At 38.8% G+C, this 52,594-nt stretch carries 47 protein-coding genes, 1 tRNA gene and 2 pseudogenes; 20 read left to right on the forward strand and 30 right to left on the reverse strand.

The features are described 5' to 3' along the window. Both B9T23_RS16685 and B9T23_RS17270 read left to right on the forward strand, forming a co-directional pair. Nucleotides 1–247: transposase family protein (locus tag B9T23_RS16685; protein WP_143222537.1), on the forward strand; the 247-nt coding region annotated here is incomplete at its 5' end. A gap of 151 nt (nt 248–398) precedes the next feature. Further along, nucleotides 399–826, forward strand: a pseudogene (locus B9T23_RS17270) (lipocalin family protein). A gap of 531 nt (nt 827–1,357) precedes the next feature. On the opposite strand, the gene B9T23_RS15295 reads toward B9T23_RS17270, so the two are convergent. From B9T23_RS15295 to B9T23_RS15310, 4 genes are all read right to left on the reverse strand, one after another. Further along, nucleotides 1,358–1,588 (reverse strand): hypothetical protein, encoded by a 231-nt coding sequence (locus tag B9T23_RS15295; protein WP_067726267.1) that lies wholly within the window; start codon nt 1,586–1,588, stop codon nt 1,358–1,360. Nucleotides 1,589–1,844: 256 nt separating this feature from the next. After that, the gene (locus tag B9T23_RS15300; protein WP_086194681.1) at nt 1,845–2,936 is read right to left on the reverse strand and encodes a YheT family hydrolase; all 1,092 of its coding nucleotides are present in this window, start codon (nt 2,934–2,936) and stop codon (nt 1,845–1,847) included. Nucleotides 2,937–3,018: 82 nt separating this feature from the next. Further along, the gene (locus tag B9T23_RS15305; RefSeq protein WP_086194682.1) at nt 3,019–3,429 is read right to left on the reverse strand and encodes a nuclear transport factor 2 family protein; all 411 of its coding nucleotides are present in this window, start codon (nt 3,427–3,429) and stop codon (nt 3,019–3,021) included. A 114-nt stretch (nt 3,430–3,543) separates the two neighbouring features. Further along, on the reverse strand, nt 3,544–5,568 hold the full coding sequence (locus tag B9T23_RS15310; protein WP_086194683.1) for an NADPH-dependent 2,4-dienoyl-CoA reductase: 2,025 nt from the start codon (nt 5,566–5,568) through the stop codon (nt 3,544–3,546). A gap of 137 nt (nt 5,569–5,705) precedes the next feature. Between B9T23_RS15310 and B9T23_RS15315 the strand changes: the two genes are divergently transcribed. Next, on the forward strand, nt 5,706–6,248 hold the full coding sequence (locus B9T23_RS15315; protein WP_086194684.1) for a PadR family transcriptional regulator: 543 nt from the start codon (nt 5,706–5,708) through the stop codon (nt 6,246–6,248). A gap of 18 nt (nt 6,249–6,266) precedes the next feature. Beyond that, nucleotides 6,267–7,175, forward strand: coding sequence for an alpha/beta fold hydrolase (locus B9T23_RS15320; RefSeq protein ID WP_086194685.1), 909 nt, complete (start codon nt 6,267–6,269; stop codon nt 7,173–7,175). Nucleotides 7,176–7,208: 33 nt separating this feature from the next. On the opposite strand, the gene B9T23_RS15325 is transcribed toward B9T23_RS15320, so the two are convergent. Then, nucleotides 7,209–8,123: a LysR family transcriptional regulator gene (locus B9T23_RS15325; protein ID WP_086194686.1), complete on the reverse strand. Its 915-nt coding sequence runs from the start codon at nt 8,121–8,123 to the stop codon at nt 7,209–7,211. A gap of 252 nt (nt 8,124–8,375) precedes the next feature. Between B9T23_RS15325 and B9T23_RS15330 the strand changes: the two genes are divergently transcribed. After that, nucleotides 8,376–9,275 (forward strand): LysR family transcriptional regulator, encoded by a 900-nt coding sequence (locus B9T23_RS15330; RefSeq protein ID WP_067726256.1) that lies wholly within the window; start codon nt 8,376–8,378, stop codon nt 9,273–9,275. 409 nt (nt 9,276–9,684) lie between these two features. On the opposite strand, the gene map is transcribed toward B9T23_RS15330, so the two are convergent. Beyond that, nucleotides 9,685–10,479, reverse strand: a complete 795-nt coding sequence (gene map / locus B9T23_RS15335) for a type I methionyl aminopeptidase (RefSeq protein WP_086194687.1) — start codon at nt 10,477–10,479, stop codon at nt 9,685–9,687. Nucleotides 10,480–10,839: 360 nt separating this feature from the next. On the opposite strand from map, the gene brnQ reads away from it, so the two are divergent. Both brnQ and B9T23_RS15345 read left to right on the forward strand, forming a co-directional pair. Beyond that, entirely contained in the window at nt 10,840–12,126 is a 1,287-nt protein-coding gene (gene brnQ / locus B9T23_RS15340) for a branched-chain amino acid transport system II carrier protein (protein WP_086194688.1), read from the forward strand. A 488-nt stretch (nt 12,127–12,614) separates the two neighbouring features. After that, nucleotides 12,615–12,857: a hypothetical protein gene (locus B9T23_RS15345; RefSeq protein ID WP_086194689.1), complete on the forward strand. Its 243-nt coding sequence runs from the start codon at nt 12,615–12,617 to the stop codon at nt 12,855–12,857. Between the two features lie 78 nt (nt 12,858–12,935). Here B9T23_RS15345 and B9T23_RS15350 read toward each other — a convergent pair whose 3' ends face one another. Next, nucleotides 12,936–13,400: a hypothetical protein gene (locus B9T23_RS15350; protein ID WP_086194690.1), complete on the reverse strand. Its 465-nt coding sequence runs from the start codon at nt 13,398–13,400 to the stop codon at nt 12,936–12,938. A gap of 117 nt (nt 13,401–13,517) precedes the next feature. On the opposite strand from B9T23_RS15350, the gene B9T23_RS15355 reads away from it, so the two are divergent. After that, entirely contained in the window at nt 13,518–14,378 is an 861-nt protein-coding gene (locus tag B9T23_RS15355; RefSeq protein ID WP_086194691.1) for an alpha/beta hydrolase family protein, read from the forward strand. A gap of 285 nt (nt 14,379–14,663) precedes the next feature. On the opposite strand, the gene B9T23_RS15360 is transcribed toward B9T23_RS15355, so the two are convergent. The 6 genes from B9T23_RS15360 to B9T23_RS15385 all read right to left on the reverse strand — a co-directional run bounded on the left by B9T23_RS15360 (nt 14,664) and on the right by B9T23_RS15385 (nt 20,112). Next, nucleotides 14,664–14,885, reverse strand: coding sequence for a hypothetical protein (locus tag B9T23_RS15360; RefSeq protein ID WP_086194692.1), 222 nt, complete (start codon nt 14,883–14,885; stop codon nt 14,664–14,666). 116 nt (nt 14,886–15,001) lie between these two features. Further along, a complete protein-coding gene (locus tag B9T23_RS15365) occupies nt 15,002–16,060 on the reverse strand; it encodes a putative phage abortive infection protein (RefSeq protein ID WP_171263122.1) in 1,059 nt (352 codons plus the stop codon). A gap of 96 nt (nt 16,061–16,156) precedes the next feature. Next, entirely contained in the window at nt 16,157–18,796 is a 2,640-nt protein-coding gene (locus B9T23_RS15370) for a bifunctional aconitate hydratase 2/2-methylisocitrate dehydratase (RefSeq protein ID WP_086194694.1), read from the reverse strand. Between the two features lie 296 nt (nt 18,797–19,092). Further along, nucleotides 19,093–19,362 carry a hypothetical protein gene (locus tag B9T23_RS15375; RefSeq protein WP_067726239.1) on the reverse strand — a complete coding sequence of 90 codons (270 nt, stop codon included), beginning with the start codon at nt 19,360–19,362 and terminating at the stop codon, nt 19,093–19,095. Nucleotides 19,363–19,518: 156 nt separating this feature from the next. Continuing rightward, nucleotides 19,519–19,878, reverse strand: a complete 360-nt coding sequence (locus tag B9T23_RS15380; RefSeq protein WP_086194695.1) for a hypothetical protein — start codon at nt 19,876–19,878, stop codon at nt 19,519–19,521. A 157-nt stretch (nt 19,879–20,035) separates the two neighbouring features. Then, nucleotides 20,036–20,112 (reverse strand) — tRNA-Met (locus B9T23_RS15385). A 577-nt stretch (nt 20,113–20,689) separates the two neighbouring features. Here B9T23_RS15385 and B9T23_RS15390 point away from each other — a divergent pair. Next, nucleotides 20,690–20,899, forward strand: coding sequence for a cold-shock protein (locus B9T23_RS15390; protein WP_053577989.1), 210 nt, complete (start codon nt 20,690–20,692; stop codon nt 20,897–20,899). Nucleotides 20,900–21,535: 636 nt separating this feature from the next. On the opposite strand, the gene B9T23_RS15395 is transcribed toward B9T23_RS15390, so the two are convergent. Together B9T23_RS15395 and B9T23_RS15400 are read right to left on the reverse strand one after the other, a co-directional pair. Next, complete coding sequence (locus B9T23_RS15395; RefSeq protein WP_086194696.1) at nt 21,536–26,050, reverse strand: translocation/assembly module TamB domain-containing protein; 4,515 nt, start codon at nt 26,048–26,050, stop codon at nt 21,536–21,538. 22 nt (nt 26,051–26,072) lie between these two features. Beyond that, a complete protein-coding gene (locus B9T23_RS15400) occupies nt 26,073–28,799 on the reverse strand; it encodes an autotransporter assembly complex protein TamA (protein WP_086194697.1) in 2,727 nt (908 codons plus the stop codon). A 178-nt stretch (nt 28,800–28,977) separates the two neighbouring features. On the opposite strand from B9T23_RS15400, the gene B9T23_RS15405 reads away from it, so the two are divergent. Together B9T23_RS15405 and coq7 are read left to right on the forward strand one after the other, a co-directional pair. Then, complete coding sequence (locus B9T23_RS15405; protein ID WP_086194698.1) at nt 28,978–30,297, forward strand: MFS transporter; 1,320 nt, start codon at nt 28,978–28,980, stop codon at nt 30,295–30,297. Between the two features lie 4 nt (nt 30,298–30,301). Next, a complete protein-coding gene (gene coq7 / locus B9T23_RS15410; protein ID WP_086194699.1) occupies nt 30,302–30,937 on the forward strand; it encodes a 2-polyprenyl-3-methyl-6-methoxy-1,4-benzoquinone monooxygenase in 636 nt (211 codons plus the stop codon). An 80-nt stretch (nt 30,938–31,017) separates the two neighbouring features. Here the strand turns inward: coq7 and B9T23_RS15415 are convergent, their stop codons facing one another. The 11 genes from B9T23_RS15415 to B9T23_RS15460 form a co-directional block, all read right to left on the reverse strand. Beyond that, the gene (locus tag B9T23_RS15415) at nt 31,018–31,596 is read right to left on the reverse strand and encodes a DedA family protein (protein WP_228145944.1); all 579 of its coding nucleotides are present in this window, start codon (nt 31,594–31,596) and stop codon (nt 31,018–31,020) included. Between the two features lie 621 nt (nt 31,597–32,217). Beyond that, a complete protein-coding gene (locus B9T23_RS15420; protein ID WP_086194701.1) occupies nt 32,218–32,526 on the reverse strand; it encodes a hypothetical protein in 309 nt (102 codons plus the stop codon). A 537-nt stretch (nt 32,527–33,063) separates the two neighbouring features. Further along, nucleotides 33,064–33,501, reverse strand: a complete 438-nt coding sequence (locus tag B9T23_RS15425) for a 2-amino-4-hydroxy-6-hydroxymethyldihydropteridine diphosphokinase (RefSeq protein ID WP_086194702.1) — start codon at nt 33,499–33,501, stop codon at nt 33,064–33,066. Further along, nucleotides 33,458–33,838: a dihydroneopterin aldolase gene (gene folB, locus B9T23_RS15430; RefSeq protein ID WP_067726224.1), complete on the reverse strand. Its 381-nt coding sequence runs from the start codon at nt 33,836–33,838 to the stop codon at nt 33,458–33,460. Before folB ends, B9T23_RS15425 begins: the two co-directional genes overlap by 44 nt. Before the next feature lie 111 nt (nt 33,839–33,949). Next, nucleotides 33,950–35,248, reverse strand: coding sequence for an ABC1 kinase family protein (locus B9T23_RS15435; protein ID WP_086194703.1), 1,299 nt, complete (start codon nt 35,246–35,248; stop codon nt 33,950–33,952). A 58-nt stretch (nt 35,249–35,306) separates the two neighbouring features. Further along, a complete protein-coding gene (locus B9T23_RS15440) occupies nt 35,307–36,062 on the reverse strand; it encodes a HesA/MoeB/ThiF family protein (protein ID WP_086194717.1) in 756 nt (251 codons plus the stop codon). Nucleotides 36,063–36,142: 80 nt separating this feature from the next. Beyond that, nucleotides 36,143–36,568 (reverse strand): DUF4236 domain-containing protein, encoded by a 426-nt coding sequence (locus B9T23_RS15445; RefSeq protein ID WP_086194704.1) that lies wholly within the window; start codon nt 36,566–36,568, stop codon nt 36,143–36,145. Nucleotides 36,569–36,577: 9 nt separating this feature from the next. Next, a complete protein-coding gene (locus tag B9T23_RS16845) occupies nt 36,578–36,751 on the reverse strand; it encodes a YdcA family protein (protein ID WP_171263124.1) in 174 nt (57 codons plus the stop codon). Nucleotides 36,752–36,923: 172 nt separating this feature from the next. Next, nucleotides 36,924–38,570 (reverse strand): AMP-binding protein, encoded by a 1,647-nt coding sequence (locus B9T23_RS15450; RefSeq protein WP_086194705.1) that lies wholly within the window; start codon nt 38,568–38,570, stop codon nt 36,924–36,926. 251 nt (nt 38,571–38,821) lie between these two features. Further along, nucleotides 38,822–39,958 (reverse strand): acyl-CoA dehydrogenase family protein, encoded by a 1,137-nt coding sequence (locus tag B9T23_RS15455; RefSeq protein ID WP_086194706.1) that lies wholly within the window; start codon nt 39,956–39,958, stop codon nt 38,822–38,824. A 247-nt stretch (nt 39,959–40,205) separates the two neighbouring features. Then, on the reverse strand, nt 40,206–40,976 hold the full coding sequence (locus tag B9T23_RS15460) for a 3-hydroxyacyl-CoA dehydrogenase (RefSeq protein WP_086194707.1): 771 nt from the start codon (nt 40,974–40,976) through the stop codon (nt 40,206–40,208). Nucleotides 40,977–41,131: 155 nt separating this feature from the next. On the opposite strand from B9T23_RS15460, the gene B9T23_RS15465 reads away from it, so the two are divergent. Together B9T23_RS15465 and B9T23_RS15470 are read left to right on the forward strand one after the other, a co-directional pair. Beyond that, nucleotides 41,132–42,154, forward strand: a complete 1,023-nt coding sequence (locus tag B9T23_RS15465) for an AraC family transcriptional regulator (protein WP_086194708.1) — start codon at nt 41,132–41,134, stop codon at nt 42,152–42,154. Nucleotides 42,155–42,359: 205 nt separating this feature from the next. Continuing rightward, the gene (locus B9T23_RS15470) at nt 42,360–42,713 is read left to right on the forward strand and encodes a hypothetical protein (RefSeq protein ID WP_086194709.1); all 354 of its coding nucleotides are present in this window, start codon (nt 42,360–42,362) and stop codon (nt 42,711–42,713) included. Between the two features lie 94 nt (nt 42,714–42,807). Here the strand turns inward: B9T23_RS15470 and B9T23_RS15475 are convergent, their stop codons facing one another. After that, on the reverse strand, nt 42,808–43,425 hold the full coding sequence (locus B9T23_RS15475) for a TetR/AcrR family transcriptional regulator (protein WP_086194710.1): 618 nt from the start codon (nt 43,423–43,425) through the stop codon (nt 42,808–42,810). Between the two features lie 88 nt (nt 43,426–43,513). On the opposite strand from B9T23_RS15475, the gene B9T23_RS15480 reads away from it, so the two are divergent. The 3 genes and pseudogenes from B9T23_RS15480 to B9T23_RS15490 all read left to right on the forward strand — a co-directional run. Next, entirely contained in the window at nt 43,514–44,725 is a 1,212-nt protein-coding gene (locus tag B9T23_RS15480; protein ID WP_086194711.1) for a multidrug effflux MFS transporter, read from the forward strand. A 377-nt stretch (nt 44,726–45,102) separates the two neighbouring features. Then, on the forward strand, nt 45,103–46,068 hold the full coding sequence (locus tag B9T23_RS15485) for an aliphatic sulfonate ABC transporter substrate-binding protein (protein ID WP_086194712.1): 966 nt from the start codon (nt 45,103–45,105) through the stop codon (nt 46,066–46,068). A 98-nt stretch (nt 46,069–46,166) separates the two neighbouring features. Continuing rightward, a pseudogene (locus tag B9T23_RS15490) lies at nt 46,167–46,904 on the forward strand (ABC transporter permease); the annotation flags it as partial. A gap of 44 nt (nt 46,905–46,948) precedes the next feature. Here the strand turns inward: B9T23_RS15490 and prmC are convergent. Together prmC and prfA are read right to left on the reverse strand one after the other, a co-directional pair. Further along, a complete protein-coding gene (gene prmC, locus B9T23_RS15495; protein WP_086194714.1) occupies nt 46,949–47,767 on the reverse strand; it encodes a peptide chain release factor N(5)-glutamine methyltransferase in 819 nt (272 codons plus the stop codon). Beyond that, the gene (gene prfA / locus B9T23_RS15500) at nt 47,767–48,855 is read right to left on the reverse strand and encodes a peptide chain release factor 1 (RefSeq protein ID WP_067726199.1); all 1,089 of its coding nucleotides are present in this window, start codon (nt 48,853–48,855) and stop codon (nt 47,767–47,769) included. Before prfA ends, prmC begins: the two co-directional genes overlap by 1 nt. Before the next feature lie 367 nt (nt 48,856–49,222). Here prfA and B9T23_RS15505 point away from each other — a divergent pair, with 367 nt between their 5' ends. The 4 genes from B9T23_RS15505 (at nt 49,223) to B9T23_RS15520 (ending at nt 52,165) form a co-directional block, all read left to right on the forward strand. Next, the gene (locus tag B9T23_RS15505) at nt 49,223–49,654 is read left to right on the forward strand and encodes a hypothetical protein (RefSeq protein ID WP_067726197.1); all 432 of its coding nucleotides are present in this window, start codon (nt 49,223–49,225) and stop codon (nt 49,652–49,654) included. 192 nt (nt 49,655–49,846) lie between these two features. Beyond that, nucleotides 49,847–50,284 carry a hypothetical protein gene (locus B9T23_RS15510; RefSeq protein WP_086194715.1) on the forward strand — a complete coding sequence of 146 codons (438 nt, stop codon included), beginning with the start codon at nt 49,847–49,849 and terminating at the stop codon, nt 50,282–50,284. 187 nt (nt 50,285–50,471) lie between these two features. Then, nucleotides 50,472–51,005, forward strand: a complete 534-nt coding sequence (locus B9T23_RS15515) for a hypothetical protein (RefSeq protein WP_067726193.1) — start codon at nt 50,472–50,474, stop codon at nt 51,003–51,005. A gap of 158 nt (nt 51,006–51,163) precedes the next feature. Beyond that, nucleotides 51,164–52,165, forward strand: coding sequence for an LLM class flavin-dependent oxidoreductase (locus B9T23_RS15520; protein ID WP_086194716.1), 1,002 nt, complete (start codon nt 51,164–51,166; stop codon nt 52,163–52,165). Nucleotides 52,166–52,357: 192 nt separating this feature from the next. On the opposite strand, the gene B9T23_RS15525 is transcribed toward B9T23_RS15520, so the two are convergent. Beyond that, nucleotides 52,358–52,594, reverse strand: a 237-nt coding sequence (locus B9T23_RS15525; RefSeq protein ID WP_228145945.1) for a transposase family protein, incomplete at its 5' end; no start/stop codon positions are given.

Raw genomic sequence — 52,594 nt, forward strand, 5'->3', positions numbered from 1 at the left:
AGGGATTTATACTTTGTATCCCAATAGCCTGTTGCCTTTAAAAGCCAAAAGATGCTGTAAATTGGATCCTGAACTAAAGATCTATAATCAGGAAATCAATAAAAGAAGAATAGGGATTGAGCATGTATTTGGTAGCCTGAAAACCTTCAAAATCCTTGCGGAGCGTTATCGAAATAGAGGCAAAAGACTCGGTTTGAGATTCAATTTAATCGCTGGAATCTATAACTTGGAGCTGAGTAAAAAATGATTTATGAAAGAGGTCTATTAAAAAAGAAATTATTTTAAAAAATAAAAAACTACACAATCAAACAAATTCTATATATTCAATATGTTATTTATAAATTAAAATTGTTCATTAACTTTAAAAAACATGAATAAGGAAAAGAAATGTCTCCAAAATTCCAACAGTTTCAAATTTTGAATTAAATTGTTATCTCGGCACTTGGTATGAAATAGCTTGCTTGCCCATGAAGCATCAGCCAGAAGATAGCATTGATATCTCTGCTGTTGATAGCTTACATGAAAATGGCACAATTCGAGCTGCTTAAATGAAAACCAAGCAAATGGTAAATTTGAAATGAGTTTCCTACCTGAAACTTTACGCTGAATTCCTTTTACCAAAAGTGATTATTGGGTTTAAAAAATTGACATGCATTACAACACTGTATTCATCAGTAAACCTGACTTAAAGTACTTGTGGCTACTCAATCGTGAGGTGAACTTAGATAAAGCGACCAAACAACAATATTTAAATTATGCAGAAATCTTAAGCTATGATTTATCTGCATTAATTCACACTGTTCATACGAGGCATAAAACTGCTTAAAGTGGTTTTATTAAACTAAGTTGATAAAATTCAGATCAAAATAAAAAAAGCACCCGAAGGTGCTTTTTTATACAAAATATTTCTGACTAATTAAACATTTGCCCAAAAGCATAAATCACCAGCATCAGCATCAGAGCAGATGAGGAAGTTAATAATAATTCTAGTGTGCTCATCATATACCACTCCCCTATATAAAGTGGATTACTTTTTATACCCCTATAATACTCACCAATAAATGACAAAAAGTGACAAAAAATACTCACAACCATACAAAATTGTAAAAATTGATTTCTTTAAATTTTCTAAGAAAATATTTTTTCTCGAATAAAAAAGATATGAATAGAATCCTAAATCCTTGAATCTGTAAGGCACGTCACATATTGCGTATACAAAAAAATATTTATAATCGTTTAATAGTCAGTTGAAAGAGAATTTTTATTGATACAAAACAGCAACTGTATATGGATAATCAGATAGCAAAAAACCGCCATCAAGGCGGTTTTTAATTTAGATCAGTGATTATTTATATGTTTAATTCACACGTGAGGTGAATCGGAACATCTCATTAACACCTGTATAGAAGCTACGACCATCTAGATTCAAATCGATTTCAACACCAGACTGAAGTAAAACTCTCTTTCCAACTTCAACCCATTTAAACCCATCGCGAGTACTTTGCATTTTTTTTGAAGGAACCAGCGATACAACAATTTCACTACCGTTTACAGATTTTGCTACTAAATTTTCAATTATATTCAACATTTACACCAATTTTTTCAACACATACAGAAACACCACCATTGGCATTTCAAAATAACAACCTTAACTTTGATAACGCAGATTAAATAATACTTATATCAATTTTAAAAAAAGAACACTTTCATGTCATTTTTATTGTTAAATCGATTATAACAGAAATACTGATTCAAAGACTAATTATTTATCAGTCAGACCAATGGCAATTGCATCAAAATATTTCAAAGAGCCTATTGATAAATCAATTGATACATTCTTAAATTTACTGATGTTGCGCAATTAAATAGTCTGCAATCAACCGCGCTGACCATGATTGCGTGTGATTTACACCCTCATAAAAACCACAATGGCTCCCCTTTTTCGTGGTCACTACCATAATATTTGACATCTGTTGAATGGCCTCTTTATAAGGGTCAAAATTCCGGATATGGCAAACCGGATCATCCTCTGCATTTAAAATCATCAATGGAATAGTGACATTTTCAAATACCAAGATCGGGTTAGTTGCCTGATTATAGTCTTCAAAACTGCTATAGCCTGCCAGTTCAAAACAGCAATATTGAAATTCGAGAAGACTTTTGGTGGCCAGCACTTCTGACAAAGATGTAGTTTTTTCCCACGTTGTCGTATAAGGATAAATAAAAGACTTAAATAGCTTTTTGGTCATGACCTTGCTGTAAAAAGGATGAACATTTTTAAAGCCATGTTCAGTGTCATAGCCTGGACAAAGTGCAAAGGCAGCTTTAAATGGGGTTTGTTCGCCCTCTTCTCCCAAATAGCGTACAAGCAACCCTGTACCTGCAGATGAACCTACGGCATATAAAGGAGAATCCGGAAATTTTGTCTGGATATGCTGAATTTGTTCACGCAAATCATCGGTTGAACCGAATATAGAAATCTTCGGTATCGGCATGGGCAAATTGGCATGACCACGGCGCAAACACAATGCTACACGCCATCCTGTATGTCGATGCAAGTCACGTACCAGTTCTGACATACTTTCAGGTGTGCCAGTCAGGGTATGCATCAATATAATGGTCGGAGTGTCTGCGGGAAGATCAAGCCCATACCAGGCAATACCCGTGACCCCACCATCCGGCATCTGCAACTGTTCAATGGCATCATATTTAAGCTGAATCGTTTTCTTTTTAATCAAGTCAAAATACATCAAATGCAAATGCGTATTTGACAACCACGGCGTCGGGCGATATTTCTGCTTCAGTTGAGGCAAAACATCGAGCATCTGCCGTGCTTCACCTTCTGGATGGAAATACAGTGTAGGGAATTCTGCACCTGTAATCTGATCAACGATTTCTTGTGCCAACAGACTGATTTTTTTGACTAAAAATTTCATATTCGCTCCACCTTAAAATGATGCAACTCAAAATACTTAGTACATGTCATTCCATTAACAGTTTATATCTTTACTATACTCCTTATGCTTTTGGCATAAAAGCAGCCATACGCTGTCCCATCTGTACTGCCAATGCTTCCAGACCACTCTTTGGTCGCAGCATCACTTCAAAATCAATAATTTGACCTTGTTCATTAAACTGAATCATGTCTATGCCTTTAAGTTTTTTTTCACCGACATGAGCAGAAAACTCCAGTACCACATTCAATCCATCTTCTGAATAAAATTCACGGTGATAAGTAAAGTTTTCGAAAATCTGAATGACACTAGTCAAAATAAAAAACACCACTTGCTTGCCCGGATAAGGGTTATAAGCCACTGGTGAACGAAACACCACATCTTCAGCAAGCAGGTCATTCAAGATAGACATATCACCTGTTTGTAGCATTTCATGCCAACGTTGCACCGCTGCTTGAGTAGTTATTAAAGCCATTTTTATTTCCTTATGATTTTATTATTTCACTTCATGGATAGAGCTGTATTTTCTTTCTACTCTAAACCAAGCCCTCTCCTAAATCCTCTCCCAAAGGGAGAGGATTTAATCACTTTAAATCACTGCTGCCAAATCAGCACCCTGACGAATTGCACGTTTCGCATCCAGTTCACCGGCTTCTTTGGCACCACCAATCAAATGTACATTCTTACCATCTGCTTTCAGTTGATCAAACATCGCGGTAAAGGGTTCCTGACCGGCGCAGATCACTACGTTATCGACTTCTAAAATAGTAGGCTGACCATTCACTACAATATGCAAGCCTTGATCATCAATTTTTTCATAGCTTGCACCTGCCACCATTTTCACATTACGGTGTTTTAAACCGGTACGGTGGATCCAGCCGGTGGTTTTACCCAAGCCTGCGCCCACTGATTTTGCTTTACGTTGCAACAGGTAAATTTCACGCTTTGACTGTTCTAGTACTGGTACTTTCAAACCACCGACATTTTCATAAGTGGTATCAATGCCCCATTCATTATAGAATTTTTTAGGATTCAGGCTTGCACTATCCCCTTCATGGGTTAAATATTCAGCCGTATCGAAACCGATACCACCCGCGCCAATAATCGCGACCCGTTGACCCACTGGCTTGCGTTCTTTTAATACTTCGAGATAGGTCAAAACTTTAGGATGATCAATCCCTTCAATCTCTAAATGACGTGGAGTCACCCCTGTTGCTACTACGATGTCATCAAAGTCTGCTTCGCTCAGTTCTGCATAAGTCGCCTGATGGTTTAGACGTAACTGAATATTAGGAAGTAATTCAATTCTGCGTTTGAAGTAACGTAAGGTCTCATAAAATTCTTCTTTACCCGGAATAGTTTTGGCAATATTAAACTGACCACCAATTTGATTGGCTGCTTCAAAGATAGTGACCTGATGTCCACGTTCTGCAGCATAGGTGGCAAAGCTTAAACCTGCCGGACCTGCACCAATCACCGCAATATTTTTAACAACAGCTGTTTCTTTAAAGATTAGTTCTGTTTCATAACAAGCTCGCGGATTGACTAAACAAGTTGCAATTTTCATTGAGAAAATATGATCTAGACAAGCCTGGTTACAGCCAATACAGGTATTAATTTCATCACTACGACCTTGTTCCGCTTTTTGCACAAAGAATGCATCGGCAAGCATTGGACGCGCCATGGAAATCATGTCGGCATGACCAGAAGCCAATACGTGTTCGGCCATTTCCGGGGTATTAATACGGTTTGAGGTAATGAGGGGAACCTTGACCAAACCTTTAAGTTTTTCTGTAACCCAGGTAAAGGCAGCGCGCGGCACTTTGGTGGCAATGGTCGGAATACGTGCTTCATGCCAGCCGATACCGGTATTAATAATGGTTGCACCGGCTTTTTCAATTTCTTTCGCAAGTTGCACCACTTCTTCAAAGGTTGAACCGCCTTCAACTAGATCCAGCATCGATAATCGGTAAATAATAATAAAGTTTTCACCGACCTCTTCACGGGTACGTTTTACGATTTCAAGCGGGAAACGAATACGGTTTTCATAACTACCGCCCCATTCATCATCACGATGGTTGGTACGAGCAGCAATAAACTCATTAATCAAATAACCTTCCGAACCCATGATTTCTACACCATCGTAGCCTGCATATTGTGCCCACTTGGCGCAATGAGCAAAGTCATCAATGGTTTGTTGTACTTCAGCGCTGGTTAATGCATGCGGTTTGGTTGGATTAATCGGTGCCTGTATGGCAGACGGCGCGACCAGATCAGCCTGATAAGAATAACGGCCGGTATGTAAAATCTGCATGGCAATTTTGCCACCTGCATCATGCACCGCTTTAGTAATCACTTGATGCTTTTCAGCTTCTTCACGACTGTCTAATTTAGCACCACCGGCAAAGGTCAAGCCTGCATCATTCGGTGAAATTCCCCCAGTCACAATCAGCCCTACACCGCCTTGAGCACGTTCAGCATAAAATGCGGCCATACGATCGTAGCCACCGGGTGCTTCTTCCAGACCCACGTGCATAGATCCCATCAAGACACGGTTTTTGAGTGTGGTAAAGCCTAAATCTAAAGGTGCTAACAAATGAGGGTAATTAGACATATGATCTCCTTGGCATGCTATCTGATCTAGCGAATACGGTGCTTAATGCAACTTGTTGCACAATTTATATTCCAGATTTGATTTTTATGCAACATGTTGCATAATGATCTGGTAAATTTTTACTGACTGAGTCGTTTATGTCTTTAGCCCATGTTTTATTGACCAGCTTAATTGAAAAACCAAGTACGGGGATTGATTTAGCACGTCGCTTTGACCGCTCCATGGGCTTCTTCTGGAATGCAACACATCAGCAGATTTACCGTGAACTCAGCGGCATGCAACAAAAAAACTGGATCTCAACCATTGAAGATCATAACGCGACCAGTCGTAAAAAAACCTATCAAGTTGAACAATTGGGACGTACTGAATTAGCGGACTGGATGGTCAAACAAAGCCCTCCAGCGCAATTACGTGAAGAGTTGATGGTTCGGCTACGTGCAGAAGCTCAACTGGGCGGCAACACCGTACTACCTGAACTGGAACGGCATTTGATTTTACACAAAGAAAATCTGAAAACTTACCAAACAATTTTTGCAAAAGATTTTGCCAATGAACAAGATCAAGACCGAACCCAATTTATTCATAAAATGATTCTACAACTTGGGATTGATTTGGAAATGGGTTGGATCACGTGGCTGGAAAGCATGATTCCACAATTAAAAGCATTCGATCAACAATAATAAATCAAGGAAATAACCATGTCACATTACCGCATGCCTGATGGTGAACAGCTTTTTGTTCGCGAATTTGGACAAGGCCATCCTGTTTTAGTCCTGTCAGGTTTGGGTATGCAAAGTTGGCAATGGCTTCCTTTCTTATATGCCCAAGCCAAGAACAATAAATTCATTATTCCAGATTGGCGCGGTTTTGGCGGCTCACAGCGTTGCTGCATTCCTGAACTGGATGCCATTTCCAGTCACTGGCGGGATATTAACAGCTTGATTGAACAACTTCAGTTAGATCAATTCTATGTTATTGCTTATTCCATGGGTGCAACAACGGCCATGCATGGCATGCATTACAGTAATTTAAATGCAAAATTAACCCGTTATCTGCATATTGATCAAACACCCAAAATTTCAGTGGATGAGACTTGGCAGTACGGTTTATTTAGCCAGCAACAACCTCAATTTAAACAACTCTTGGCAGATATCTCGCAACTGCTTGCAGCAAAACCTCATGCACTTCAGTTGTCTGATCTAGATTCAGCATCCCGACAACATTTATTAGAACTTTGGCTGGAGTTTCTTCTACTTCAAGCGAGTAATAAGGTTACTCCTTTACTGTTCAAAACAGCATTAAAACAGCCTAAATTACAGTCCCTTGTTTTACCGATGCAGCGTCTGGATTATTTGGCTTGGTATGTGAATAATTATTTACATCATAACGAAGACTATCGTGATGCCATTGCACAGCTTGCTTGCCCAAGCACTTTCTTCATTGGCGAAGAATCCAAGCTATATCCTGCAGCAGGACAAAAAATAATTGCCAATAGCGTAAAAAACTCAAAACAGATTATCTTTGAAAAGTCTGGGCATACGCCGTTAATTAGTGAACCGATCAAATTCGGTCGGGAAATTGCTCAATTCTTAAAACAGAGCAATTAAATAATAAATAAAGTCATTCAATATCGATCACTATTAAAAAATCCGACGATCATATTTGATAGCTTCCAGGTCATAGACTTGATAAACACTATCTAATAATGAACGGATATAGTCACTGTTATCAGCATTTCTAATAATCAAAAAGACCGGGCTGACGGCGTCATCATCCAATATAGGAATATAATTCAGATGTTTAAACTGCATGGTTTTGGCGCTCTCTGGAACAATACACAGACCTTCGCCTGCAGCCACCAAACCTAAAGCCAGTTGAATATCCTCGACCACAGTTAAATTCTTAGGCTCTAAACCATACTCGGAAAATAGACCTTTCATCTGGGTCGAAAAACTCGGCTTGGGTTGATTGGGATACAACAACACATGTTCCTCAACAATTTCCTCGAGTTTGACCCCTTGTTTTTTTGCAGCAAGAGGATGACTGGAATGCACAGCGACCATCAACGGTTCTTCACGCAATAAAATTCGCTTGATTGCAGGATCAGAAATTCGGACCCGACCAAAACTGGCATCAATACGACCCTCTTTCAGTGCGTCTATTTGTTCCATCGCATTCATTTGAATTAATTTAATTTTCAAATAAGGCTGTTGCTGTCGAAATAAATATACCACACGAGGTAATAATCCATACAACAATGAACCACCAAAGCCGATGGTCATGGTTTTTTTTATAATGCCCTCACGCATGGTGATCGACTTCATCTGATCCGCACTGGATAACAGCTTCACCGCTTGCTGATAAAAAAAATGTCCTACAGCGGTGGGCTTTAATGGACGACTTCCACGCTCAAACAGCAAAGCACCCAGCTCAGTTTCAAGATTTTGAATTTGACGACTTAAAGGAGGCTGGGCAATAAACAGTTTTTCAGCAGCCTTGGTAAAGCTCTGCTCCTCAACCACTGCAACAAAATAGCGTAAATGTCTTAATTCCATGACATTTTTCCTTTATTCAAATCCATATATTTATAAAAAGTCATAATAAGAATGGAAAAATCTAACCTTGTTTAACTCAAAGCAGCCACAGATTAAATTAAAGAAAAGCCCTCTATATAGATATTCCACTTTAGCCTTGCTATCTCAATGAGATAGCCAATTAAAATCTGAAAAATTAAACAAATTTAAAATTGACAAACTGAAACGATAAACCTTTAATCTGCAATATTGTTGCATAAATGGAATTCTTAAATGCTATCTGATCTTGATGATTTTTATTGCTTTGCATTGGTGGTCGAACATGGCGGCTTTAGCGCAGCAGAACGGGCAACTGATATCCCCAAATCAAAATTAAGTCGTCGCGTTTATAATCTTGAAGAGCATTTGGGGGTTCGGTTAATTCAACGCAGTTCGCGCCATTTTGCAGTCACTGACATTGGCATGAATATTTATCGCCATGCACAGGTCATGATGAATGCTGCCCAAGCTGCACATGACTTGGTTGATCATCTGAGTATCCAGCCACGTGGCGTGATCAAGGTCAGTCTACCTGTCTCCATCGCGCAAAATGAAATTGCAAAAATTCTGCCTAAATTCCTCAAAACCTATCCTGAAATCAAAATCCAGCTCATTGTGAGTAATCGACGTGTGGATATCATCAATGAAGGGATTGATATCGCATTACGTGTTCGTTCAAATTTAGATGACGATCCGAGTCTGGTAATACGCAAATTTGAAAACATCGAACAGCACTTATTTGCCAGTCAGGCTTATTTAAATGAATTTGGCGAGTTGAAACAACCGGAGGATTTAAGCCAGCATCAAATCCTGAGTATGGGAGATGAACATTTAGATCAGCATATTGTGGTACACGATGAACACAATCAGCAGAAAAAAATCAAGGTGAACCCCATTGTGATGGGTTCTGATTTGATGATGCTGGCGCAACTGGCAAGACAAAATTGCGGAATTGCCTTATTACCTGACACCATTGTCCAAGACTACGTTCAAAGCGGTGAACTGGTTCGTGTGCTCCCCAACTGGAAAGCACCGCATGGTATTTTCCATGCCGTTTATCCATCACGCCGTGGACTGCTCCCTGCTGTGCGTGTCTTTATCGATTATTTAGTAGAACAGCTCGGCAAACATTAATTTTTGTGATCATTATTAATGTATGAAAAGAAGATGGCTAAATATTTAAAGCAACCTGCCTACACATTTCAGCCATCGCTCAATAAAATAAAAAAAGATTCTTATAAAAAGTATGAAACATCACTTGATGTAATGAAAAATTTTAGACAAAAAAAAGCTTACCCGAGGTGGGTAAGCCTATAAACTTTGAAAAAGAAACTACAGCTAGAATCTATATGTATATAATACGAAATAAATACAGCTAAATCTAATATTTAAAAAATCTAACAAAAAAATTTCAAAAACAATTTATTAAATCAAAACAAAAACTTAAATTTATGACTAATCGTTTTTAAAACTTTATTAGTATACAAAATAGACTAACTTTCACTAAATTATAAAACAGTCTATTTCATTTAAATCTTATTCGTTAAATTTCAGGATACGAACCTGTGCCTTCTGGCCAAGGTGATAAAAGCTCAAAACCGTTGTCCGTCACAGCAACCATATGTTCCCATTGTGCAGTCAAAGAGCGATCTGCTGTGACCACTGTCCAGCCATCTTTAAGTTCTTTAACACGCGGTTTACCTGCATTGACCATCGGTTCAATGGTAAAGACCATACCTTTTTTGAGTTGAAGCCCCTGACCCGGTTGACCATAATGCAAAACATTCGGTTGTTCATGATAAACCTGACCAATCCCGTGACCGCAATATTCACGCACAATGCTATAACCTTCACGATGTGCAACCGACTGAATGGCAAAACCGATATCACCCAGCGTTGCACCCGGTTTCACTGCATGAATACCCGCAACCATCGCCTCATATGTGGTTTCAACTAATTTTTTAGCTTCAGGCTTAACCGTACCCACGTAATACATACGGCTGGTATCGCCAAAATAGCCATCTTTAATAATCGCAACGTCAATGTTAATAATGTCACCATCTTGCAAAATGGTGTTTGGCGATGGAATACCGTGACAAACCACTTCATTGGGTGAAATACAGGTAGTTTTGGTATAACCATAATAGCCCACATTGGCTGGAATCACTTTTAAAGTGTTTACAATGAAATCGTTACAAATGTCATCCAGATATTCTGTGCTCACGCCCGGCTTGACATACTTCCCTATCATTTCTAAAACCTGAGCAGCCAAACGCCCGGAAATACGCAGTTTCTCGAGATCTTGCTCAGTTTTAATGGTAATAGTGGAAGCTTTCATTGCATCATCCTCATAAATAAGGCTTATGATTATAGACCTTTTCCTATTTTTTTGTTTAATTACAGTACATAAAGGAATAAGAGTTATGTTTTTTTAGGGTTTTAATGACTGATTTACATACACTTAAACTGTCATTACAAAAAAATTAAACGGTTGGTAAATATTTAAAAAAGAAGACTATTTTTCCTTATTTCCTATTTTTCATTCAATAATCAATAATATAAATCAACCGGAATTTAGCCAGTTGTTCATATATTTGTATATGCATATAAATAAAAATCATAACCTGCAGAAAATAGAGTACCAAAATGCTTTTCTATCCTCTAAAATTGCCTCTTTTGGTCAATCCATCTCCCCTCTATGACAAGTCTCCGTACAAGAGATATTATTGCCTTAGGTTTTATGACCTTTGCACTTTTCATTGGTGCAGGCAATATTATCTTTCCTCCGATTGTCGCTCAACAAGCGGGTGAACATGTATGGTTAGCTGCTTTAGGTTTTCTAATCACTGCAGTTGGTCTGCCTGTTATCACCATTATGGCGTTATCGCGTGTAGAAGGATCCATCCAAAATTTAAGTTCACCTTTAGGTAAAATCGCCAGTCTGGTTTTAACTATCGTGTGTTACTTAGCGGTTGGTCCTTTATTTGCAACTCCACGTACAGCAACGGTTTCTTATGAAATCGGTTTTTCTTCTTATTTTGGTACATCAAGTAGCAGCCTGCTCATTTACAGTGCAATTTATTTTGCCGTGGTGACAGCGGTGTCTTTGTACCCAAATAAACTGCTCGACACTGTAGGTCACTTCCTTGCACCTTTAAAGATCATTTCTTTAGCTGTGTTAGGTATCGCTGCGTTTGCAATTCCTGCTGGATTCATTCCACCTGCAATTGATAACTATGTGACTGCTCCTGTTTCTGAAGGTTTCGTTAATGGTTACTTAACCATGGACACTTTAGGCGCATTGGTCTTTGGTATTGTCATTATTCACGCGATTCATTCACGTGGTGTAACGGACAAAAAACTGGTGACTAAATATGCAGTGATCGCAAGTTTGATTTCTGGTGTGGGTTTAACGCTAGTTTATTTAAGCCTGTTTAAATTAGGTTTAGGCAGTCATGAAGTTGCTCCAAATGCAGCAAATGGTGCAGTGATCCTGCATGCATATGTGCAACATGCGTTTGGTGATGTTGGCTCGCTATTCCTCACTGGAATGATTTTCCTTGCCTGTATGGTTACAGCCATTGGTTTAACTTGTGCATGTGCAGAATACTTCTCTGAACTGACTAAAGTTCCTTATAAAATCTTGGTTTTTATTTTGGTTGGCTTCTCGTTCATCATTTCAAACTTAGGTTTAACCAAACTTATTGCAGTGTCTGTACCTGTGTTAAGCGCAATTTATCCACCAGCCATTGTGGTCATTCTACTGAGCTTCTTCTGGAAGTTTTTCAATAGACCTGCTTACGTTGTTGCGCCAGTAACCGCGATTTCATTTTTATTTGGCATATTGGATGGACTTAAAGTTGCAGGTTTTAACTTGCCTGAAATCGTTCAACATTTACCTTTAAATGCACAAAATTTAGCATGGCTTATTCCATCTACCATTGTGCTGATTATTGCTATTGTGATCGACAAAGTTAAAAAATAACTGAAAACTGAGGTCATTAAAATCAAGTTTTACCCAAACATGATTTTAAGCGTGATCAATAAAACATCCTGTTTTACCCAAATAGAGTTTTATTGTTTACATCTCTTATTGACACAGTTTTCTGTATATACCTTATTCTAAAAAAGATTAGCGATTCATCTTCATTTCCCGCACTATCTTTCTCTTCAATATGCCGTATTGCATGCTACTGGCATCAATATTGCTTTCTTATATATCTATCTACTATTGTTGAATAAAGCTTATTTATTGAAAAGTGATACCATAAAATTTGGTCGCTTTATGCATAAAAAAATACCTAATGTGTACATTTTGAATAAAATCCGTATATGAATTTATGCACTAACATGGTTTTATTACAAAATAATGACAATAGCTATTGAAATGCAGCTAAATAACAAGTACAACAATAGACACTAATCTGACTAAAACAATTAGGTTTAGGTCAAAAAATGACAGGAGGGGTGGAGATGTTATCATTACATTTCAATAAAGAAATCTTCATTAACGCTCTAAAAGCAAATAAGAACATGGTCACCTATATGAGTACGACTGTTGCTCTGCTCGTGACATTAATCATTCATGGTTTAATTCAAGGTAATTTGAAACCTGAATACTTTTTGTATGCTTTTATTGTTTCGATTGCCTTTTACATTTGGGCTGTGGTCGATCAAAAGTATCGTCACCAGAAACAAATTAATTCTACAGAATAAAAGATGGGTGACTCTCACCCATCTTAAAAAAAGAAAAACCAAGAAAAATTATAAATATTATCCAGTTAACCTTCTTAATTAAAATCCATTCAAGCCCATTATTGCTCCAAGCAACAACCCTGCTGTCGCTCCCAGTTCGCCAATCACCAATAAAATCATTGCACTGCTAAGCATCCATTTTGGCAATTGCCAGCGCCCCATTTGGTGTGGCTGCTTAAATTGATTGCTAGTATCTTTTAGCCAGCCATGCAATACATAACTTAAAATTGAAAAACTAAAAAAGAAAAGATTGATCAACACAAAAATTAAGTTAAGTCCCTCAGCCCAGACTGAAAAAAATGCCAAAACCGCAATAATTAAACTGGCGGGTGCATAAAGCAAACTGCTTCTATGGGCAATATCGACATAATAATGTGCCCGAGCCTGTTCAGAATGACGGATCTGATAATATTTCCATACCCCCGTCAGCATGCCGACCCAAAGAAAAACACCGCTAAATATAATTGCCAGTGAAACAGACTGATTTAAACTTTCAATATCCATTGATTTATATCCTTATTTTTAGAGTGCCATTCTGACTTTAAAGTCATGATTTGTGCAAGTTTCTTTTTGGAACTTGGGTACAGTAGTAACAAGTTAAATTTAACGCATGTTCTAAATATGAGTATTTTTGAAACATTGGAAATCAGCTGTAAAGATGGATATTCTCTCAGTGGACGTTTTTACCCAAAACAAAATTCAAGTAAAAATAATCACCCCATTTTAATTTGCCCTGCCACTGGAATTACTCAACATTTCTACCAAGCTTTTGCAGAATGGTTGGCTACACAAGGCTATGATGTTTTAAGTTTTGACTTCCGTGGTATTGGTCGCTCCCTACACGGCCCTGTAAGTAAGTCTGAGGCCAGTATTGTCAATTGGGGACAGCTTGATATTCCTGCGGCAATAGATACCTTGTTATGCAAGACCCAAACAGAGCAAGTCATTTTACTGGGTCATAGTGCGGGTGGTCAGCTTTTAGGAATTGTGCCAAATTATCAAAAGGTTGCCAAAGTTATTGCCGTTTCCGGCTCTACCGGACACGTGAAAGGTCTAAAAGGCAAAACTAAACTGCTTGCCCCTGTCATGTTCAATGTCATTTTTCCATTAGCGCGTATTACCAAAGGTTATGGTCCAACTCAAGCCATTGGTATGGGTGAAAATCTACCTAAAGATGTGGCTAAACAATGGGCGCAATTTTGCAGCAAACCGGGTTATGTCATGAATGCGATGGGCAAAACCGTGTTTGAAGATTACCACGCTGAAATTGATTGTCCGATTACGGTGCTTTGGTCATCAGACGATGAAATTGCAACGTCTGCAAACGTAAAAGATTTACTGCGCTTATACCCCAATGCAGACACTCAAATGATTGAGTTAAAGCCTAAAAGTTACGACCATAAAGCCATTGGTCATATGTTGATGTTTAAAAAGTCGCATCAAAACTTGTGGCCGGTAATTGAACAACAACTGGTAGTTTAAATAAGATTTAGATGGTTATTTGAAGGCTGCTGTGTTCTAATACGCTTAGTTTGAGATGAGCCTCTTACAGTATATGGGCTTGACCTATATACGACTAGCCCCTAACCATGGGGCTTTTTATTGTCTAAATGTTTTAAAATGGATATAAAAATGGGTTGACGATAATATCAACCCTTTTCTAGATACAATAATCTTAAATGAATGATTAACTAAAAAATGCGATGGTCATTTAAATCCCAAGCGCGCTAATAATAGTTTTTAAAGATATATTTACTCAATAAACAATTAGTTGGATTCGATGTCATACACCCAATTTCGGGCTTGTTGATCTGTGGTTGTTTCACAAACATAGTAATAATCATCCCACAAATCTGGATGAAAAATTTCAAGTTTTCGATAAGTCACTTTTTTTGACTTCTCAACACATTCAAAGCTTTCGCCTTGATCTTTCACGGCTGATCCATTTAAAAATCCGCCAATACATAAAAACCGCAACTGTTTAGCCATTTTGTTACATCAACTTTTAAATCATTTTTCAATGTGGGGATTAAACGATTTATTGCTTAAACTGTAAAGCCTAACAAATAATAAAATCCAACTTTGAAAAGCTATAGTAATTATTATTAAAGCTTTTCAATTATTTGTTCTTCATATTCAAAGTATTTATTACCTTCTGCATTATAATTAAAAGAAATATCCTTAATAATTTTCTCTAAATCTAGCTCTTTTTCTTTATCATAAAAATCTTTAGGAAGATTTTTTACAAGCTTATATTTCCAAATATATTGTTCCCACTCTTTACCAAAAACACTTAAGCTATTTACAATAAGTAATGCTTGTTCGTACGTATTCAGTTGAATTCTTAGTTTCCTTACATAATCTTTATATATTTCATCATTCTCTTCTCCCTCTTGATAGCTATCAATCATTTTTATTGTATGAAACAAATGACGATAATAATGTCCTAAACGTGTCTGATGACCTCCAAATAATTTGTAAGGAAAATCTTTTTTCTTACGAATTTTTTCACGAATTATATTGTTTGAGAGAAAATCTACGACATTAGAAACATACAACTTATCTCCAAATCTAGAATCTAAATAATATTTCAGCGTTCTATTTGAACGCTTACCTGCTCCAATAAAAAAACAATAAAAAGAAATTTCAACTAAATATTTATTTTCTAGTTTTTCTTTAAAAAAAACTTGCTGTCTTTTCAAAGAAAATATTGAACGCCCAATATTATTGAATTCTTCTGTATGCTTATTATTAATTAACTCCAAAATTAGCATTAACTCTCTAAACATCCAGAGAATTGCTTTTACACCTTTTATTTCCTTACCTGTAATTGTATTGATCTCTATATTTTTAACATTTTCACGATGAACTTGTAAAAGATGAAAAAAATGATCTTCAAATCGTTGTTGCTTAACTCTCAAGCCCTCTTTCTTATATGTTTTATTAGAAAAGTACACTGCAAGTACAGTTAAGAACAAAATAAAAAAACTTGTTAAACCCGAAAAATAACTCCCTAAATATCCAAGATTCTCAATATAATATTCTTTTTTTTCAAACCCTGAGTATTCTATAAACATATAAATACCTATTAAGATACCTATACATCCTAAAAAACTAAAAAAGCATAGTATATATGTCAACCAATAATTTGGTTTGTCACTCATTAGTCTTTCAAATAATATTTTCGGCATAAATCTAAAAAATAAGGGCTGATTAATCAGCCCTTATTTTTAACTCAATTTAATTTATTTTTCAATAAATTAGCTTAATTGAGCAGCAGCAATTTTCTTAGTATCAACATTCGCAGCAGCGTCAGTATAGTCGCTCATTTTGTCGAAGCTTAAGTATTGATAGATGTCAGCTGACATGCTGTCAATTTGAGCTGCATATTGTTGGTATTCTTCTGGAGTTGGTAATTTACCAAGTACAGCAGCAACAGATGCAAGTTCAGCAGAAGCTAAGTAAACGTTAGCACCTTGACCTAGACGGTTCGGGAAGTTACGAGTAGAAGTCGATACACAAGTAGTGTTCGGCGCTACACGTGCTTGGTTACCCATACATAATGAACAACCTGGCATTTCAGTACGCGCGCCAGCTTTACCATAAATGTTATAGAAACCTTCTTCCATCAATTGACGTTCGTCCATACGCGTAGGTGGAGCAATCCACAAACGAGTTGAAAGTACGCCACCAGGAACTTTCTCAAGTAACTTACCAGTTGCGCGGAAGTGACCGATGTTCGTCATACATGAACCAACGAATACTTCGTCAATTTTCACGCCTTGAACGTCAGAAAGTAATTTCGCGTCATCTGGATCGTTCGGGCAGCAAAGAACAGGTTCTTTGATGTCAGCCAGATCGATTTCGTACACTTTAGTGTATTCAGCGTCAGCATCAGCTTTAAGAAGGCTTGGGTTAGCCAACCATTTTTCCATGTTCTCAACACGACGAGCCATTGTACGCGCATCGCCATAACCTTCAGAAATCATCCATTTCAACATCGTAATGTTTGATTTAAGGTATTCAGCAACTTTCTCTTCAGAAAGCGTGATAGAACAACCAGCAGCTGAACGTTCAGCAGAAGCATCAGAAAGTTCGAATGCTTGCTCAACAGTCAGGTCAGTTTCCATTTCTGTTAAGTCGATCTCAAGGATACGACCAGAGAAGATGTTTTTCTTACCTTTCTTCTCTACAGTTAAGTCACCCGCTTGAATCGCGTAGTAAGGAATAGCATGTACTAGGTCACGTAGAGTGATACCAGGCTGCATTTTACCTTTGAACTTAACAAGAACAGATTCAGGCATGTCTAATGGCATAACACCAGTAGCAGCAGCAAACGCTACAAGACCAGAACCCGCTGGGAATGAAATACCAATTGGGAAACGAGTATGCGAGTCACCACCAGTACCAACGGTATCCGGAAGAAGCATACGGTTTAACCAAGAGTGAATAATACCGTCACCTGGGCGTAAAGACACACCACCACGGTTCATGATGAAATCAGGAAGCGAGTGTTGCATTTGAACGTCAATTGGTTTTGGATACGCAGCTGTATGACAGAAAGATTGCATAACAAGGTCAGCAGAGAAACCTAGGCAAGCCAAGTCTTTCAATTCGTCACGAGTCATAGGACCTGTAGTATCTTGCGAACCTACAGTTGTCATGCGTGGTTCACAGTAAGTACCTGGAAGTACGCCTTGACCTTCAGGAAGACCACAAGCGCGACCTACCATTTTCTGTGCTTGAGTGAAACCTTTGCCAGTTGCAGCAGGTTGAACAGGAACACGGAACAAAGTAGATACAGGCAGACCTAAAGCTTCACGTGCTTTAGTGGTTAAGCCACGACCAACGATTAAGTTGATACGGCCACCGGCACGAACTTCGTCAAGAAGTACTGGAGTTTTAAGGTCAGATTCAGCGATTACAGCACCGTCTTTAGACGCAGTAACTTTTGCAGCAGCATGATCAATTTTAAGAACGATTTCATCGCCCATGTTCATGTTAGCAACATCGATCTCGATCGGTAACGCACCAGCATCTTCCATAGTGTTGAAGAAAATTGGCGCGATTTTAGAACCTAGGCAGTAACCACCATCTTTTTTGTTCGGGATGTGCGGGATGTCATCACCAAAGAACCAAAGTACAGAGTTAGTTGCAGATTTACGAGATGAACCCGTACCAACAACGTCACCTACGTAAGCAACTTGGTTGCCTTTCGCGATAAGCGCTTTAATTTGGTTTAATGGACCAACTTCACCTGGTTTTTCAGGGTTGATACCATCACGTTCGTTTTTCAACATCGCATTCGCGTGTAATGGGATGTCTGGACGGCTCCAAGCGTCTTGAGCTGGAGACAAGTCATCTGTATTTGTTTCGCCAGTTACTTTGAAAACTGTCAATTTAATTTCAGATGGAACATCTGGACGTGTAGTGAACCATTCAGCATCAGCCCAAGACTGCATAACTGCTTGAGCGTTTGCATTACCCGCTTTCGCTTTATCTGCAACGTCATGGAACGCATCAAATACAAGAAGAGTTTTTTTCAACGCTTCAGCAGCAAGTGCAGAAAGTTCAGCATCGTCAAGCAATGCAACTAAAGGCGCAACGTTATAACCACCAAGCATAGTACCTAGCAAGTAAACCGCACGTTCTTTAGAAATGAGTGGAGAAGTTGCTTCACCTTTTGCCAAAGCAGCCAAGAAAGCAGCTTTAACATAAGCAGCTTGGTCAACACCTGCAGGAACACGGTTTTCTAGCAAATCAACTAAAAATGCCTCTTCACCAGCTGGGGGATTTTTTAATAGTTCAACCAAGTCAGCTGTTTGAGCATCGTCAAGTGGCTTCGGTGGGACTCCGAGTGCGGCACGTTCTTCAACGTGTTGGCGGTAAGCTTCTAGCACGGTGTTATTCCTCTTTTTTAAAAAATTACCTGTGAATTCCAGCTTCTATAAAGCTTCACAAATAATATGGACTGCAAAATTTTACTAAAATTCCAGTTAAAAGTTAATGCAAGTAGAGTGTTTCTTTATGATGTCCGTTATTTAGTATCTAAATGATGCCCATATTGATCACTCAATAATCAAATCCACCCCAATGTACACCCTTAATGATAATAATAATTAACTTTTGACTGAAACTCATACATAAAAAAGGCAACCTAATGTTGCCCTTTTTTTAAAAAGAAAAACATTCAACCTTAGTGGACTGTCGTTGCGTTCATATATTCACGTAAATCATCGCGACAACCTTCAAATTTAACCTGAATTTCATCCTCATGAAGCATAGCATGCTCTGCGCTGGCAAATGAAATATGAACCTGATAAAGCTTCGTTTCTTGATCAATCATATGCCGAAGATAGACTTTATCGCCCAAACTGAGTACGTAGTGACTTCCGCCCATCACCACAACACCCTGTTCATCCTCTAAGAGCAGGTCTGCATTATGTAGATAACCCACAACGTCCATATAGCGCTCCTTGGTTTTTTTGTAGTTATTTTCATTATTCACTATTTATATAAGCTTTTCTATATTTATGATTTACTCAAATGTCACAATTTATGCTGACTATGCTTAGGCTATTTTTAGAAGTTTAAATAATGATAAATATAAAAAAACCGTTCTTTAGAACGGTTTGTAGTCTGGCATTTTATCGTGCGGAGTCGCGATACATTTATCTGTGATTTTTTGCTTGAATTGATCACGGCTTGCTTGTGGGTCTGCAGTAATTTCAGCTAATGGAAACGCATAAACTTGTTCAATAATATCCAAGATGAATGTTTTTGTGGTTTCATCTTCAATTTTACTGGCATGTTCTAATGCAGCTGCTTTATCAATTGCATTTTGACGGTCATACATAATTGTATTTGCAGCATTTCCCACACTTGTACAATAGCCTTTCCACTGCTCTTCAGCAGTTAATGGTTTTTTTTCAGCACAACCCACCAAAGCAACCAACACCATTAAAGTGAATAACTTATTCATGAACCTTCTCCTATTGCCTCTATCATAATCAAAGTTAAGGAAAATACGAAATAATGCATCCTTTATATAAGAAAAAATCCGAGTTTGGACTTAAATGAAAGGCATAAAAAAAGCCTAATCTGTGTAGATTAGGCTATAAACTCTTTTATTCTTTCGTTGGTAGCGGGAGCTGGATTTGAACCAACGACCTTCGGGTTATGAGCCCGACGAGCTACCAGACTGCTCCATCCCGCATCAACGAGTTAGCTTTATACGCCCTAAAGCATAACAAAGCAAACTTTATTCAATTTTAATTGAAAAATAACGCATTTAGGCATTCATTGCCCTGTTTAAGTTCTAAATTCACAATCATAAGACCCATGAAAATATAATAATAAGGACTGCTTAAAGTCAGTATGTAGATAGAGGTAGGTATTTTTTTAATGCGTAAGATAACCAATCTAGAATAATTTAAGCCATATTCTAGAATAAAGTATTTTAAAACTATGAAATAGAATCCAACCATGACTTTAGCTCGATAAAAAGATCACCAGAATCAAAAGATAAATTATTGATTTACTAAAAATAATTATTTACTTACAAATACACGGCATAAAAAGCATCAATAGGTAAATATTAACTTGCACATTCTTAAATATACCTGTATTCTTTATCTCAACTAGAAAAATAGTTTTGTTCTGGTAAATCTTTTTGTATTTCGCAGTTTTAGTCATAATCCTTCGTTTTTCAGATTTAAAGTTCCATTCATATTTTCAAGTTAACACCCGGTTTTTTATTAAACCAAAAATATTAAAGTTTATAGGATTGTATTATGTCTAATACTGTTAAAGGTACTGTTAAGTGGTTCAACGAAACTAAAGGTTTCGGTTTTATTCAACAAGAAAACGGTCCTGACGTTTTTGCTCATTTCAGCGAAATCGCTAACTCTGGTTTCAAAACTTTGGCTGAAGGCCAACAAGTTGAATTCAGCATCACTCAAGGTCAAAAAGGCCCGAATGCTGTAAACATCGTAGCACTATAATTCTAAAATTATTCTTACATCAGTAAGATAGTTTAAGATTAAAAAGCGAGAGTTCACTCTCGCTTTTGCACATCTGGGCTTTATAAAAATACTTTTTCTATCAATAAATAAAACCCGATTATCCCTCTACCCTTTTAGATTTTTCACTTTTCTAGCTCACGCTTTTATACTTCAATCTTGCAAAAACATTCTATTCGTAAATAGTATGTTTAATCATTCAAATAATTCATATTCTTAATCCCACCCCAAATCATTTAAGATCACGATCGATCCCTTCAATTTTATTGAACGGGGATTATTATGAGTTGTATCTACTGCCTAGTTTTGTTTATATGTTTTTTACTCATCGGCTTGATTGATTTCGTGGCAGGAATTTATTTAGCTGACACTTTTGTTTTAGGTGCCGGAATTCTACGGATTCTTACTTCTACTCTTATTTTCTTGAAAGGTAAAAAACTAGATAATGACCCATTCTTATAATTCGTCATACTTAGATAAAATGGGAAGTTGATCATCCATAGCAATGAGCAACTTACCAGGTATCTTAAAAGCAAATAAAAACAACGTCTTCTATCATATAAAAACCGCCCGAAGGCGGTATTAAACAACATAGGGGAATTCTTATAATTATCAGTTTTAAAACCGCCAGTTATAGAACAAATCAACAGCTCGCTCTAAGGATTGGCTCGCTTCCAAATACAAACGTTTATTCATTTGATAACGTAAAGTCAATTTATTCACGGGTGTAAACACACCTACACCGTAACGAATAAACAGATCAGGCGTAATATAACCCGTCACACTGACTTGGGTATCATCACCGGTTCCTTGAGCATCTAACGCCAAGCCACTTAAGCCAAAGGTACGTCCAATCTGATTGGTCAAGGCACGTGTACCACCCAAGCCCATACTGATACCGGCAGCGGCAATGGTATTATTTACATCGGACTTAAAGCCTTCTGTTTGACTAATACCACTGGTACCTTCATTAATACGACCAGTGAGTATTGCATTTAACGCTTCCTGTTCAGACAAACCAGCATCGTTATAGACCTGAATATTTGGACTGGTTGCAGTTCCGGTAACCCGCACACCAACCGTACTACCTTGCACGCTCTTATTGGCATCAATGTCTAAAGTTGGGTTATATAAAGGACCATTAAAACGAGCAATCGCACGGTTCAAATCCAGACTTTGTCCATACGCTTCAATTTTCACACGTTGGCTGACACCAATTGCACCATTGGCACGCATTGCTGTTTCAAGTCCACGTTGTGATAAATATAAACGTCCAATCATTGGAATACGGCTATCAAAACCTTGGAAAATCACTTGATTGCCTAGATTTACCATGACATCTGCACGAATATCCCATGGTCGGGCCGCTCGCAATATGGCGAGCTGATCTTGCCCTTCATGCACAATACGTACATCCGTTGACACATTAATCACGGGTGCCGAAGCTTCAGGCATAGAAATTAAGGCCCGCGGTACTTCAACCTTACCACTTAAGGTTAGTTTTTTCTTGAATGGCAAAACATCCAAGCTTAAATCTGGTGTAACCACAGCGGTAATCAATGGCGCTTGGCGAATCAGTAAATTTTCACCTTTTAAATGCAACTGAATACGTGGATCATTTTTCCAGTCTACATTACCCGTTAATGCACCTACGCCTTGACCACTATTAAATGCTCCGTTAATACTGGCATGATCTTGTCGAATAGATGAATAAACCTGGATATTACTTAGGTTCACAGGTAATGAAATCATGCTGATGGCACCATCTTTCAGGCGCATTTCACCATTAAATAAAGGCTCAGTCAGTGTTCCTGTTATTTTCCCTGCAAAAGACAAGGTTCCTGCGAGTGATCGAACATCTTGAATAAAAGGCTTAAAGACTTTGAGTTGCACCTGGTCAAAGGCAACTTCACCGCGCATGGGTTTGCTGTCTTTATAAGGATCAATAATGACATTGGCATAACCAGTACCAATGTCAGGGGTTTTTACATCTAAACGAACTTGTAAACCTTCGGCTACACTTTTCGCAATTAAGCCAATTTCGTTATACTTTAATGTAGAACCGACATCTTGCGGATCTTCAGCTGCCAAGCCAATAACACCACTGCGCGATACCAGTCTTGCATCAATTTTCGGTTTGGCACCTTGCGCCCATGCAGCTTTTGCATAACCATTCACTTTACCGGTAATTGCTAAACCTTCAGGCATAAATGCAGCGAAGTCATTTAAATCGACATTTTGGGTAATAAAGGACACATTACCTTTGGTCTTGCTGACACGAATCGGTTGATCAAAACACAATTGGCTTTGCTGACTCGACCAGCAATGCGCACCAACAAATAATTCAGATTTTGCAGAACTGTAAATGACCGAGGCATTTTGACGTTGCACTAATCGGGCACGTAAAGAGTCAAAATCACCTTTCTGGATTTGCCCCAGCCAATCATTCTGTGCATTAAAGCCACCCGCCAATTGCACATAAAATTTGGAAATTCTGTTTTCTGCCTGAACTTTCAATATGTGGGCTTTACGGGTACCTGCCAGTGAAATTTCACCTTGCTGAATCTCACGCGCACCACTACGCAAACTTTCCATTTTCGCAGTCATCAGCGTTGGCGTCAGTTCCGAAGTCGGCAACTCACCTTGTACCCGTAATTTTTTAACACTGAATAAATTATTAAAACCAAAGTTATCGACCGCCAGATTTGCAGTGGCTTGCAAGCGTGGTTGTGATTGCACATTTAAATAGCCATAAGCACGCCCCTTGAGTCCACCATAAATTTCATACAAGGCAGGTGCATTAATTTTTAATCTTAAATTTTGCGCATTACCTGTGGCTTGAATCTGGTTTTTTGCATAGGACAGATACAAGTTATTCGCTTCAAACTGTTTGGGCAAAAAGCCTTTCTGATTTGAATCAATGACCATCGCCAGATTTCCTGTTCCGCGAACAGGTTTATTATTAATGATTCCGGCCAAATTTAATTTTTCGATATTAATGCGTTTTAAGGTGTCTGACCACACCCCTTCAGTTTTCACATTACCAGAGAGTTCACCACGTACAGATGAGACAAAATAATGTGGTTTAAATCGAACCAAGGATGCATTTACATTCCAGCCAATACCATTTTTAAGATTGACCAAACCACTGGCAAAAATTTTCCCTGCAATCCCTGAATGCTGTAATTCAGCAATTTTGATCAATTCAGGTGTACCTGAAACTTTAAACTTGAGTAAGCCTTCACTTGCCTGAATATTGCTTGCATTCAGGGCACCATCATAATTCACAGCAAAACTTTTAAACGCTCCACCTGATTTTTGATTGTTGAATAAAATGGCTGCGGTACTCCGTCCAGTTAAGCGAACGGTTTCATTGTTATTTTGCTGTGCCAGACGACCGGTCAAGTTAATGGCATCTAAATGAATAATCTGCTGATTTGGTTTTGCAAAACCATTGGCTTTAACTTGACCATTCAATAAGTTAACCGGTGCAGCCTCTACGACCGTTTGCGGATTAAAATCTTTGGCATTAACAATGGTATTCCATTTTAATTGACGTTTTTCAGTCGGCAACTCGACTTTTGCAGTTCCGTTTAAGCTGCCTTTGCCTGCCACGTAGCTAAAACTTGGTACATTTAAATTATTATTTTTAAGATTAAGCTGTGCTTTATATAGGCCTTCGGGCAATATGCCCTTATCATGTTTAGACACTGCAGTTGCGACATGAATATCCTGTTTACCTTCTACCAATGCCAGCTGAACATCACCTGATTTACTGCTTAACCAGCCTACATAGGGTACGGCGCGGTCAATATTTTTCCAGGCAATATCCAGCAGCATCGGATTTGGTTTTTTACCTTTCTGATCATCTTGATCGAGTTTGAGGTTCCAGGTTTCATAACGGTCAAAATCAACCAATCCTGTCAAATGCAGGCCTTTTTCGAGCCTACCTTTAGAAGCAATTTTGCCATCCAGGCTTGGCGGCAGAAAATCTTTTACCACTTGTGGAATCAGTTTGTCTTTAGGACTAATTTTGTCCAGGCGACCATTCATATCCCAAGTGACATGGTCTTTCCAGCTCACCACGCCTGCGACATTCACGGCGCCACTCATGAGCTGACCATTTAAATTGGTAATATCCAGCTGATGGACCAAATCGGTATGCATGCTACCGTTATATTGTCCTTGTGGAATATTTTTACCACTTAAATCCGTTGCAACATCGATATTTAAGCGTTCTATATCACCATTAAATTTCGCCACACCATTTTTAGTAAACAGTTTTTGCTCAGTTATTAATGGCCAGTGATATTTCTTAAACTGCAATTCACCAAACATCGGAACATGTTTGCGCACCGGATGTAGCACCACCCAACCGGTTAACAGATCAGGCGTATTGGTTGCCACACCTGCTTGAATGGTATCTAAAGAACCTTTAGCCACCACTTTAATATCATGAATGTTCAGGCTTTTATTCAATGACGGTATATTCAGATCACCGACTGCATTTAAAGGATATTTCCCTTCAAACTTCATATCTCCAGTCGCATTTTTTACCGACAGATATCCCATATCCATGCGGGAATCTTCAAACTTGAGTTCTGTTCCTGACCAAAGTGCATTATTTAAGTGAATATCATTAAATTTGACGCTGGCAGATGAAGTTTTAATCAGCAGATGATCTACATCAGCCGTATCTAAGCGCAAAACAAAGGGTAAACGGATTTCATTGAATTTAAAAGGTTCATCACTCGGTGGATTTTTGGTGATAATTTGCAGATTACGTACATCGGCACGATTCAAATGAATTTCTTTTTTTAAGATGGCGCGCCAACCTAAAGTCACATCGGCACGATCAATTTTAACGTCTACCGGTTTTAAGCTGACCAGGATGTTTTTTAGAATAATGCCGTGTAAAAGATTACCGCTTTCATATTCATAATGAATAATTTTTTGGCTTTGTAAAACACGATCCAGTAAGAATTTACTACCTTTGTCTGTGGTAAACATGACAGCGAAGGAAGCAATAAGCAGAACCAACACAATGAGCAGTGTGAATAGCACACTCCTCAAAATACGACGTTTTTTTGGTCGAGGGGTTTCCGTCTCTGGTTGCTGTTCTACTTCAGCCATAATGCTCTCTAAAACCTAAAATTTATAATTGTGAACCAATAAAGAAATGGATACGGATCGGATGATCGTCATCAGAAATACCTGAAGCCACATCGACACGAATTGGACCAATTGGCGATGCCCAACGAAGCCCTAAACCGACACTATATGCGGTGGGTGTATTAAAATCTTTGTCGTATGCATTCCCCACATCACTAAACACGGCTGCGCGCCAGCCTTCTTTAAATTGATAGTTATATTCTAAGGAACCTACTGCTAAAGCTTGCCCGCCAATTTTAAATCCATTTTCTTCAGGCGATAAACTTTTATAGTCAAAACCACGAACAGTTTGGTCACCGCCGGTAAAATAACGCAGGTTATAAGGAACTTTAGTAAAATCTTCTGTAAAGATATAACCTAAATCACCACGCCCCACAAACTGATGGTTATCATTTTCACCTAATGAATAAATAAAACGCCAACCCGCATTCACAATAGCCATATCGGCATCGGACAATAAGGTTTCACTGCCAAGTTCCATTTTATAGGTTTGTCTAAAGCCTTTGCCTGGGTTGACCCGCTTATCACTGGTGGTACGAGCAACCTCATAACCAAATAATAAGGATTGTTGCTGCTCATTTGGATTCGCTAAAAATGCATCCGGAATTTCTTCAGAATCTAGCACACCATCTTGTGTAATACGATCTAAACGATAACGCAAACCGAAAGTATGTTGCCAGCTTCCGCGTGGTCTTTTGATAATTCTATCCACACCCGCGACAGCAGATTCAATCATCAATCCATTGCCTTGTGCAACGTCATCACGTTCTTCACGCTCATAACCGCCCACCAGACTGATATAGTCATTCAGTGGATGCTTATAGGGAATATTATAACGACCATCAATCGACTGACGAATTTGAGATAATTCTACGTTGGCATCAAATGAATGCCCACGGCGGTTTACAATGGCACGGCGATACTGACCACGGACACGTGCACCGGTATCGCTACCATAACCGGCACCGACTTCGGCACTATTTAAACGGTCGGCATTTAAAGTCACAATCACTGGAATTTTCTTTTCTTCACGTGCTTGAGCTTTTAAGCGCTCTTCTTCAGATTGTTTGATTTCCTGTTCTACACGCATTTGACGCAGATTTTGATCGCCTTCTGTATCTGCTTTACCTGCGAATTGTGACTCATCCACAACTGATTGAGTGACTTCCTTTGAAGAAGTGACTTGCTTTTTGTCCTGAACACTCGCTTCATTTTCTGATATTTTTTGCTGATCTACCAATGCCTGAATATCTGGTGGAAGTTCTAACGGCTTTTCAATTGGATCGGGGCGTACAGCATCCACCAAAGTGTAATTAAAATAACGTGAGTTGGTTAAGTTATTGGCTAAACCGTTAACACGCCAAAAAGCATAATCTGCACCATCTTCCCATGACACCATACTTTGCAATACATCCAAGTCCATTGGTAAGGGTTTCGATGGATCACTCATCCGAAATTCCACAGGTCCCAATTTATAGCGATCACCTGTTTCATAACGTAAATTTATATCTGCAGTATTTTGCGGTTGAGCAACTTTTACATCATGTAAACGCCAAAATCCATCAAAGTAACCATTGTTATTCGCTGCATCATTAATTCGTGTTTTGGTTTGTTCATATAAACCATGGTTGAAAATATCACCGACATCTTGATCGGGTAATACACTGATGACCTGGAACTGTGCCTGTTTTTCACCTGCACCACTAAATTCAACATTCTGTTCTTTAATTTGTACCGGTTCATTCGGTGTTACCCTGACGCGAACACGGTTTTCACTGAGTTTTTCAAATTTAAAGGTAGCATTATAGAAACCTACCGCCTGCGCTGCCTGATTAGACATTGTTCTTAATTGTGGCAGCGCCGAGGGAAAATCACTAAAGGATTCCTGAGTAAAACTGGAAAGCTTCCCTTTAAGATTGGTTTGGAGATTTTCCAGTGCTTGAGCATAAGCTTTGTTTGAAACATCACTGCTGTTTTGAGCTGAGGTGAATACGACATCCGCACTAATACGCGCAACTTTCGCAGTATTCAATTGACGTGGTGGTCGTATTTTATAGAGCCAGCGTTTAAAGAAATTTGGTTCTTCAACTTCATCCGCTGGCTTAATTTCAGGTAAGGTTCTACCCGCCTCATTGGCTTCAACCACAATTTTGCTATCGTCTTGAATGCTCGACATCAATTGATCGACATTCACCGGCGCCTGATTAATTTCAACCAGTTCTTGCTGCGTTGCGTCAGAAACTACAACTTCTGTAACTTGTCCTGCACGATATTGCTGTGCTTGATTTTTTGCATTTTCAGCCTCACGAAAAATTTCGTCTGCCATTGCCTGGCTGACTGGCTCAATAGGCAGTTCTTCTAAGTCTTCAAATTCAATCGGCTTAAATTCTTCAAAAGTTTGTCCTGCCTGTTCTTGTTGTTGCAGCATTTGCAAACTATCAGGTTCAGCTTGATTTTCTTGAAAGTTCTCAATTTTTTCTATTTCTTCGGCACTGCCCATACCTTGTTTAACAGCTTCACTCTTGAGTTGTTGTTCAAATTCTGTTTGAGTGACCGTTGTATCAGGCTGTGCAACTTGTGCAAAACCTTGTTGTGCCAGTAATGTTAAAAAGAGACTTAAACAAAATCGTTTATGCTGATCATCCCACGCTATGAAGGAATTGACACTTAGTGTAAGAGTCGACTTTTTAAAATTCAGTTTTGAAAGCATAAAGAACTCTAAACTAATATAATATTTGTAATGGAAATGCCCAATAACCGCTTGCTAACAAACTCAAATCTATTGGAATTTTCACTAAAGTATAGGTTTAAAACATAATACATGATTTTTTATAGTGTTTTACCAAATGCTCACATTTCTTAATAAAACTTAATGAAGCCCATAAACCATGGAAAAAAATGAACATCTTTTAGGCACACGTCGGTTTTTACCGATGTTTGTCACTCAATTTTTCGGTGCACTGAATGACAATGTCTATAAACAATCGTTATTACTAGTCATTACTTATGGTTGGATCAATCAACAAAGTGCCAGTGTAAGTACACTGAATAATCTTGCGGCCTTATTGTTTATTTTACCCTATTTTATTTTCTCTGCGACAGCCGGACAAATCGCAGATAAATACGAACGTTCACAATTGGTACGAGGCATTAAAATACTTGAAATTGTGATCATGTTGATTGGCTCTGCTGGCTTTTTACTGGGTCATTTATGGCTATTATTGTTGGCTTTATTTTTAATGGGTGTGCATTCGACCTTCTTTGGGCCAATTAAATACGCTATTTTACCTGAAATTTTAAAGCCTAATGAGCTTATGTCCGGAAATGCCTTGTTTCAGTCCGGCACATCAATGGCCATTTTGATTGGTATGATTTTAGGTGGTGCAGTCATTTCTGCTTCAGACGGCAATCTTTTCTGGATTAGCCTGACTGTGGTCACCATTGCTGTTCTAGGCTATATATCCAGTCGCTTTGTATTAAAGCAAAATGTAACGTCACCCGACATTAAAATTGACTGGAACTTTTTTAGAACCAGCTTTCAGACTTTAAAATATGCCAAAAGCTTACCCATCATCTTTCTGATTTTATTAGGTAATTCCTGGTACTGGTTTTATGGCGCAACCTATCTGACCCAGATCCCACAACTGACCCAACAAAACTTGCATGCCTCAGAAAATGTAGTCAGTCTGCTGTTAACTTTTTTCTCTGTCGGAATTGGTGTAGGTTCATTATTGTGCCGCAGAATTGGCGGTATAGAAGTTAATTTGAAGATGGTACCGATTGGTGCAATCGGCTTAACTGTTTTTGCATTTTATCTGGCGGCAAGTTTGGCTTTTGTACCTGAACGTAGCGGTGAAATGTTAGGTTTGAAAGATGTCTTTACCCAAGGCTGGAGCTATTACCATGTCATGCTTGCCGTGACATTACTCGGCATTAGTGGCGGTTTTTACATTGTACCTTTATATGCCATGATGCAGGCCTTTTCTCCTCGCTCACATCGTGCGCGTGTGGTGGCCGCAAACAACATCTTAAATGCCGTATTCATGGTATCCTCTGCTATATTTTCCATTATCATCTTAAGTATATTCAAGATTGATATTAAAATACTTTTCAGTATTACAGCTATTCTAAGCGCCATTTTCACTACATGGCTTTTGTTTAAACTCAAGCCGATGCTTGCAGCACAACAACAAGCTTTAGAGGATTAATTTTATGCGTCAATATACCGGTATCGACAAATTTATTCATTCGTTTGACCAGGCGCTTCGCAGTTTGGTTCCGGGAACGACCGCTGCACATCGTGAAAATCCGGGCCGTGTTGTTGAAACCAAACTCGGTGTCAGTGAAGCGCGTCATGTTGCTGGTTTAATGCGGGTGAATCACAGTGGTGAAGTATGTGCGCAAGCGCTTTATCATGGTCAGGCGCTGACTGCAAAACTACCTAATGTACGCCGTGAAATGGAACAAGCCGCGATTGAAGAACAAGATCATTTGGCTTGGTGTGAAGACCGTTTAAAAGAACTGGATAGCCATACCAGTTTATTCAATCCAGTTTGGTACGGTTTGTCATTTGGTATGGGTGCAATTGCAGGAATTGCCGGTGATAAATACAGCCTAGGTTTCGTGGCCGAAACTGAACGTCAAGTCAGCCTGCATTTACAAGACCATATCAAACAGTTGCCTGAACAAGATGAACGTTCGCGTAAAATTCTTGTGCAAATGAATGAAGATGAATTGCATCATAGAGATACAGCGTTAAATGCTGGCGGTGTCGATTTACCTGCCCCTGTGCGTATTACCATGACGGCAATTTCCAAGTTGATGACCAAGACCAGTTACTATATTTAACTGGTTTTTGAATGATTAAACGCCCGTATTATTGCGGGCTTTTTATGCTGTTTTTTACTCAGCACTTTGAAATTCAGTTTTTAAATTATTTTTTTTTGGCGGCAATAAACAAAGATACTGTAAACAATACGTAATATTAAAATACAAGCAATTACACTGCCGACAATATAAAAATCTTGATGATAAGGTAAAATTTTCTGCCAGAACACATGCAACCAATGGCTTAGCTGCAAGCCAACACTCACAACCACAAATGCCCAAATAAAACAGGCGGCAATATTCACGAGCATATATTTCAATAAAGGATAGCCTTTAATCCCAATCGAAATGGGTAAAATCGTACGCAAGCCCCAGGCAAACCGCATCAAAAAAATAGTCAAAACAGGATAATGTTCAATAAATTGGCTTGATTGCTCAAACTTTTGCGCAAGTCTCGGCTTTTTTTGAATAAAGTCGATACCATAGTGCCTGCCGATCTGATAATAGAGTTGATCACCTAAAAACCCACCCAGCATCGCAACAATAATTAATAACCAGAAATTAAAGACATGCTGATGTACAGCATAGGCTCCTAGCATCAGAACAGTTTCACCTTCAAAGAAGCTGCCAATCAAAATGGTAAAATAACCATAGTGTTGGATGAGATCGGTCCAGTTCATCATTTTTTTATATGTCTGATAACAGTTTTACTATGTTCGCCATATCACTATTCATTGCCAAGACAAATCTGGTTGCTTTTTTAAGCATTTATATTTCATCAGTAAAATAAAATGATTTCTCTGCCTATTTGAAACCCTAGTGGCTGAACGCATAGAAATTGTTTCAGACAAGTGTCTGGTTCAAATTAGTCACAATCGACAGTGTCAGCGATTATGCAGATGAATGTTTTTATATGCCTAAAAATACTCAATTTAAAATCATCACTGAGAACATAATCGATTATGTTTACCATCGTTAAGATTGTCAGCAACCTGCATTACACAACAATTGATCAAGCATAAAAAAGCCCAACATCCTGTTGGGCTTTTTCGTATTTGCTGCTTAGGTATAACTCCTGTCGTACCGCACATTCCTTATGTTGTTTTTTATTCTTTTTATTGTTTGGAACATCCTGTTCTCTATGTCCCCATCATAAGAAATAAACCCCAGATCGCCTAGACGCAAAGGGCTGTAATTGTTGTGAGCATATGCGTACAAGATTAGCTAAAAACCGAGCCAGTTTTTAAAAGCCTGATAGTAACCAATCATTCGTAAATTTCTACATACAAGAAGAATGTAATTTACTCTTTTAGCTTGAAACATTTATGTTTTTTTGAGATTGAAGTATATTTTAAAAAAGCAAGCTGTTTCTTTAAATATATAATTTCACTTTTCAATTTTTGAATTTGTTCCTCTCTTTCGTCTCGTATAGGAGAAGAAAGTTCTCCAAATTTTTTAACTAATTGGCTATAGTCAATCAACTTATTATAATCAAGTTCGAAATCTCCATTTCTTATATGCTTAAGTATGGTAGAACGAGGTTTTTTATATGCTATCGCAGCATCACTAATTGAAAATTTTTTTAAAAAATGATGTTGCTGGCTTAGCATATTTTTTCACTTAACACATTATCAATCTATTAAAAAATATATTAATCAAACTAAAAACTATAAGATATTAATTTTTATAGATATTGTTTAATAAATAAACTCTTGTGGCGTTAATGCAGCATATTTATTTTATAAAGTTTAGATTAGCTGATATAAAGGTTTTTTCAATTTCAATCGCCTAACATTCCAAAATATGCTGAGAATTTTCCTATTGTTAAATCAGTGCCATTTTGAGTATTTTAAAATCAACATAATACAGCTTATACGAAATACTTTTTTATTTTTATAAATCATTAATTTAATTCAAATAAAAAAGTTCTATCCTTACAGATCAGGTTTTTTGAATGATTTTTCACGTTCCGAATCTAAAATTCGATCATTTTTTTACAATTTTAATCAGTCAAATTATACCAATACTCAGCTATTGCCATATTTTCTGTTGTTAGAGCCAACTTGAATAATACTTCTAGATTAAAGTCAAAATTTGCTTAGGCTGTTTAAAAACTAAAATTTATCATCTGATGAACTTAGTAAAAGTTAATCTACCCAATGCACAATTGGAAATTGATGCTTTTCGTGTTGAAACTCAACACCCTGCCAAATATCTAGCATTGGAATTTTGACATCAGTTGCGAGAGGTAATTTGTTCGGATTAAATTGCATATGAGATAAGTCTTCGCCCCATGCAATCAGATCCACATCCAAAGAAATTTGATGCGACGGACGTACACGGCCTGAATCATCTTCCATTTTTTTGAGGATAGAGGTCATTTCTTCGACGCTCATTTTACTTTTGAGCAAACACGCAGCATTCCAATAATCTGCACCAACGCCATCGCGACATGGAATTAAATAAATTTCAGAGAATTGAACCTGTCCAATTTCAGCAATCTGGGCAAATGCCTGCTTAAAATGGAGTTCAGGATGACAATTACTCGCCAGAGCTAAGGCGAATATCGTTTCGGTGGCGTTCAAGACGAATTCCTACAGAATTTGCTTGCGCGATAATGGCAGGCTTACGGATCGTAATCATAATCGATTCAACCGCAGGAAAGGTAGTAAAAAGCGCATTTAGAACAAGCTTTGCTGCATGTTCAATCAATTTTGGCTGTGCTTTTTGAATAACAGTGGCAGAAATTTCGCAAATTTCCGCATAATTCAGCGTATGTTCCAGTTCATCAGAATTAGAGGCTTGTTCCAAACTGGTCTGGATGGTCATATCAAGCATTAAAGGCTGAATGATTTGACGTTCCCAATTGAAACATCCCACCACTGTTTCGACCTTTAAACCTTCAATGATAATTGCATCCATATTTTTACCCCTAACTGATTTTGACTTTTTAATCCCTCCCAATTTCCCTTTTAAAAAGGAAAAGTCCCTCTTTTATAAAGGGGGATTTAGGGGGATTTTCTTAGAAATAACTTAGTTTTTTAACAACACATTCGGATCAAGAGTTTGCACCATTTGCAGTCTTTGGTCTGCATAAATATCGGTATACGGTGCAAGGATGCGCATAAAGCGATCGAAATACAGCATTTGTTTAAACAACAAGGCAAAGTCGCGTGGGAAGCGAATACCATGACGCTCACCTACGCCAACCATATCCATCATGATGTCATTTAAATCCGCAGGGTTTGAAGTGAGCAATTCCTGCGGATCGGCAAGTAATACACCACTAAATAGACGTTCTAGGTCAGCCGCTAAAACTTGAGTATCAATCTTCTTGTCAGTCATGCCCATTTTCAGCATGTTTTCTGCCATCAAGTTGTAATCGGTTTTTTGCAGTGCATCCATAAATGCGATACAAGCTGTCCATACTTCAGGATTAAGCTGACCAACAATACCAAAATCGATAAAACCCACACGACCATCTTCAAGCAGCATCAGATTGCCTGCATGTAAATCAGCATGGAAGCTATTACACATCATTAAGCTGCCGAACCAGGTATTCATGGCGGTAATTAAAACTTGTGATGGATCTTTAGATACCTTTTTTACCACATCAAAGTCAGTCAATGGCACGCCATATAAGCGTTGCATGGTCAAAACACGACGGGTTGAATATTGATGATAAACCTTTGGTGCAGTCGCTTTTTGGTTTTTCGTCACATTCAGATAATTCACGAAATCATCGAGGTTTTGCGCTTCTTCAATAAAGTCGACTTCACGCACCATACGGGTTTTAATTTCATCAATGATATCGGCAAGTGATGCAAATTTAACTTTCGGTACCGCTTTTTCTAAAATTTTGGTTGCCCAGTGCAAGACATTTAAGTCGGTATAGAGAATAGTTTCTACACCCGGCTTTTGCACTTTAATGACCACATCTTCACCGGTCACCAGTTTTGCCGCATGGACTTGAGCAATAGAGGCTGAAGCTAATGGTTTTTCCTCAATCGAAGCAAAGATTTCATCTAAATTTCTGCCTGCAAATTCAGAGGCCAAAACCCCTTGCACATAGCTAAATGGCAAAGATGGAGTTTGATCTAAACAGCCCTGAAATTCTTCAACATATTCACGTGGAAACAATGAAGGTGTACTGGCAATAAACTGCCCAAGTTTAATATAGGTTGAACCCAATGATTCAAAAGTTTCACGCATCAGTTTTGCGTTACTTGGTTTTTCTGTGGCGTATTTAATGCCTGCTTTTGCTGCAATTACAGCTGTCTCCCCAACACGGGCAACTGAACGCAATCCATCTAACCAGATATTGTTTTTCATAATGTCAGCGTAGAATTAAATTGTAGTGAGTGTAGCAAAAAAATATTCGTTTGCAGGACTATCTTGCCTGACAGATTGGACAATCTGTATCTTTTTCGAAAGCGAGTAAGCGTTGTTTCATGCTTAAACCATCCCAAAGCATCAGTTTTTGTTTAAGCGGTGTTTTACCCAAACCCAAATACAATAAAGCATGATGTGCTTGCAGGCTTGCCATGACGTTCGGTGTAGTCGCTAATACGCCTGAATCTGCACAGCGCAGGTTTTCATTGGCATGTTGTTCTTTGGGAAATAGGCATTCATAACAGGCCGATTCCCCTTCAACCATAAATAGTTGTCCTTGAAAACCAATCGCAGAAGCACTGATTAAAGGTACATTGAATTGCTTGCAGACTTGATTGACTAAATAACGTGTCGTGAAATTATCACAGCCATCCAGAACCAAATCTTGGTTTGAAATAAGTTGTTCTGCATTGCTTTCATCCAGTTTTACTGTTTTAGATTCAACACGAATATGCGGATTAATCTGTTTTAAACGTTTAGCCAATATTTCAGATTTATAGAATCCAATATTTTCTTCTACATAGGCTATTTGGCGTTGTAGATTACTCATCTCAATCGTGTCGGCATCAATTAAGGTAATTTGCCCTACACCCGCACGAGCTAAAAGTTCAGCTGTGGTACAACCGATTCCACCACAACCGACAATTAAAACATTGGCAAGTTTCAGTTTTTCCTGTGCTTCTATATCCCAGCCATCAAGAAGAATTTGACGGCTATAAAGATGCATTTCTGCGTCACTTAACTCTAAGTCCATATCGAGTGGGTTGGTCACTTGGTTATCCTATGTAAGCTTAATAAAGCCAAAAACAGAGAATCATTATAGTGTAGGACACATCAAGACTTCATCATTAAAATTAATAAAATCATCCATCCAAAACTGACCACTCTAGCCAAAGTCGTATAACCTTGTCTTAGCGTAAACCAAGAAAATATATATGGAAGAAAGAAAATTCCGATTCCAAGTACAATCGATACCTCACGGCTATCATTCTGATAACTTAAAGGTAGAGACATATCATTATTAAATAAGGTTTGAGGCTGTTCTCTTTGCTCTTGCGACTTATTGGTTTTTTTAAATGATTGATGTGAGCTATATGAAAGTCCTGTCCCAGGTATACTAACAGTAGTTCTTGTGCCTTTCTTGCCCACACTCATTCGTGCACCTTTACCACCTACAGAAACGCTACTTATCCCTTTCTTCCCCACATTTAAACGAACACCTGGAGCAATTTTAAAACTTTTACGAAAATTTAATCCCATAAGACCTCCTTATCTGCAAGTTTTCTTAGATCCACTCATTGAACCATCCTGACAAATAAATTTCGCTCCCTGACAGTGACTAATACCACCTTTTTTCCCCGAACAAGGTTGACGCCCTTTTCCTGCTTCTACAGATGTGCTCACACATAAAGCCAATAAACTTAAAAATAATATTTTATTCATTTCCACCCACCCTAATAAAGACTTAAGATACTAATTTTAAATAAAAAAATAAAGTTTAATATTCTCTATCTCTATTTTTCATGATTTAAAGCGTTGCTGAACTTATTTTCGAGATAAAAAAAGCACCCTTTCGAGTGCAAGAGCATGGAACTTTTAAAATCTTAAAAATGGTTTAACTGACCTTTTGAATTCCCTGCATTTTTGCAATTTCCTGTTGCTTGAGTAAATTACGTTGAATTTTACCACTTGAGGTTTTAGGTAAACCTTCTACAAATTCAATCTCCTTCGGATAAGCATGCTTTGATAAACGTGAGCGTACATATTCCTGAAGCTTACGACTTAATTCATCTGAAGCTGAAAATTTCGGTTTGAGTACTACAAAAGCTTTGACCACTTCAGTGCGCTCTGGATCTGGCTTACCAATCACAGCCGACTCCAAAACTTCTTCGCATTCAAGCAAAGTGCTTTCAACATCGAAAGGCCCCACACGATAGCCTGACGTTGTAATTACATCGTCAGCACGACCAATAAAATCTACCCCACCAAACTCATTTAACTTAACCGTATCACCGGTTAAATAATAATGACCAACAAAGGATTTACGGTTATGTCCGTCATAACCTTTAAACCAAGCCAATGGTGATTGTGAATTATCAATTGCAAGTGTTCCAATACCGCCTTTTTCGACTTCCTGATGATCTTTATTCAATACTGCAAAGCGATGCCCCGGAATGGCATAACCCGCTGATCCAACTTTCTTTTCATGTTCCAATGCATGATGATTGGCAATGACCATCCCCAGTTCAGTCTGTCCATATTGATCATAAATATTCACATTTAAATCATGGTTAAACCAGTGAATCACTTCAGGGGTTAAAGGCTCACCTGCACTACTTACCACACGCAAATGCTCTTTAATCGATGGATCAAATTTTTCTTTAAATCCAAAGAACATCCGAAATGCCGTTGGTGAGCCGGTTAAATTACTGACTTTATATTTCTGAATCACTTGCACGGCGTTATCTACACTAAATGCACGTTCATCCATAATGATGCTATGACCTAGGCTTAAAGGTCCGGTAATACCGTAATACAAGCCATATGCCCAACCCGGATCTGCCAGATTCCAGAAAGAATCTTGTTCACGCAAATCTACTGCATAAGTCATATAACCTTTAAATGCCAGCACAGCTTTTAAAGGAACAGGAACCGATTTTGCTAAACCTGTGGTTCCCGAGGTAAACATCATCAGGAAATCATCTTCAAAAGTTTTCATTACAGGTTCAAAAATTGAAGATTGCTTGGTCAGTTCTGTCCAGAAATCATCATCCTGATGACTTAATGTATTGGTTTGATGCACTGTTAAGATATGCGGGACAGCGACACTATTCAGTTTTGAACGTTGTTCTGCATTGGTCACAATCAATTGGGTTTTGGCAGTATTAATTCTGTGTTCTATTGCTTTCGACTCAAACGCTGTAAAAAGTGGTTGATAAATTGCACCCATGCGCCATGTCGCTAAAATCGTAATTAGCAATTCAGGGGTACGTGGCAATAAACCTGCAACACAGTCACCTGCTTTTAAGCCACGCGAAGTAAAATAGTTTGCCAATTTCCCAGATGCTTCTGCCAGTTGTTCAAATGACCACTCTGCAGATTCGCCATTTTTGCCTTCCCAGATTAGGGCTGTTTTATTTAAACCGAGATAACGCTCACAACATTCAACATAGGCATTGACTGCCTGAGCTGTACCGACCAGTTGTTCCGCGAGAAAATCATCAAAATTAAACTCTTGATATGCTTGTTGTAGTGTCTTCATGGCGACAACCTCTCATCCGTTATTTTATGAACAAAGCTTCTGCCTTGTTTGATCCATTTTGCTTATTGTTCTCATCTTAAAAATGCCAAAACTCGTTCAACATTTTTAATCTTTTTACTTCACGATTAACTTAGATAGCTTATTTAGATAATCATGATTGCTGACATCCTGCAATTTCCGAATCCATCAAAAAATATGCAGGATTTGAGCACCCACTAAAGTCTAAAATTTAATCACTGTTGAATCGCTATTTAGATTTTAGTGACTTCACGGGCAATGACTAAACGCTGAATGTCCGATGCACCTTCATAAATTTGGCTGACCCGTACATCACGGTAAATTCGCTCTACTGGAAAATCAGATACATAGCCATAACCACCATGAATTTGAATCGCATCAGAACAGACGCGTTCTGCCATGGTGGATGCAAACAGTTTTGCCATTGAGGCCTCTTTTAAGCACGGTAAACCTGCATCTTTTAAAGTCGCAGCATGGAAAATAAGCTGACGCGCGGCTTCAATCTGGGTCGCCATATCTGCTAGGCGAAATGCCACGGCTTGGTGTTGAACAATCTCTACACCAAAAGCCTTACGCTGATTGGCATATTCCACCGCAGCATCCAAAGCCGAACGTGCCATGCCGACTGATTGTGCAGCAATACCAATTCGACCCGATTCCAGATTTGATAATGCAATTTTGTAGCCTTCACCTTCCTTGCCTAACAAATTTTCGGCAGGAATTCGACAATTTTCAAAGATGATGGTTGCGGTATCTGAACAATGTTGTCCCATTTTTTCTTCAAGGCGCGAGACGATATAACCTTCAGTATCTGTCGGTACGATGAAACAGGAAATGCCTTTTTTCCCTGCAGCTTTATCAGTAAGAGCAAATACAATCGCAACTTGAGCGTATTTACCAGTGGTAATGAATTGTTTGGTACCATTCAGCACCCAAAAATCACCATCACGTTCTGCCTTGCATTCAAGTGCACCTGCATCTGAACCTGATTGAGGTTCGGTTAGACAGAAGCATCCGAGCCATTCACCTGTCGCAAGTTTGGTTAGATATTTTTGTTTCTGTTCTTCCGTACCGTAACGTTGGGTAATCCCGCAAGGCAGTGAGTTTTGAACACTAACAATGGTAGAAATAGCCCCATCACCTGCGGCAATTTCTTCTAAAGCTGCCACGAGTGATACATAATCTAGGCCCGCACCGCCCCATTGTTCTGACACGGTCATGCCTAAAGCACCAAGTTCACCCAATTCTTTTAATTCTTGTGCAGGAAATCTGGCTGTTTTATCCCGTTCTGCTGCGGTTGGTTTCAGCTTGTTTTGCGAATAGTTTCGCAACATGTCCTGAACCATCTTTTGTTCATCATTTAAAATCATTGAACTTCCCTTTCTATATCTATTTTATTCATTTCAGGTTGTTTGATATTTACATTATTTGGATGTGCGTGATGGCGACATCGATGTCGCCTGTGAAACTGAGATACAAGGATGTATCTTCAGTTTCGAAAAGGATTTTTGTTTCTTTTGATCCTTCAAAAGAAAATGAACGCGTATGCGAAGCTATTTAAATCTGACTAAAAATTCGCAGCTGTGCAGATCATCATTTTCTATAAAAATCTAAAACTTACTTAGGCTGCATACGAATCGCGCCATCCAGACGAATCACTTCACCATTCAAATACGCATTTTCAAAAATATGCCCAACCAAATGTGCAAACTCCTCCGGTTTGGCTAAACGTGGTGGAAACGGCACCATCTGCCCCAAAGCATCCTGAATATTTTGTGGCATGCCTTTCAACATAGGTGTTTCCATAATGCCGGGCGCGATGGTCATTACACGAATGGCTTCACGTGCAAGCTCACGTGCCAAAGGTAAAGTCATGGCAACCACGGCACCCTTCGATGCTGCATAAGCCGACTGCCCAATCTGACCATCAAATGCGGCAACTGAAGCTGTATTTACAATGACACCTCGTTCTTCTTCACCTGCTTTTAATTCATATTTCGCTATTAAATTTGCAGCAAAACGAATCATGTTGAATGTACCGCTGACATTAATATTCAACACTTTTTGGAACATGGCAAAATCATGCATGCCATCACGTCCAAGTACTTTGGCAGATGGAGCGATTCCGGCACAATTAACCAGACCATTTAACTGGCCATACTCTTTTTCAACATTGTCAAAAAATACTTTTACCGCGTGCTCATCAGTTACATCCAGTTTTACAAATACTGAGTGCTCGCCTAAACGCTGTTGCATTTCCAAGCCAAGCTCTTGATTCATGTCGACCATGATGACTTTTGCATCTTGACCGACCAAATACGTTGCTGTGGCTGCACCTAAACCTGATGCACCACCGGTCACAACAAACACTTTTCCTTGAATTTTCATTTTATTTTCCTGTCAATTTTTTGTATGAACACTCGACTTAAGATGCAGAGTAAATGCAGTTAAGCTAGAGTACAATTTCCAAATAATGCATCCTGAATGATGGATTCGGACAGTCCAATCTATCGCACAAATGAACTGAACATGGACATCAGTACATGAATGAACAAGATTTAAACTACAGTAAGGGAACAATCTCAATCAGTCTTGTGCATGAGGCACTATTGTCTGCCGATCATCAAGGATTGAACACACAGAATATCCTACTCAAATCAGGCATTCCTGTTGAGTTAATGCAATCCAGTAAAGCACGTGTTTCAGTGTCACAATATGCTCAGCTTTGGACCGAACTGGCTGATGCCATGAATGACGAGTTTTTTGGCATGGACAGCCATCCAATGCGTCGTGGCAGTTTTAAGCTTTTATCAAAATCCGTCATACATGCCGAAACACTGGAAAAGGCAGTTCAGCATATTTTGCAGTTTTTAAATATGGTTCTGGATGATTTTGTGAGCCAGTTATTTGTTCAGGAAAACTATGCTTATATCGTGATTTACGAGCAAAAGCAGACCAAAAGAATGTTCAGCTATGCCACCTATTTAATGCTGATTCATGGCTTGATGTGCTGGTTAAGCGGGCAAAGAATTTTACTGAAGCAAATTCAGCTCAAATGCGATGCTCCGCTAGATGATCAAGACTATAAAGTCCGATTTTGTGAGAATATTCAGTACAATAGCAATGAAAACTACATTCAGTTCGATGCCAATTATTTAAACATTCAGATCAAGCAAGATATGCAATCGTGGTATCGGTTCATTCAGCAAACGCCACACAATCTATTGGTACGCTTTAAAAATCCGAATGCCATTAGCTCTCAAATACGTAAACGTTTAATGAATGTTCCACCTTCTGAATGGTTAGAACTCAATGAAATTGCACAGCGTTTAAATATGTCGGATGCCACCATTCAAAGACGCTTAAAAAGTGAAGGTGTCAGTTATCAACAATTAAAAAATGATATCCGACGTGATACTGCAATTGAGTTCCTCACTAAAACAAACAAAACCCTACAAGACATTAGTGATGAATTAAGCTTTCATGATCCAAGTGCATTTCATCGTGCTTTCAAGAAATGGACAGGTGTCAGTCCGGGGGCTTATCGTCAACATAAAGAGCAATAAGTGACTTATATTTACATAGGCTAAAATTATGACTTAATAAATTTTTAAGGTTTTCATTGGCTTAAAAAATCGATGCGCCATTCATCGAAAGAGGTTTGCATAAAGTTCCAAAATAGGTTATTTTTCACTCAATTTAAAAGCATAGTTTTATGCTTAACCTGCTGTTCTCCTCCTCGTGGAATCACCTTAAATTAAAGGTTCTGACATGCTTAAAATGATTGATGTACTAGAGCAAAGTTTAGTGCAAAATTTTACTCATTATCTCAACACTCACACTTCTCAATTTGATGAGCTATTGAATCAAGGTATTTTAAATGCTTCTGATTCAGCACTTCAAAAGGCTGTCGTCAGCTTTTTTAATCGTGCCGATGCCATTGAATCAGCTCAGGCACTCGACATCAGTGCTGACCGTATTCAAGCTTTACAATCAGGTACAGCTTTAAAAGATGATCAATATCTTGCAGATACTGCAAAAATTGTGGCGCTTTGTTTAGCCCTTGAAACGGACACGCTTACACAATTAGAAATATCAGATTGTTTGCAAGATTTCCCGGTATAAATCTGAAATAAATCAAAAAAGCGACTCCAGTGAGTCGCTTTTTCTTTGGGTAAATTTGATCTATTTTTAATACACATCAACACAATATTTCTTTTTATTCATTTACTTGAAACATGGCATTGACCATCAACTCTATTTTTTGCTGAATCGGTAGCAGATCAATCAGGGTATTTTTAGCGCCCATTAAGGTATCAATCAATAACTTTCCAATCACTGCGCCAAATAGCATATCTGCCAGCAAACCCACGTCTAGTTGCACTTTATGCTGTACATCTGGAATACGCTGAATCGAATCAATCAAACTTTGCCGGCTATTTGCAATACCCATTTGATAAAAGGTTTCAGCCATCCCTTCCAAACCATAGTTTTCCGCAATCGCTAAACGGCATAATTTCAAATGCCGTTCAGATAGCACATATTCAGCAATCATATTGAGATGCTGTTTCAAGGCATTAACAGGATTATCTTCATTTTTAAAATCAACAGTCTGTTCCGACCACAGATATGAAGATGAGATCAGTGAATTGAGTAATTCTCTTTTATCGGAAAAATGCACATATAAGGTCTTTTTTGACATTCCTGTTGCAGTCGCAATTTCAGCCATCGTCACGTTTGCAAAACCCTTTTCACCAAAGAGTTTTTCTGCAGCAGCATAAATTTCTTTACACCGATCTTCTACTGGCATCACCAATGGCCGACCAATTTTCGTCATTTAATTCACTCATCAGGTTTTCTTGACTTAGGAAACTCATTGGTTCCTAATATGCACCTTGTAAAAAAAGATCGCATCTTAGGCACTCATGACTTCTTCTGCAAATCGTACCACACCGCTGCTCATTGCGGCACTCAGTACTATTGGTCCGCTCGGAATTGATATGTATTTACCCAGTATTCCTGCTATGGCAGCATCTTTGAATTGTACAGAAGGTGCGATTCAACTCAGTTTAATGACTTTTTTCTTAGGCTTGATGTTTGGTCAGCTATTTTATGGCCCATTGTCAGATAAATTTGGTCGTAAACCGATGATTTATCTGGGTCTAAGCATCTTTGTTTTAGGTTCGATCGGTTGTGCTTTTGCAGAATCAGTGATGCAATTACACTTTTTACGCTTAATCCAGGGTTTGGGCGGTTCAATTGGTATGGTGATTGCCTTTGCCATTATTAAAGACCTCTATCATGGGCCGATGATGGGCAAAATGATGTCGATGGTTTTGGCTATTTTAGGCCTATCACCAGTACTGGCTCCACTGATTGGTAATGGTTTACACCATTTAGAATCATGGCGTGCTATTTTCATCTTTTTAGCAGTTTATGCTGCAATTGTTTTCATTGCATGTGCAAGCTTATTGCCAGAAACACGCTCTAAAGAACAAAGTGCTTCATTCAAACTTTCTAAAACTTTCCATCATTATTTTAAAATTTATTTTGATCGAAAATTTATTGTTTATGCACTGACCCTTTGTATTGCACAAGCCGGTTTCTTTGCATACTTGGCCGGTTCTGCAAGTGTTTTCATTACTGAATACAAACTCACTGCAACACAATTTAGTGTGTTATTCGCCATCAATGCTTTAGGACTGGTTGCCGCAGCCATTTTTAATCCTAAACTACATCAAAAATTTGGCGCTTTAAAAACCTATCGTCTAGTCAATACGGCTTACTTCATTGTCATTGGTTTACTGTTTAGCTTGCTTTGCATAGGCTATCAAAATTTGTATATCGTATGCGCTGGACTGTTTATTGCCGTGACCTTACTCGGTTTTATTATGCCTACCGGCAGTCAACTCGCTTTAATGCACCAACATGAACATACAGGAACGGCTTCTGCACTTTTAGGTTCAATGCAGTTCGGTACAGGAGCGCTTGTTTCTGCGATTACTGGAGCTTTAGCCGCTTGGGGTGGTTTAGGACTGATTCTGGTTATTTTTGTCTGCGCTCTGGTTTCAGCACTGATGTGTAATACCTTATTTGAAAAACAAGATGCAGATGTGCAGCAGCCTTCGTTTAAATAGCCTTCTATTTGAATCGTCTATTATTTAAAGAAATGGCTATTTAAATGTGCAATAAAAATACCGGCATAAGTCGGCTTTTTTATTCGCCCATCATTATTGTAATTACATAACAATTACAATGAAATTTCATTCTATAATCATCATTCTAAAATACTTTTTATTTTACTTTTATTCATGCCGATGTATGTTTTTAATATATAGTCAGAAATATCGAAAAAATAAAATTAAATCCAATAATATTCAATAACTTATTTAACAAAACTCAACATATCTGGAAATAAGATAATTTTATAAAAATTACTCTTTTGTCTTGCCGCGTTATTCACTGGCACTATTCGCCCCATACATAGTTCTAATATTTAATAAATGGGGTTTATATGCAAAATTTTGGCTTTAAAACTAAAATACTCAGTGTAATTACACTGAGCTTGGCAAGTCATTATAGCCTGGCCGCTATCCCGGATACGCTTAAGCTGGATTATGCTTATTATGCGCCTACCAGTTTGGTGGTTAAGGAACAAAAACTTTTGGAAAAAGCGTTGCCTCAAACTCAAATTAAATGGGTATTTAGCCAAGGCAGCAACCGTTCACTTGAATATTTAAATAGTGATAGTGTGGATTTTTCCTCAACCGCAGGTTTAGCTGCAGCACTCAGCCGCGCCAATGGTAGCCCGATTAAAACCGTATATATTCAAAGTCAGCCTGAATGGACGGCGTTAGTCGTTGCAAAAAATTCCCCGATTAAAAGCCTAAAAGATTTAAAAGGTAAAAAAATTGCAGCAACCAAAGGGACAGACCCTTTCCTCTTCACATTGCAGGCACTTGAAACTGCCGGTTTGAATAAAAAGGATGTCCAACTGGTACACTTACAACATCCCGATGGAAAAACCGCACTTGAACGTGGACAAGTCGATGTCTGGGCTGGTTTAGATCCCCTAATGGCTTCAGCCCAAGTACAATCTGGTGCAAAACTACTCTATCGAAATGTCGGTTTTAACAGTTACAGCGTATTGAGTACCAAAGAGCAATTCGCCAAACAAAGTCCTGAAGTCATTCAAGCTGTGATTAAAGCCTATGAACAGGCACGTAAATGGGCCAAAGCCAATCCAGACAAACTGGCAGAGTTGTTAGCAAAGGAAGCAAAACTTCCACTTGCTGTGGCAAAACTACAACTGAGCCGAACCAACTTTGAGCAAAATATTCCAAACAGCAAACACATTAATGCCTTAAAAAAATCCGGCAGCATTTTGACCGAAGAAGAGTTAGTACGTAAAGGTACAGACGTGAATCAGGTGATTGATCAACTGTTTGATGCAAAATATGCGCAGAAGGTTGTGAAGTAATAATGAGTTTGCCTGTAACAACCCATAAGGCCCCTATTAACCCTAAAGTTGATAGCTGCGCCACAGCTCCTCGCTTGCTTAAATTCATAAGCAAGCTCAAGGGGCTGGTCATCCCTGTTTTTTTACTCATCCTTTGTGAAACTTTAGTTAAAAATGGTTTTATAGAACCTTACTTGCTCCCAGCACCCAGTAGCTTGTGGGACTCTTTCTTAGAACTGTCTACAGGCGATTTGTGGCTGCATATTTGGACCAGTACTTGGCGTGTATTTTTAGGTTTCTTTATCGGCAGTGGTCTTGCTCTGGTTTTTGCCATTCTGGTCGGTTTAAACAAGCAAGCTGAAGAGTTTTTAGAATCTTCTTTTTCAGCGCTTAAATCGATTCCAAGTCTGGCCTGGATTCCACTTTTACTTTTATGGTTAGGCATTGATGAGACTTCTAAAATTACCCTGATTGCGATTGGTGCATTTTTTCCAACTTATACCAATACCGTTGCCGCTATTCAGGGAGTTGACCGTAAACTGATTGAAGTCGCTCAAGTCTATCGCTTGAAATATTTTCAGCAGATTAAAGAAATTATTTTACCTGCCGCTTCACCCGGTATTTTAACCGGTTTACGCAACAGTTTAAGTTTGGCTTGGATGTTTATGATTGCAGCCGAACTGATTGCCGCGACCCAAGGGATTGGCTATTTACTCAGTGATGGACGGGAAACTTCTCGACCTGACATTGTCATTATTGCGATTATCTTATTGGCCATTTTAGGAAAAATAACCGATAGTTTAATGAAACTTGCGGAAAACTGGCTGTTACGCTGGCGCGATGTGGTCAAAAAATAAAGCGCTTTTGAGCGCTTTATTTTTTAAATCGATTACTTTTTCAGTTATTTTGAACAACCAATCGTTACGCGGTTATTGCCACCGTAATCTTTGATGGTTTGAATATCTTTATAACCATATTTTTTAAACAGTTGATACACCACACCGGCTTGGTCATAGCCATGCTCAAGTGCAATCCAGCCATTGGCAGTTAACCACTTTTTACCGTTTTGAATAATAAATTCAATATCAGCCAAACCATTATTGCCCGCAACCAAAGCACGTCGAGGCTCTGCCGCTAAACCTTTAATGTGTTTATCCTGCGGATCAATATATGGCGGATTAGATACAATCACATCAAAGAACTGGTTTTTTTCTAGCGCTTTAAACCAACTGCCACATGAAAATTTCACATGATTCAAATCATGCTTATCCGCATTAAATTTCGCAACTTCTAAAGTTGGCGCATAAATATCCGTTGCAGTCACTTCCCATTCAGGACGTTCACTGGCAAGTGATAAAGCAATTGCACCTGTGCCTGTACCCAAATCAACGACACGCGCATCTTCAGGCAAGTCTAAATGTAAAACCGATTCCACCAGAACTTCAGTATCTGGACGCGGCACCAAAGTATCTTTGGTCACTTTTAAATCTAGCGTCCAAAATGGCTGTGAACCTGTGACATAGGCCAAAGGTTCGCCATCTTCGATGCGGTTTAAAGCATCGATATAGGCATCTTCTTGGTCAGCGGTCAGTTGCTGATCCTTTTTCATCACCAAATCAAAAGAATCAATTTTGGTGATATGTTCGAGCAACCAAGCATTTTCTTGGCGCTCATAACTTTCTGCTTCACCACGTAAGGCCAAAGCCTGTGCAATATTCATTATCCACCATTCTGCTGTGCGAGCATTGCTAACTGATCCGCCTGATATTCGCGATGTAAACTGTCGAGCAATTCTGTTAAATCACCTTCCATCACGGCATCTAACTTATATAAGGTTAAGTTAATACGGTGATCGGTCATACGACCTTGCGGATAGTTATAGGTACGAATACGTTCCGAACGGTCACCCGAACCCACCAAGTCACGGCGCATTTCAGAGGTTGCCGCATCGGCAGCCGCACGTTTGGCATTTTCTAAACGTGAAACCAGTAAAGCCATGGCTTTGGCTTTATTTTTATGTTGTGAACGTTCGTCCTGACACTCGACCACCGTACCTGTTGGTAAATGGGTAATACGCACTGCAGAGTCGGTTTTGTTAATGTGCTGACCACCGGCACCTGATGCACGGTAGGTATCAATACGAAGTTCAGATGAGTTGATTTCCACTGAAGTATCGACATCTACTTCTGGAAGGATGGCAACGGTACAAGCTGAAGTATGTACTCGACCTTGTGATTCAGTTGCAGGCACACGCTGTACACGATGTGCGCCACTTTCAAATTTCAGGCGACCATATACGCCTTCACCATTAATCAGGCAAATGACTTCTTTATAACCGCCATGTTCACCTTCATTCTCAGACAGGATTTCTAGTTTCCAGCCTTGAGCTTCAGCGTACTTGCTATACATGCGATATAAATCACCCGAGAAAATCGCTGCTTCATCACCACCGGTTCCGGCACGAATTTCCAAATATGCAGAGTTGGCATCATTCGGATCTTTCGGAATCATCAGGATATTTAAGTCTGCTTCAAGAGATGAAATCAGCGCTTTATTTTCTTGAATTTCTTCCTGTGCCATTTCCTTAAAGTCAGGATCAGACAACATGGCTTCAGCAGTTTCAATGTCTTTTTCAGCTTGGGTATACTTTTTCCAAACTTCGGTGATTTCCGTTAAGTCATTATGTTCACGCGAAAGTTGACGAAAGCGTTTGTTGTCAGAAATGACTTCTATATCCGCAAGCAATGCGTTTAATTCTTCATGACGGTCAGAAAGTTGATCTAATCGTAAACGTAACGATTCTTTCATTTTGCAAAATATCTCAATACAAAGGCTATCTCCATGCCTTATATGACATAGATCAGCGCAAAAAAATTGTGCCTAGTGTAACGATTCTAAGGGTTAAATGACATAGATATTGTGGGGACAGAACCACATATAAAAAGGGATTTTTTTAAGACAGTATCTAAATCCATTCTCGTTTTATTCATATTCATCTTATAAATGTTTATTTTATGAGCATTTTTCAACATTGTTAATATAACTTTACAAAGCAGACACTAAACGCCACAACTATGATTGCTCGTCTCCACATTTCTCGAAAATCTTTTTGTTACATTTGCTCCATCGAAATAACTGACTGACAACGTCCGCTTTTTTGGACACGGAGTTAACTATGAAACTGAATGCATTATTATTAAGCGCAACTTTAGCTGCATCATCAATGATGGCAGTTAATGCTCATGCCGACAATTCAACTCGTATTGCTGCAACTTCTGCTTTAGGTAGTGTGGCGGGTACTGCCCTTGGTAAGCAAATGGGTGGTAATACTGGCGCAATGATCGGTTCTGCAATTGGTGGCGCTGGTGGTGCTGCAGTTTCTGCTGATCGACGTAACCGTACTGGCGCTGCAATCGGCGGTGGTTTAGGTGGTGTTGGTGGTTACACTGTAGGTAAAAGCATGGGCGGAACAACGGGTGGTTATGTTGGTTCAGCTTTAGGTGCTGCCGGTGGTTCAGTTCTCGGGAAAAAAGTATCAGAAGATCGTCGCGCTGACCAACGCTCTTACAAAAAACATTCTAAAAAATACCGTCGCAGCCATCGTTAATTCATCACTGTTCAGCTGAACTTAAAAAGCACCTTCGGGTGCTTTTTTTTTGCATCATCATTATTACTTGTTAATTATGGATAAATTTGGAAGAAAAAAACACAAACGATTAACAAGCTATCCATCTTCAATGCAACGCGTTCTACTATCTTAGACTTAAGAGATAACAAAAGATTCCAACTGGAGTTCACCATGAAATTTAATTCAATTTTATTTGCTACAGTCATTGCAACATCTGCTATTGCCACTACAACAACTTATGCAGGCAATACGACCAATGTTGCTTTAACCTCTGCGCTTGGTAGCGTAGTGGGTACAGCGGTGGGTAAACAAATGGGCGGAAATACAGGTGCCATGATTGGTTCTGCACTTGGTGGTGCTGGTGGTGCTGCTGTTTCAGCCAATAAACGTGACCGTACTGGCGCTGCAATCGGTGGTGGTTTAGGTGGTGTGGGTGGTTACACTGTAGGTAAAAGCATTGGCGGTACAAATGGCGGCTATATCGGTTCTGCTTTAGGCGCTGCCGGTGGTTCGGTACTGGGTAAAAAAGTCAGCGAAGACCGTCGTTATGATGATCGTACAGACCGCCGTTATAATAGTTATAACAACCGTCGCTACAATCGTCGTTAATTTTCAGATTTAAATTTTAAAGCACCTTCGGGTGCTTTTTTAATTTTATCATGATGATGCATGACTAATTATGAATAAATCAGGAAGAAAAAAAATACAAACAAGTAACAACTCATCCATCTTCCTTTCCACATTTTTTATTACATTTAACTTAAGAGATAACAAAAGCTTCAAAAAGGAGTTTGCCATGAAATTTAATTCAATCATTCTTGCTGCTGTAGTGACGTCATCCGCTTTAACGATGACTACAGCCAATGCAGGCAATACCACAAATACAGCCTTAACTTCTGCCTTAGGTGGTGTCGTCGGTGCCGCAGTCGGTAAACAAATGGGCGGTACTACGGGCGCAATGATAGGTTCCGCTATTGGTGGTGGTGCAGGTGCTGGTGTTTCTTCTAACAAACGTGACCGTACTGGTGCCGTGATCGGCGGTGCTTTGGGTGGTGCGGGTGGCTATACCGTAGGTAAAAACATGGGTGGTACCAATGGTGGTTATATTGGCGCCGGCTTAGGTTCAGCAGGTGGTGCATTACTGGGTAAAAAAGTCAGTGAAGACCGCCGTTATGATGATCGCTACGATCGTGATGAGCGTCGTTATGATGATCGATATGATCGTGACGACCGTCGCTATAATGATCGCTATGACCGCCGTAATAATAGTTACCGTTACAGTGACCGCCACGACAATGGTCGTCACGTAGGTTGGAACAAACGTCGTTAATTGCAAAGATTCAATTTCAAGCACCTTCGGGTGCTTTTTTATATATGCACTGCAATTACTTAATTCATACTCACAATCTCAATATATCGAAAAAAAACGATATACAAATTCACTCAGTCATCGTATGCTTTTCTTAGATTTCATATTTGAGAAAAACAATGCGTTCATTAAAAGACATCCAATTTGCAATTCTTGAACTTGCACCCGTCCGTGATGATAAAAGCATTCAATTTTCACTGCATCATGCTTTGGAAGTGGCACAAAAAGCCGAACAATTAGGCTATCAACGTCTGTGGCTTGCAGAACATCATAATATGGACGGCATTGCCAGTTCAGCAACTGCGGTTTTATTGGGTTATATCTTAGCGAATACCACTACTTTAAAAGTCGGTTCGGGTGGCATCATGTTGCCCAACCATGCTCCATTAGTTGTTGCAGAACAATTTGGTACTTTGGCAACCCTTTATCCAGACCGTGTTGAACTCGGTTTGGGACGCGCCCCAGGTACAGATCAGGTCACCATGCGTGCTTTACGTCGCGGTCGCCAGGAAACTGAAGATCAATTTCCCCAAGATGTGCTTGAAATCCTGCAGTACTTTAAAGAACCGGCACCGCATCAACGTATTGTCGCGACTCCAGGTCAAAACACCCATGTTCCAGTCTGGCTTTTAGGTTCAAGTTTATTCAGTGCACAACTGGCTGCAAAATTAGGACTTCCCTATTCTTTTGCCTCACATTTTGCGCCACGCATGCTGGATCAAGCGATCAAACTGTATAGAGAAAACTTTGAGCCATCTGAATATCTGGATCGTCCTTATGTTTCCATGGGTGTTCCAACTGTGGTTGCTCAAACAGATGAAGAAGCTCAATATCTGGCGACCAGTGCCTATCAACGTGTATTGGGTTTAATGCGTGGACAAAGCTTGAAACTCAAAGCCCCTGTTGCAAGCATGGAAGGAATTTGGTCACCTGCAGAAAAAATGTCAGTCGATAACTTTTATGCGATGGCACAAATTGGTTCACCAGAGACGGTTAAAGCTGGTTTAGAAAAATTGCTGGGAAAATACAATGTTGATGAATTTATATTCACCTGTGATATTTACGATACAGATAAACGTATTCAAAACTTTGAATTATTAATGGATATCAAAAATTCTTGATACTTTTAAAATCCCCAATAGCACCTGTGTAGGTGCTATTTTTTATGTTAAATGTCTGTTCAGCTGATCATCTTATCTATTTTATCCTGATTCGATTGGACAACATTTGCGATCTTGTTTAGCTTAGACATAATAGCTTTATAAAAACAATCGAATACAAAAATGGAAAATAGAATAGACCTCTTTCATAAATCATTTTTTACTCAGCTCCAAGTTATAGATTCCAGCGATTAAATTGAATCTCAAACCGAGTCTTTTGCCTCTATTTCGATAACGCTCCGCAAGGATTTTGAAGGTTTTCAGGCTACCAAATACATGCTCAATCCCTATTCTTCTTTTATTGATTTCCTGATTATAGATCTTTAGTTCAGGATCCAATTTACAGCATCTTTTGGCTTTTAAAGGCAACAGGCTATTGGGATACAAAGT

The sequence above is a fragment of the Acinetobacter terrae genome, assembly GCF_002135195.1.
GTDB lineage: Bacteria > Pseudomonadota > Gammaproteobacteria > Pseudomonadales > Moraxellaceae > Acinetobacter > Acinetobacter terrae.

What these genes read in the sequence shown, in the direction of transcription:
- B9T23_RS15330 (WP_067726256.1), top strand. Translation starts at nt 8,376, where the DNA reads ATGCTATCTGATCTTGATGATTTTTATTGCTTTGCATTGGTGGTCGAA.
- B9T23_RS15505 (WP_067726197.1), top strand. Translation starts at nt 49,223, where the DNA reads ATGAAACTGAATGCATTATTATTAAGCGCAACTTTAGCTGCATCATCA.
- coq7 (WP_086194699.1), top strand. Translation starts at nt 30,302, where the DNA reads ATGCGTCAATATACCGGTATCGACAAATTTATTCATTCGTTTGACCAG.
- B9T23_RS15365 (WP_171263122.1), bottom strand. Translation starts at nt 16,060, where the DNA reads ATGAGTGACAAACCAAATTATTGGTTGACATATATACTATGCTTTTTT.
- B9T23_RS15305 (WP_086194682.1), bottom strand. Translation starts at nt 3,429, where the DNA reads ATGGCTTTAATAACTACTCAAGCAGCGGTGCAACGTTGGCATGAAATG.
- B9T23_RS15320 (WP_086194685.1), top strand. Translation starts at nt 6,267, where the DNA reads ATGTCACATTACCGCATGCCTGATGGTGAACAGCTTTTTGTTCGCGAA.
- B9T23_RS16845 (WP_171263124.1), bottom strand. Translation starts at nt 36,751, where the DNA reads ATGAATAAAATATTATTTTTAAGTTTATTGGCTTTATGTGTGAGCACA.
- B9T23_RS15380 (WP_086194695.1), bottom strand. Translation starts at nt 19,878, where the DNA reads ATGAATAAGTTATTCACTTTAATGGTGTTGGTTGCTTTGGTGGGTTGT.
- B9T23_RS15460 (WP_086194707.1), bottom strand. Translation starts at nt 40,976, where the DNA reads ATGAAAATTCAAGGAAAAGTGTTTGTTGTGACCGGTGGTGCATCAGGT.
- B9T23_RS15480 (WP_086194711.1), top strand. Translation starts at nt 43,514, where the DNA reads ATGACTTCTTCTGCAAATCGTACCACACCGCTGCTCATTGCGGCACTC.
- B9T23_RS15510 (WP_086194715.1), top strand. Translation starts at nt 49,847, where the DNA reads ATGAAATTTAATTCAATTTTATTTGCTACAGTCATTGCAACATCTGCT.
- B9T23_RS15485 (WP_086194712.1), top strand. Translation starts at nt 45,103, where the DNA reads ATGCAAAATTTTGGCTTTAAAACTAAAATACTCAGTGTAATTACACTG.
- B9T23_RS15345 (WP_086194689.1), top strand. Translation starts at nt 12,615, where the DNA reads ATGTTATCATTACATTTCAATAAAGAAATCTTCATTAACGCTCTAAAA.
- B9T23_RS15440 (WP_086194717.1), bottom strand. Translation starts at nt 36,062, where the DNA reads ATGGACTTAGAGTTAAGTGACGCAGAAATGCATCTTTATAGCCGTCAA.
- B9T23_RS15355 (WP_086194691.1), top strand. Translation starts at nt 13,518, where the DNA reads ATGAGTATTTTTGAAACATTGGAAATCAGCTGTAAAGATGGATATTCT.
- B9T23_RS15450 (WP_086194705.1), bottom strand. Translation starts at nt 38,570, where the DNA reads ATGAAGACACTACAACAAGCATATCAAGAGTTTAATTTTGATGATTTT.
- B9T23_RS15375 (WP_067726239.1), bottom strand. Translation starts at nt 19,362, where the DNA reads ATGGACGTTGTGGGTTATCTACATAATGCAGACCTGCTCTTAGAGGAT.
- prfA (WP_067726199.1), bottom strand. Translation starts at nt 48,855, where the DNA reads ATGAAAGAATCGTTACGTTTACGATTAGATCAACTTTCTGACCGTCAT.
- B9T23_RS15455 (WP_086194706.1), bottom strand. Translation starts at nt 39,958, where the DNA reads ATGATTTTAAATGATGAACAAAAGATGGTTCAGGACATGTTGCGAAAC.
- folB (WP_067726224.1), bottom strand. Translation starts at nt 33,838, where the DNA reads ATGGATGCAATTATCATTGAAGGTTTAAAGGTCGAAACAGTGGTGGGA.
- B9T23_RS15400 (WP_086194697.1), bottom strand. Translation starts at nt 28,799, where the DNA reads ATGCTTTCAAAACTGAATTTTAAAAAGTCGACTCTTACACTAAGTGTC.
- B9T23_RS15515 (WP_067726193.1), top strand. Translation starts at nt 50,472, where the DNA reads ATGAAATTTAATTCAATCATTCTTGCTGCTGTAGTGACGTCATCCGCT.
- B9T23_RS15475 (WP_086194710.1), bottom strand. Translation starts at nt 43,425, where the DNA reads ATGACGAAAATTGGTCGGCCATTGGTGATGCCAGTAGAAGATCGGTGT.
- map (WP_086194687.1), bottom strand. Translation starts at nt 10,479, where the DNA reads ATGAAAGCTTCCACTATTACCATTAAAACTGAGCAAGATCTCGAGAAA.
- brnQ (WP_086194688.1), top strand. Translation starts at nt 10,840, where the DNA reads ATGACAAGTCTCCGTACAAGAGATATTATTGCCTTAGGTTTTATGACC.
- B9T23_RS15325 (WP_086194686.1), bottom strand. Translation starts at nt 8,123, where the DNA reads ATGGAATTAAGACATTTACGCTATTTTGTTGCAGTGGTTGAGGAGCAG.
- B9T23_RS15315 (WP_086194684.1), top strand. Translation starts at nt 5,706, where the DNA reads ATGTCTTTAGCCCATGTTTTATTGACCAGCTTAATTGAAAAACCAAGT.
- B9T23_RS15360 (WP_086194692.1), bottom strand. Translation starts at nt 14,885, where the DNA reads ATGGCTAAACAGTTGCGGTTTTTATGTATTGGCGGATTTTTAAATGGA.
- B9T23_RS15405 (WP_086194698.1), top strand. Translation starts at nt 28,978, where the DNA reads ATGGAAAAAAATGAACATCTTTTAGGCACACGTCGGTTTTTACCGATG.
- B9T23_RS15520 (WP_086194716.1), top strand. Translation starts at nt 51,164, where the DNA reads ATGCGTTCATTAAAAGACATCCAATTTGCAATTCTTGAACTTGCACCC.
- B9T23_RS15310 (WP_086194683.1), bottom strand. Translation starts at nt 5,568, where the DNA reads ATGTCTAATTACCCTCATTTGTTAGCACCTTTAGATTTAGGCTTTACC.
- B9T23_RS15420 (WP_086194701.1), bottom strand. Translation starts at nt 32,526, where the DNA reads ATGCTAAGCCAGCAACATCATTTTTTAAAAAAATTTTCAATTAGTGAT.
- B9T23_RS15295 (WP_067726267.1), bottom strand. Translation starts at nt 1,588, where the DNA reads ATGTTGAATATAATTGAAAATTTAGTAGCAAAATCTGTAAACGGTAGT.
- B9T23_RS15300 (WP_086194681.1), bottom strand. Translation starts at nt 2,936, where the DNA reads ATGAAATTTTTAGTCAAAAAAATCAGTCTGTTGGCACAAGAAATCGTT.
- prmC (WP_086194714.1), bottom strand. Translation starts at nt 47,767, where the DNA reads ATGAATATTGCACAGGCTTTGGCCTTACGTGGTGAAGCAGAAAGTTAT.
- B9T23_RS15350 (WP_086194690.1), bottom strand. Translation starts at nt 13,400, where the DNA reads ATGGATATTGAAAGTTTAAATCAGTCTGTTTCACTGGCAATTATATTT.
- B9T23_RS15470 (WP_086194709.1), top strand. Translation starts at nt 42,360, where the DNA reads ATGCTTAAAATGATTGATGTACTAGAGCAAAGTTTAGTGCAAAATTTT.
- B9T23_RS15445 (WP_086194704.1), bottom strand. Translation starts at nt 36,568, where the DNA reads ATGGGATTAAATTTTCGTAAAAGTTTTAAAATTGCTCCAGGTGTTCGT.
- B9T23_RS15415 (WP_228145944.1), bottom strand. Translation starts at nt 31,596, where the DNA reads ATGAACTGGACCGATCTCATCCAACACTATGGTTATTTTACCATTTTG.
- B9T23_RS15395 (WP_086194696.1), bottom strand. Translation starts at nt 26,050, where the DNA reads ATGGCTGAAGTAGAACAGCAACCAGAGACGGAAACCCCTCGACCAAAA.
- B9T23_RS15390 (WP_053577989.1), top strand. Translation starts at nt 20,690, where the DNA reads ATGTCTAATACTGTTAAAGGTACTGTTAAGTGGTTCAACGAAACTAAA.
- B9T23_RS15435 (WP_086194703.1), bottom strand. Translation starts at nt 35,248, where the DNA reads ATGAAAAACAATATCTGGTTAGATGGATTGCGTTCAGTTGCCCGTGTT.
- B9T23_RS15465 (WP_086194708.1), top strand. Translation starts at nt 41,132, where the DNA reads ATGAATGAACAAGATTTAAACTACAGTAAGGGAACAATCTCAATCAGT.